The organism is Pseudomonas sp. FA-1, from assembly GCF_056856075.1.
This window is the reverse complement of the sequence record NZ_JBWXTH010000001.1, coordinates 168871-225838: the sequence shown is the minus strand read 5'-3', so window position 1 is coordinate 225838 and position 56968 is coordinate 168871. Positions and strand designations below refer to the sequence as shown.

At 64.8% G+C, this 56968-nt stretch carries 47 protein-coding genes, 2 pseudogenes and 1 riboswitch (2 of these 50 running past the window's edge); of the genes and pseudogenes, 31 read left to right on the top strand and 18 right to left on the bottom strand.

Annotated features, from left to right (window positions below; all coding sequences use genetic code 11):
* Together metK and AC1MHZ_RS01015 are read right to left on the bottom strand one after the other, a co-directional pair.
* Nucleotides 1-1058, bottom strand: the 5' portion of a protein-coding gene (gene metK, locus AC1MHZ_RS01020; protein ID WP_196145943.1) for a methionine adenosyltransferase. It extends 133 nt beyond the left edge of the window; only the first 1058 of its 1191 coding nucleotides appear in the window; its start codon is at nt 1056-1058; the stop codon falls past the left edge of the window.
* Nucleotides 1059-1077: 19 nt separating this feature from the next.
* Nucleotides 1078-2070 (bottom strand): ArsR/SmtB family transcription factor, encoded by a 993-nt coding sequence (locus tag AC1MHZ_RS01015; protein WP_084854059.1) that lies wholly within the window; start codon nt 2068-2070, stop codon nt 1078-1080.
* Nucleotides 2071-2379: 309 nt separating this feature from the next.
* Between AC1MHZ_RS01015 and tkt the strand changes: the two genes are divergently transcribed.
* The 8 genes from tkt to AC1MHZ_RS00975 all read left to right on the top strand — a co-directional run bounded on the left by tkt (nt 2380) and on the right by AC1MHZ_RS00975 (nt 9601).
* Complete coding sequence (gene tkt / locus AC1MHZ_RS01010; RefSeq protein ID WP_084854060.1) at nt 2380-4377, top strand: transketolase; 1998 nt, start codon at nt 2380-2382, stop codon at nt 4375-4377.
* Between the two features lie 150 nt (nt 4378-4527).
* Nucleotides 4528-5589, top strand: coding sequence for an erythrose-4-phosphate dehydrogenase (gene epd / locus AC1MHZ_RS01005; RefSeq protein WP_084854062.1), 1062 nt, complete (start codon nt 4528-4530; stop codon nt 5587-5589).
* Between the two features lie 12 nt (nt 5590-5601).
* Nucleotides 5602-6765 (top strand): phosphoglycerate kinase, encoded by a 1164-nt coding sequence (locus tag AC1MHZ_RS01000; protein ID WP_465001506.1) that lies wholly within the window; start codon nt 5602-5604, stop codon nt 6763-6765.
* Nucleotides 6766-6797: 32 nt separating this feature from the next.
* A complete protein-coding gene (locus AC1MHZ_RS00995) occupies nt 6798-7013 on the top strand; it encodes a hypothetical protein (protein WP_084854302.1) in 216 nt (71 codons plus the stop codon).
* A gap of 160 nt (nt 7014-7173) precedes the next feature.
* Complete coding sequence (locus AC1MHZ_RS00990) at nt 7174-7503, top strand: MliC family protein (protein ID WP_084854066.1); 330 nt, start codon at nt 7174-7176, stop codon at nt 7501-7503.
* Nucleotides 7504-7601: 98 nt separating this feature from the next.
* Complete coding sequence (fba, locus tag AC1MHZ_RS00985) at nt 7602-8666, top strand: class II fructose-bisphosphate aldolase (RefSeq protein WP_084854068.1); 1065 nt, start codon at nt 7602-7604, stop codon at nt 8664-8666.
* 125 nt (nt 8667-8791) lie between these two features.
* A complete protein-coding gene (locus tag AC1MHZ_RS00980; protein ID WP_084854070.1) occupies nt 8792-9292 on the top strand; it encodes a M48 metallopeptidase family protein in 501 nt (166 codons plus the stop codon).
* A gap of 12 nt (nt 9293-9304) precedes the next feature.
* Complete coding sequence (locus AC1MHZ_RS00975; protein WP_084854072.1) at nt 9305-9601, top strand: winged helix-turn-helix domain-containing protein; 297 nt, start codon at nt 9305-9307, stop codon at nt 9599-9601.
* Between the two features lie 34 nt (nt 9602-9635).
* Here the strand turns inward: AC1MHZ_RS00975 and AC1MHZ_RS00970 are convergent, their stop codons facing one another.
* Nucleotides 9636-10088 (bottom strand): GNAT family N-acetyltransferase, encoded by a 453-nt coding sequence (locus AC1MHZ_RS00970; RefSeq protein WP_084854304.1) that lies wholly within the window; start codon nt 10086-10088, stop codon nt 9636-9638.
* 155 nt (nt 10089-10243) lie between these two features.
* Here AC1MHZ_RS00970 and AC1MHZ_RS00965 point away from each other — a divergent pair.
* A pseudogene (locus AC1MHZ_RS00965) lies at nt 10244-10408 on the top strand (amino acid ABC transporter substrate-binding protein); the annotation flags it as partial.
* A gap of 53 nt (nt 10409-10461) precedes the next feature.
* Here the strand turns inward: AC1MHZ_RS00965 and yccS are convergent.
* From yccS to AC1MHZ_RS00935, 6 genes are all read right to left on the bottom strand, one after another.
* Entirely contained in the window at nt 10462-12645 is a 2184-nt protein-coding gene (yccS, locus tag AC1MHZ_RS00960) for a YccS family putative transporter (RefSeq protein ID WP_084854073.1), read from the bottom strand.
* A 217-nt stretch (nt 12646-12862) separates the two neighbouring features.
* Nucleotides 12863-14044 (bottom strand): BaiN/RdsA family NAD(P)/FAD-dependent oxidoreductase, encoded by a 1182-nt coding sequence (locus tag AC1MHZ_RS00955; protein WP_324816183.1) that lies wholly within the window; start codon nt 14042-14044, stop codon nt 12863-12865.
* 148 nt (nt 14045-14192) lie between these two features.
* The gene (gene dbpA / locus AC1MHZ_RS00950; protein WP_324816192.1) at nt 14193-15530 is read right to left on the bottom strand and encodes an ATP-dependent RNA helicase DbpA; all 1338 of its coding nucleotides are present in this window, start codon (nt 15528-15530) and stop codon (nt 14193-14195) included.
* A 112-nt stretch (nt 15531-15642) separates the two neighbouring features.
* Nucleotides 15643-17070 (bottom strand): multidrug transporter subunit MdtD, encoded by a 1428-nt coding sequence (gene mdtD / locus AC1MHZ_RS00945; RefSeq protein WP_084854078.1) that lies wholly within the window; start codon nt 17068-17070, stop codon nt 15643-15645.
* Between the two features lie 66 nt (nt 17071-17136).
* On the bottom strand, nt 17137-18465 hold the full coding sequence (locus tag AC1MHZ_RS00940) for a TldD/PmbA family protein (protein WP_324817808.1): 1329 nt from the start codon (nt 18463-18465) through the stop codon (nt 17137-17139).
* Nucleotides 18465-19907 (bottom strand): TldD/PmbA family protein, encoded by a 1443-nt coding sequence (locus tag AC1MHZ_RS00935; protein WP_084854082.1) that lies wholly within the window; start codon nt 19905-19907, stop codon nt 18465-18467. Before AC1MHZ_RS00935 ends, AC1MHZ_RS00940 begins: the two co-directional genes overlap by 1 nt.
* Nucleotides 19908-20253: 346 nt before the next feature.
* On the opposite strand from AC1MHZ_RS00935, the gene AC1MHZ_RS00930 reads away from it, so the two are divergent.
* On the top strand, nt 20254-20850 hold the full coding sequence (locus tag AC1MHZ_RS00930; RefSeq protein ID WP_143515142.1) for a hypothetical protein: 597 nt from the start codon (nt 20254-20256) through the stop codon (nt 20848-20850).
* A gap of 555 nt (nt 20851-21405) precedes the next feature.
* Here the strand turns inward: AC1MHZ_RS00930 and AC1MHZ_RS00925 are convergent.
* The gene (locus tag AC1MHZ_RS00925) at nt 21406-21864 is read right to left on the bottom strand and encodes a hypothetical protein (RefSeq protein ID WP_084854085.1); all 459 of its coding nucleotides are present in this window, start codon (nt 21862-21864) and stop codon (nt 21406-21408) included.
* Nucleotides 21865-22079: 215 nt separating this feature from the next.
* Nucleotides 22080-26030: a trifunctional transcriptional regulator/proline dehydrogenase/L-glutamate gamma-semialdehyde dehydrogenase gene (putA, locus tag AC1MHZ_RS00920; RefSeq protein WP_084854087.1), complete on the bottom strand. Its 3951-nt coding sequence runs from the start codon at nt 26028-26030 to the stop codon at nt 22080-22082.
* Between the two features lie 355 nt (nt 26031-26385).
* On the opposite strand from putA, the gene putP reads away from it, so the two are divergent.
* The 9 genes from putP to AC1MHZ_RS00875 all read left to right on the top strand — a co-directional run bounded on the left by putP (nt 26386) and on the right by AC1MHZ_RS00875 (nt 37162).
* On the top strand, nt 26386-27864 hold the full coding sequence (gene putP, locus AC1MHZ_RS00915) for a sodium/proline symporter PutP (protein ID WP_084854089.1): 1479 nt from the start codon (nt 26386-26388) through the stop codon (nt 27862-27864).
* 178 nt (nt 27865-28042) lie between these two features.
* Nucleotides 28043-28879, top strand: coding sequence for a 23S rRNA (adenine(2030)-N(6))-methyltransferase RlmJ (locus AC1MHZ_RS00910; protein ID WP_368829469.1), 837 nt, complete (start codon nt 28043-28045; stop codon nt 28877-28879).
* Between the two features lie 137 nt (nt 28880-29016).
* Nucleotides 29017-30774, top strand: a complete 1758-nt coding sequence (locus AC1MHZ_RS00905) for a carbamoyltransferase family protein (protein WP_084854092.1) — start codon at nt 29017-29019, stop codon at nt 30772-30774.
* Nucleotides 30758-31888 carry a glycosyltransferase gene (locus AC1MHZ_RS00900; RefSeq protein WP_084854094.1) on the top strand — a complete coding sequence of 377 codons (1131 nt, stop codon included), beginning with the start codon at nt 30758-30760 and terminating at the stop codon, nt 31886-31888. Before AC1MHZ_RS00905 ends, AC1MHZ_RS00900 begins: the two co-directional genes overlap by 17 nt.
* On the top strand, nt 31888-32784 hold the full coding sequence (locus AC1MHZ_RS00895) for an antimicrobial resistance protein Mig-14 (protein WP_324816027.1): 897 nt from the start codon (nt 31888-31890) through the stop codon (nt 32782-32784). Before AC1MHZ_RS00900 ends, AC1MHZ_RS00895 begins: the two co-directional genes overlap by 1 nt.
* Nucleotides 32781-34196, top strand: coding sequence for a PIG-L deacetylase family protein (locus AC1MHZ_RS00890; RefSeq protein WP_482965935.1), 1416 nt, complete (start codon nt 32781-32783; stop codon nt 34194-34196). The genes AC1MHZ_RS00895 and AC1MHZ_RS00890 overlap by 4 nt, the downstream gene beginning before the upstream one ends.
* 29 nt (nt 34197-34225) lie before the next feature.
* Complete coding sequence (locus AC1MHZ_RS00885) at nt 34226-35182, top strand: glycosyltransferase family protein (RefSeq protein WP_465001501.1); 957 nt, start codon at nt 34226-34228, stop codon at nt 35180-35182.
* A 64-nt stretch (nt 35183-35246) separates the two neighbouring features.
* Nucleotides 35247-36020, top strand: coding sequence for a glycosyltransferase family 2 protein (locus tag AC1MHZ_RS00880; RefSeq protein ID WP_084854100.1), 774 nt, complete (start codon nt 35247-35249; stop codon nt 36018-36020).
* Nucleotides 36021-36067: 47 nt separating this feature from the next.
* Nucleotides 36068-37162: a glycosyltransferase gene (locus tag AC1MHZ_RS00875; RefSeq protein WP_084854102.1), complete on the top strand. Its 1095-nt coding sequence runs from the start codon at nt 36068-36070 to the stop codon at nt 37160-37162.
* On the opposite strand, the gene AC1MHZ_RS00870 is transcribed toward AC1MHZ_RS00875, so the two are convergent.
* Nucleotides 37159-37764 (bottom strand): BUD32 family EKC/KEOPS complex subunit, encoded by a 606-nt coding sequence (locus tag AC1MHZ_RS00870; RefSeq protein ID WP_084854104.1) that lies wholly within the window; start codon nt 37762-37764, stop codon nt 37159-37161. The genes AC1MHZ_RS00875 and AC1MHZ_RS00870 overlap by 4 nt on opposite strands.
* Nucleotides 37765-37861: 97 nt before the next feature.
* Between AC1MHZ_RS00870 and AC1MHZ_RS00865 the strand changes: the two are divergent.
* The 3 genes and pseudogenes from AC1MHZ_RS00865 to hldE form a co-directional block, all read left to right on the top strand.
* Nucleotides 37862-38107, top strand: a pseudogene (locus AC1MHZ_RS00865) (O-antigen ligase family protein); the annotation flags it as partial.
* Nucleotides 38108-38122: 15 nt separating this feature from the next.
* Entirely contained in the window at nt 38123-39931 is a 1809-nt protein-coding gene (gene msbA / locus AC1MHZ_RS00860) for a lipid A export permease/ATP-binding protein MsbA (protein WP_324816039.1), read from the top strand.
* 130 nt (nt 39932-40061) lie between these two features.
* Complete coding sequence (gene hldE / locus AC1MHZ_RS00855) at nt 40062-41483, top strand: bifunctional D-glycero-beta-D-manno-heptose-7-phosphate kinase/D-glycero-beta-D-manno-heptose 1-phosphate adenylyltransferase HldE (protein WP_084854108.1); 1422 nt, start codon at nt 40062-40064, stop codon at nt 41481-41483.
* Nucleotides 41484-41517: 34 nt separating this feature from the next.
* Here the strand turns inward: hldE and AC1MHZ_RS00850 are convergent, their stop codons facing one another.
* The 4 genes from AC1MHZ_RS00850 to AC1MHZ_RS00835 all read right to left on the bottom strand — a co-directional run bounded on the left by AC1MHZ_RS00850 (nt 41518) and on the right by AC1MHZ_RS00835 (nt 45011).
* Nucleotides 41518-42480, bottom strand: coding sequence for a metal ABC transporter ATPase (locus AC1MHZ_RS00850; RefSeq protein WP_482965934.1), 963 nt, complete (start codon nt 42478-42480; stop codon nt 41518-41520).
* A 37-nt stretch (nt 42481-42517) separates the two neighbouring features.
* Nucleotides 42518-43330, bottom strand: coding sequence for an aldo/keto reductase (locus AC1MHZ_RS00845; protein ID WP_084854112.1), 813 nt, complete (start codon nt 43328-43330; stop codon nt 42518-42520).
* Nucleotides 43327-44502 (bottom strand): NAD(P)/FAD-dependent oxidoreductase, encoded by a 1176-nt coding sequence (locus AC1MHZ_RS00840; RefSeq protein WP_084854113.1) that lies wholly within the window; start codon nt 44500-44502, stop codon nt 43327-43329. Before AC1MHZ_RS00840 ends, AC1MHZ_RS00845 begins: the two co-directional genes overlap by 4 nt.
* Nucleotides 44503-44678: 176 nt before the next feature.
* Nucleotides 44679-45011: a DMT family transporter gene (locus AC1MHZ_RS00835; protein ID WP_084854115.1), complete on the bottom strand. Its 333-nt coding sequence runs from the start codon at nt 45009-45011 to the stop codon at nt 44679-44681.
* A gap of 88 nt (nt 45012-45099) precedes the next feature.
* On the opposite strand from AC1MHZ_RS00835, the gene AC1MHZ_RS00830 reads away from it, so the two are divergent.
* Together AC1MHZ_RS00830 and waaA are read left to right on the top strand one after the other, a co-directional pair.
* Nucleotides 45100-45990 carry a LysR family transcriptional regulator gene (locus AC1MHZ_RS00830; RefSeq protein WP_084854116.1) on the top strand — a complete coding sequence of 297 codons (891 nt, stop codon included), beginning with the start codon at nt 45100-45102 and terminating at the stop codon, nt 45988-45990.
* A 51-nt stretch (nt 45991-46041) separates the two neighbouring features.
* The gene (waaA, locus tag AC1MHZ_RS00825; RefSeq protein WP_482965933.1) at nt 46042-47310 is read left to right on the top strand and encodes a lipid IV(A) 3-deoxy-D-manno-octulosonic acid transferase; all 1269 of its coding nucleotides are present in this window, start codon (nt 46042-46044) and stop codon (nt 47308-47310) included.
* Nucleotides 47311-47401: 91 nt separating this feature from the next.
* Here waaA and AC1MHZ_RS00820 read toward each other — a convergent pair whose 3' ends face one another.
* Complete coding sequence (locus AC1MHZ_RS00820) at nt 47402-48832, bottom strand: TolC family outer membrane protein (RefSeq protein WP_084854120.1); 1431 nt, start codon at nt 48830-48832, stop codon at nt 47402-47404.
* Between the two features lie 158 nt (nt 48833-48990).
* Nucleotides 48991-49097, top strand: a riboswitch (TPP riboswitch).
* A gap of 145 nt (nt 49098-49242) precedes the next feature.
* On the opposite strand from AC1MHZ_RS00820, the gene thiC reads away from it, so the two are divergent.
* Both thiC and cytX read left to right on the top strand, forming a co-directional pair.
* Entirely contained in the window at nt 49243-51129 is a 1887-nt protein-coding gene (gene thiC, locus AC1MHZ_RS00815) for a phosphomethylpyrimidine synthase ThiC (RefSeq protein ID WP_084854121.1), read from the top strand.
* A 164-nt stretch (nt 51130-51293) separates the two neighbouring features.
* Nucleotides 51294-52577, top strand: a complete 1284-nt coding sequence (cytX, locus tag AC1MHZ_RS00810) for a putative hydroxymethylpyrimidine transporter CytX (protein WP_465001500.1) — start codon at nt 51294-51296, stop codon at nt 52575-52577.
* Here the strand turns inward: cytX and AC1MHZ_RS00805 are convergent.
* Nucleotides 52546-53292, bottom strand: a complete 747-nt coding sequence (locus AC1MHZ_RS00805; RefSeq protein WP_084854125.1) for an RsiV family protein — start codon at nt 53290-53292, stop codon at nt 52546-52548. The two genes, cytX and AC1MHZ_RS00805, sit on opposite strands and share 32 nt — an antisense overlap.
* A gap of 184 nt (nt 53293-53476) precedes the next feature.
* On the opposite strand from AC1MHZ_RS00805, the gene AC1MHZ_RS00800 reads away from it, so the two are divergent.
* The 5 genes from AC1MHZ_RS00800 to parE all read left to right on the top strand — a co-directional run.
* On the top strand, nt 53477-54094 hold the full coding sequence (locus tag AC1MHZ_RS00800) for an NUDIX domain-containing protein (protein WP_084854127.1): 618 nt from the start codon (nt 53477-53479) through the stop codon (nt 54092-54094).
* Entirely contained in the window at nt 54085-54537 is a 453-nt protein-coding gene (locus tag AC1MHZ_RS00795; RefSeq protein WP_084854129.1) for a DUF1249 domain-containing protein, read from the top strand. Before AC1MHZ_RS00800 ends, AC1MHZ_RS00795 begins: the two co-directional genes overlap by 10 nt.
* Nucleotides 54538-54622: 85 nt before the next feature.
* Nucleotides 54623-55438 (top strand): 3',5'-cyclic-AMP phosphodiesterase, encoded by an 816-nt coding sequence (gene cpdA, locus AC1MHZ_RS00790; RefSeq protein ID WP_482965932.1) that lies wholly within the window; start codon nt 54623-54625, stop codon nt 55436-55438.
* A 228-nt stretch (nt 55439-55666) separates the two neighbouring features.
* Nucleotides 55667-56275, top strand: a complete 609-nt coding sequence (locus AC1MHZ_RS00785) for a YqiA/YcfP family alpha/beta fold hydrolase (RefSeq protein WP_084854133.1) — start codon at nt 55667-55669, stop codon at nt 56273-56275.
* A gap of 36 nt (nt 56276-56311) precedes the next feature.
* A protein-coding gene (parE, locus tag AC1MHZ_RS00780; RefSeq protein WP_084854134.1) for a DNA topoisomerase IV subunit B crosses the window boundary here: on the top strand, nt 56312-56968 show its 5' end (the start). The gene runs 1248 nt beyond the window's last position; the window shows 657 of its 1905 coding nt (coding positions 1-657); its start codon is at nt 56312-56314; its stop codon lies beyond the right edge, outside the window.

Sequence of the window (56968 nt, the reverse complement as noted above, 5' to 3'; positions counted from 1 at the left end):
TACATCGGGTGGAGCAGGTCGAGCATGGTGGTGATGGCGTACGGACGCAGGTCGAAGCACTCGCGGACCAACTGCACGATCTTCTCGTCGGCGATCTTGCCGGTGCCGAAGGTGTTGATCGAGATGGAGGTCGGCTGGGCCACGCCGATGGCGTAGGACACCTGGATCTCGCAACGCTCGGCCAGGCCCGCGGCAACGATGTTCTTGGCCACGTAGCGGCCGGCATAGGCTGCCGAACGGTCGACCTTGGACGGGTCCTTGCCGGAGAAGGCGCCGCCGCCGTGGCGGGCCATGCCGCCGTAGGAGTCGACGATGATCTTGCGCCCGGTCAGGCCGCAGTCGCCCACCGGGCCACCGATGATGAAGTTGCCGGTCGGGTTGATGTGGAACTGGGTGTCCTTGTGCAGCAGCTCGGCCGGCAGGGTGTGCTTGACGATCAGCTCCATGACGGCTTCACGCAGGTCCTTGTAGGACACTTCCGGGTTGTGCTGGGTCGACAGGACCACGGCGTCGATGCCGACGACCTTGCCGTTCTCGTAGCGGCAGGTGACCTGGGACTTGGCGTCCGGGCGCAGCCACGGCAGCAGGCCGGACTTGCGCGCCTCGGCCTGGCGCTCGACCAGGCGGTGGGAGAAGCAGATCGGGGCCGGCATCAGCACGTCGGTCTCGTTGCTGGCGTAGCCGAACATCAGGCCCTGGTCGCCCGCGCCCTGGTCTTCCGGCTTGGAGCGGTCGACGCCCTGAGCGATGTCCACCGACTGCTTGCCGATGATGTTCATCACGGCGCAGGTGGCGCCGTCGAAACCAACGTCGGAGCTGTCGTAGCCGATGTCGATGATGACCTTGCGCACCAGTTCTTCCAGGTCGACCCAGGCCGAAGTGGTCACTTCGCCGGCAATGATGGCGACACCGGTCTTGACCAGGGTTTCGCAGGCCACGCGGGCGTACTTGTCCTGGGCGATGATTGCATCAAGGACCGCATCCGAAATCTGGTCGGCGATCTTGTCCGGATGCCCTTCGGACACGGACTCGGAAGTGAAAAGGGAGTATTCGCTCATCTCGACGGGTTCCTAAAATTTACCGATGGTGAGTGTCGCCAGTCGTCCGCTGGAAATGGCGGACCTGAATCTGGAAACCGTTACGCAAGCCCACATAGAGGCTGTCCCCGGGAACCAGTCCCGCTACCCGGGCCCAACGGGCCAGGTCGTCCTGCTCGAAGCCCAGCCAGAGGTCGCCGCAGGCTTCCCGCGCCCACCCCTGGTCATGGCTGCACAGCTCGGTGACCAGCAGGCTACCGCCCGCTTTCACCCGTTTGGCCAGCAGGCGCAGGGCCAGGGCCGGGTCGCTGAAGTGGTGCAGCACCATGTTCAGCACAACGCAGTCGGCTTCCACATCCGTTGCACCCAGTGCATCGGCCAACTGCAGGTTTACGTTGTCCAGGCCTTCGCGCTGGCAGACCTGGCGGGCCAGCTCGAGCATGGTCGGGCTGTTGTCCATGGCCGTGACCTGGGTGAAGCGCCGCGCCAGGTCCGGCAGGAAACCGCCATCACCCGGGCCGACTTCCAGTGCCGTGGCCTCGGTGCCGAAGCTCAGGTTGTCGAGCAGGGCGAGGAGGCTTTCACGGTATTGCGGCAGGCCAGCGATCAGGTCCTGCTGGGCGCGGAATTTTTCTTCCACGCGCAGGAAGAAGTCCTGGCTGGTGGCCGCCCGGCGCTGTTGCACCTGGGCGATCCGGGCCTGCACATCCTGCGGCAGGGCCAGCCCGTCGACTTCCTCGAGCAGTGCTGCGTGCAGGCGGCCGCCCAGGCGCAGGCTGTCGGGCAGGGCACGGCGATAGAAGATCGCGTTGCCCTCGCGGCGGGTGGCCACCAGCTCGGCCTGGGCCAGCACTTTGAGATGATGGCTCATGCCGGACTGGCCGACGTCGAAGATCTGCGCCAGCTCCAGCACCCCGAAGGAATCGCTGGCCAGGGCGCGCAATACGTTCAGGCGCAAGGCGTCGCCACTGGCCTTGCACAGGGCTGCCAGGGTTTCGCTTTGCGGGGGGATCGGTTGCGCACGCAGGTTCATGGTGCGGCAGTCTAGACAGGCATCGTTGCCCCTGCAAGGTCAATATCAAAAAGTTTTGATATTGAATGACGGGCGGAGAGGGAGCCGGTTCGCGGGCAACCCCGCTCCCACAAGCTGGAGACCGTGCTGTCGGCGCGGGATTACCCGTGAACAGGCCGGCAGCGACATCAGGTTTGTCCCGATTTACGCCACAAACATAGGAAAAATACCCAACTGCGACCATCCGTCATTGCCCCCGGCCCCGCCTGTGGGCGAAAATGGCGGCCTTTTTTCGTTTCACCACCTTTTCAAGCCCCAGGAGACTCAGCGATGCCCAGCCGTCGTGAACGTGCCAACGCCATTCGTGCCCTCAGCATGGATGCCGTGCAAAAGGCCAACAGCGGCCACCCAGGTGCCCCCATGGGCATGGCGGATATCGCCGAAGTGCTTTGGCGCGACTACCTGAAGCACAACCCGAGCAACCCGAAATTCGCCGACCGCGACCGCTTCGTGCTGTCCAACGGCCACGGCTCGATGCTCATCTATTCGCTGCTGCACCTGACCGGCTACGACCTGTCGATCGATGACCTCAAGGCCTTCCGCCAGTTGCACAGCCGCACCCCGGGCCACCCGGAATACGGCTACACCGCAGGCGTGGAAACCACCACCGGCCCGTTGGGCCAGGGCATCGCCAACGCCGTGGGCTTCGCCCTGGCGGAAAAAGTGCTGGCCGCCCAGTTCAACCGTGAAGGTCACACCATCGTCGACCACAACACCTACGTGTTCCTCGGCGACGGCTGCATGATGGAAGGCATCTCCCACGAAGTCGCCTCCCTGGCCGGCACCCTGGGCCTGAACAAGCTGATCGCCTTCTACGACGACAACGGCATCTCCATCGACGGTGAAGTGCATGGCTGGTTCACCGACAACACCCCGGCGCGCTTCGAGGCGTACAACTGGCAGGTGATCCGCAACGTCAACGGCCATGACGCCGACGAGATCAAGACGGCCATCGAGACCGCCCGCAAGAGCGACCGCCCGACCCTGATCTGCTGCAAGACCATCATCGGCTTCGGCTCGCCGAACAAGCAGGGCAAGGAAGACTGCCACGGCGCACCGCTGGGCAACGACGAAATCGCCCTGGCGCGCAAGGAGCTGAACTGGAACCACGGTCCGTTCGAAATTCCTGCCGAGATCTACGCAGAGTGGGATGCCAAGGCCGCCGGCGCCAAGCTCGAGGCCGAGTGGAACCAGCGCTTCGACGCCTACGCCAAGGCCTACCCGGAGTTGGCTGCCGAGTTCAAGCGCCGTGAAAGCGGCGAGCTGCCGGCCGACTTCGCCGAGAAGGCCCAGGCCTACATCAACGAAGTGGCCGCCAAGGGCGAAACCATCGCCAGCCGCAAGGCCAGCCAGAACGCCCTGAACGCCTTCGGCCCGCTGCTGCCCGAGTTCCTCGGCGGCTCCGCCGACCTGGCCGGTTCCAACCTGACCCTGTGGAAGGGCTGCAAGGGGGTCAGCGCCGACGATGCCAGCGGCAACTACGTGTTCTACGGTGTGCGCGAATTCGGCATGACCGCCATCATGAACGGCGTCGCCCTGCACGGCGGCCTGGTGCCATATGGCGCGACCTTCCTGATGTTCATGGAATACGCGCGCAACGCGGTGCGCATGTCGGCGCTGATGAAGCAGCGCGTGATCCACGTCTACACCCACGACTCCATCGGCCTGGGCGAAGACGGCCCGACCCACCAGCCGATCGAGCAGCTGACCGCCCTGCGCAGCACCCCGAACCTGGACACCTGGCGCCCGGCCGATGCGGTCGAGTCGGCCGTGTCCTGGAAGAACGCCCTGGAGCGCAAGGACGGCCCGTCGGCGCTGATCTTCTCGCGCCAGAACCTGCAGCACCAGGAGCGCGACGCCCAGCAGATCGCCGACATCAGCCGCGGCGGCTACATCCTCAAGGACTGTGCCGGCGAGCCTGAGCTGATCCTGATCGCCACCGGTTCGGAAGTGGGCCTGGCGGTCCAGGCGCATGCCAAGCTGACCGAGCAGGGCCGCAAGGTTCGTGTGGTCTCCATGCCGTGCACCAGCGTGTTCGATGCCCAGGATGCTGCCTACAAGCAGTCGGTGCTGCCGCTGGAAGTGGGCGCGCGTATCGCCATCGAAGCTGCCCATGCCGACTTCTGGTACAAGTACGTGGGCCTGGAAGGCCGCGTCATCGGCATGACCACCTACGGTGAGTCGGCGCCGGCTTCGGCACTGTTCGAAGAATTCGGCTTCACCCTGGAGAACATCCTGGGTACCGCCGAAGAGCTGCTGGAAGACTGATACAGGCAAAGCGAGGGCCCTTGGCCCTCGTTCGCGGCGCAAGGCCGCTCCTACAGGGTATTGCGCATGTCGTCCCCTGTAGGAGCGGCCTTGTGTCGCGAATGGGCCGCCCAGCGGCCCCGTTCAACCGCCGGAGTTCAAGAGCCACCTATGCCCCATCCGCGTCCCTACAAAGTTGCACTCAACGGTTATGGCCGTATCGGTCGCTGTGTCTTGCGCGCTTTGTTCGAGCGTGGGGCGGACGCCGGTTTCGAAATCGTTGCGTTGAACGACCTGGCCGACCAGGCCAGCCTCGAATACCTGACCCGCTTCGACTCCACCCACGGGCGTTTCCCCGGCCAGGTGAGGGTCGATGGCGATTGCCTGCACATCAACGGCGACTGCGTGAAGGTCCTGCGCAGCGCCACCCCGGAAGGCATCGACTGGGGCGCCCTGGGCGTGGACTTGGTGCTGGAATGCTCCGGTGCCTATAACACCCGTGCCGATGGCCAGCGCTTCCTCGATGCCGGCGCGCCGCGGGTGCTGTTCTCCCAGCCGATGGCCAGTGAGGCGGATGTGGACGCTACGGTGGTCTACGGCATCAACCAGGATTGCCTCGGTGGCCAAGAGCGCCTGGTGTCCAATGCCTCCTGCACCACCAATTGCGGCGTGCCGCTGCTGCGCGTGCTGGACCAGGCGTTCGGCATCGAGTATGTCTCGATCACCACCATCCACTCGGCGATGAACGACCAGCCCGTGATCGACGCCTACCACCACGAGGACCTGCGCCGCACCCGTTCGGCCTTCCAGTCGGTGATCCCGGTGTCCACTGGTCTGGCGCGTGGCATCGAGCGGCTGCTGCCGGAACTTGCCGGGCGAATCCAGGCCAAAGCGGTACGCGTGCCGACCGTCAACGTGTCGTGCCTGGACATCACCCTGCAGACCGCCCGCGACACCAGCGCGGCCGAGGTCAACCGGGTGTTGCGCGAGGCTGCCCTGGACGGCCCGCTCAAGGGGCTGCTGGCCTACACCGAGCTGCCCCATGCCAGCTGTGATTTCAACCATGACCCGCATTCGGCCATCGTCGATGCCAGCCAGACCCGTGTTTCCGGCCCCCGCCTGGTGAACCTGCTGGCCTGGTTCGACAACGAATGGGGGTTCGCCAACCGTATGCTCGACGTCGCGGGTCACTTCCTGCGCGTCGTCCACCAAACCCGCACCAAACAGCCCTGAAGGACTGCATTCATGACCGTGTTGAAGATGACCGACCTCGACCTGCAAGGTAAGCGCGTACTGATCCGCGAAGACCTCAACGTCCCTGTGAAGGACGGTGTGGTAGCCAGCGATGCGCGTATCCTGGCTGCGCTGCCGACCATCAAGCTGGCCCTGGAGAAGGGCGCGGCCGTGATGGTCTGCTCGCACCTGGGGCGCCCGACCGAAGGTGAGTTCTCCGCCGAGAACAGCCTCAAGCCGGTTGCCGACTACCTGAGCAAGGCCCTGGGCCGCGACGTGCCGCTGGTTGCCGATTACCTCGACGGTGTCGAGGTCAAGGCCGGTGACCTGGTGCTGTTCGAGAACGTTCGCTTCAACAAGGGCGAGAAGAAGAACGCTGACGAACTGGCGCAGAAATACGCTGCCCTGTGCGACGTGTTCGTCATGGACGCCTTCGGCACCGCCCACCGCGCCGAGGGTTCCACCCATGGTGTGGCCAAGTTCGCCAAGGTCGCTGCGGCCGGCCCGCTGCTGGCCGCCGAGCTGGACGCCCTGGGCAAGGCCTTGAAGGCCCCGGCCAAGCCGATGGCCGCCATCGTCGCCGGCTCCAAGGTGTCCACCAAGCTGGACGTGCTGAACAGCTTGAGCACCGTCTGTGACCAGCTGATCGTCGGTGGCGGCATCGCCAACACCTTCCTCGCCGCGGCCGGCCACAAGGTCGGCAAGTCGCTGTACGAACCTGACCTGGTCGAGACCGCCAAGGCCATCGCCGCCAAGGTCAGCGTACCGCTGCCGGTGGACGTGGTGGTGGCCAAGGAATTCGCCGAGAGCGCCGAAGCCACCGTCAAGTCCATCGCCGATGTGGCCGATGACGACATGATCCTGGACATCGGCCCGAAGACCGCCGAACAGTTCGCCGAGCTGCTCAAGTCGTCCAAGACCATCCTGTGGAACGGCCCGGTCGGCGTGTTCGAATTCGACCAGTTCGGCAACGGCACCAAGGTGCTGGCCAAGGCCATTGCCGATAGCGCCGCCTTCTCCATCGCCGGTGGTGGTGACACCCTGGCGGCCATCGACAAGTATGGCGTCGGCGCTGATATCTCCTACATTTCTACCGGTGGCGGCGCATTCCTCGAGTTCGTCGAGGGCAAGGTCCTGCCTGCCGTTGCTATCCTGGAAGAACGGGCCAAGGCCTGAGCATGACGGCGCCTGGCAAAGGGAGCGACCTGATGGTCAAGCAATTGCCTGTGATGATCCTGGCCCTGCTGTTGGGCGCTTGCTCCGGCAAGGGCGCGGACAGCGAGCCGTCGCAGCCGCCCAAGGGCGGTTGCTACCAGTCCCAGTGGCAGGCGGAGACGGCCCCGGTGATCAACAAGCGCATGGGCCCGGAAGGCCTGGAAAAGTACGACGACGAACACCAGCGCAAGGCGCCGGGGTGCCCTTGATCGGAGGGCAGGCAACCTGCGGGCTGTTTTGTGGTCTTGAACAGGGGGCCGCTGTGCGGCCCATCGCAGGCTTCGCCAGCTCCCACGGGGTACACATTTTCCCTGTGGGCGCTGGCGAAGCTGCGAAGGGCTGCGCAGCAGCCCCAATCGAGGGAATTGAATGAAAGCGCTACTGGCCTCGATGGCTCTGGCGACCCTGGCAGGATGCTCACTGCTGCAATCGCCGCAACCCGCCCCGGCGGACAATTGGACCCGCTGGGTCTGCGACACACAGGCCGAAGTGCTCTGGCGCTTCGCCGATGCCACCCAGGAGTCGGTCGACGTGCGTCTGGGCGGCGGCGACCAGGTCTACCGGCTCAAGTCCGAGCCGGGCGCCTCGGGTGCGCTCTACAGCGATGGCGTGCTGGCCTTGCACACCAAGGGCGATGAAGGCCTGGTGTACTGGGTCGCAACCAACGACCTGATTGGGCGGGGCTGCAAGGCACCGTGACTGGCCGGGCCGCGAGGCGGCCCACACTACTTGAACAGCAACCGCCCCTGCGGCAGGCTTGCACGAAACAACGACGCTTGTCGGGAGAGAGATACACAATGGCACTCATTAGCATGCGCCAGATGCTGGACCACGCCGCCGAGTTCGGCTACGGCGTTCCGGCTTTCAACGTCAACAACCTCGAGCAGATGCGCGCCATCATGGAAGCCGCCGACAAGACCGACTCTCCGGTCATCGTCCAGGCCTCGGCCGGTGCCCGCAAGTACGCCGGTGCCCCCTTCCTGCGTCACCTGATCCTGGCAGCGATCGAAGAGTTCCCGCACATCCCGGTGTGCATGCACCAGGACCACGGCACCAGCCCTGACGTATGCCAGCGCTCCATCCAGCTGGGTTTCAGCTCGGTGATGATGGACGGCTCGCTCAAGGAAGACGGCAAGACCCCGTCCGACTACGAGTACAACGTGCGCGTCACCCAGCAGACCGTGGCGTTCGCCCACGCCTGTGGCGTGTCGGTGGAAGGCGAGCTGGGTTGCCTGGGCAGCCTGGAAACCGGCCAGGCCGGTGAGGAAGACGGCATCGGCGCCGAAGGCACCCTGGACCACAGCCAGATGCTGACCGACCCGGAAGAAGCTGCCGACTTCGTCAAGAAGACCCAGGTCGATGCCCTGGCCATCGCCATTGGCACCAGCCACGGCGCGTACAAGTTCACCAAGCCGCCAACCGGCGACATCCTGGCGATCGACCGCATCAAGGAAATCCACAAGCGCATCCCCAACACCCACCTGGTGATGCACGGCTCCTCCTCGGTGCCTCAGGAATGGCTGAAGGTCATCAACGAATACGGCGGTGACATCAAGGAAACCTACGGCGTGCCGGTCGAGGAAATCGTCGAAGGTATCAAGTACGGCGTGCGCAAGGTCAACATCGACACCGACCTGCGCCTGGCGTCCACCGGTGCCATCCGCCGCTACATGGCCCAGCACCCGAGCGAGTTCGACCCACGCAAGTTCTTCGCCGAGACCGTCAAGGCCATGCGTGACGTCTGCATCGCCCGTTATGAAGCCTTCGGCACTGCCGGCAATGCCTCCAAGATCAAGCCGATCTCCCTGGAAGGCATGTTCCAGCGTTACGCCAAGGGCGAGTTGGCTGCCAAGGTCAACTGATCTGGCGTCCATTGGGGCTGCTGCGCAGCCCCATCGCGGGGCAAGCCCGCTCCCACAGGGGTTGCGCACGCCGAACCCTGTGGGAGCGGGCTTGTCCCGCGATTCGTTTCGTTGAACGCCGTGCCATGACCACATTACGCTACCTGCAAGCCTACCCTCCCCACCTGCAAGAGCAGGTGCGCCAGATGATCGCCACCGACCGCCTGGGTGACTACCTGCGCAAACGCTACCCTGATCGTCACGACGTGCAGAACGACAAGGCCCTGTACGGCTACGCCCAGGATCTCAAGCAGCAGTACCTGCGCAGTGCGCCAAACCTGGACAAGGTACTGTTCGACAACCGCCTGGACCTGACCCACCGTGCCCTGGGCCTGAATACTGCGGTCTCGCGGGTGCAGGGCGGCAAGCTCAAAGCCAAGAAGGAAATCCGCATCGCTTCGTTGTTCAAGGAGGCCGCGCCGCAGTTCCTGCGCATGATCGTGGTGCACGAACTGGCACACCTGCGCGAGCGTGACCACAACAAGGCGTTCTACCAACTCTGCCAGCACATGGAGCCGGACTACCATCAACTGGAGTTCGACCTGCGCATCTACCTGACCTACCGGGAGCTACCGGGCATCACCTGAGGATCGAGCAGCATGGATGTGAGCAAGACCAAGAGCAGTTTCTACCGCCGGCTCTACGTGGCCTGGCTGATCGACAGCCAGACTGCCACCAGCGTGCCGGCGCTGATGGCGGCCACCGGCATGCCCAGGCGCACCGCCCAGGACACCATCGCCGCCCTGGCCGACCTGGACATCGTCTGCGAGTTCGAGCAGCAGGCGGGGGCGCGCAATCACGCCGGGCACTACCGTATCCATGATTGGGGGGCCATCGACAAGCAGTGGATCATCCAGCACCTGCGCCAGATCAGGGACGTGCTGGGGTATCCATGACCTGAGCGCTCCGGCTGCTCTATGCCCTCTTATCTCAAGCCTTGCGCATACCGATATGCGGGATGCCATCCTCCAGGTACTGCTCCCCCGCCACTTCGAACCCATGCCGCGCATAGTAGGCCTGTAGATGTGCCTGGGCTGACAGATAGATCGGTGTTCCCGGCCAGCAGTGCTCGGCGCACTCCAGGCCCTTGAGCAACAACTGATGGCCCAGGCCGCCACCGCGCGCGGCGGGGGCGGTCACCACCCGGCCAATGACCACATCGCCGCCTTGGGATTGAGGGTCGAGCAGGCGCAGGTAGGCCACCAAACGGTCCTGCTCCCATCCCATCAGGTGCAGCGTATCCCCGCAAAGGTCCTGGCCGTCGACCTCCTGGTAGGCGCATTGCTGCTCCACCACGAAGACTTCGGTGCGCAGTTGCAGGATGGCATAGAGCTGCTCCTTGCCAAGGTCGGTATGGTGCTTGCAGATCCACTCGATGGACATGGGTATGAACTCTTTGAAGGGGCGGTCGATCATCGCAAATCCAGGCTCCGGCGACGAGTCGGACATTGCCCAAAAACAGGCTCCGCAACATTCGGCCAAAATAGAGGCTATTTGATATCATTTGTCGGCTGCCGACCGAGAGGGCTTTGTAGACGAGGGAGGTGCGTGAAGCCGTGACCTTCGTGGAGCCCGCGCTGGGAGAGAACAACCTGCATATCCTGGTCAGCCTCAAGCATCCCGAACATCGACAGATCATCGAGCGATTCGACCGCGCCATTGCCGATGGCAGCTATGCCCGGCTGTTGCGTCAGCATGGGTTTCTGACATGCGACGCTTTCGCAGGTGAACCCCGCTGCCAAACCACCGCGCAGGGTCAGTGCGGCGGGTTTTCCTTGATCAGGTGTGCCGCCAGGGTGCGCAGCGGCCCAAGCTGGCGGCAGATCAGCGCCAGTTGCGTCTGCACCAGGCGCTGGTGTTCATCCAGTTCCTCGGGCATTTGCTCCAACGCGCCGGCCAGGGCTTCCTCGGCATCGCTGTGAATGGCCACGGGCAGGCGCGCGGCCAGGCCATTGGCGATCTCATCGAGGCTGTTGGCCAGGCTTTGTCCGGCGCCATCGATCAACTGCTCATGGACCTCCGGCGGTAGCGCCGTGTCGCGGTGCGCGCCGAGCCCGGAGAGGTAGCTGAGCAGGGTATGGGAGAGCACCAGGAAGCGGAAGCCCACATCGGCTTCCTTGCGGAAATGCCCAGGCTCCATGAGCATGTTGGCCAGCGTGGTCGACAGAGCCGCATCGGCGTTGTGGGCATTGCGGCGGGCCAGGCGGTAGGCCAAGTCGTCGCGCTTGCCATGGGCATACTGCTGCATGATCTGGCGCAGATAGGCACTGGCGCAGGTGAGGGTATTGGCGAGCACCTTGTTCAGGCGCCGCCCCTGCCAGTCGGGCAGGAACAGGAACACCGCCAGAATCGCGATCAGGCTGCCCACGAGGGTATCGAACAAACGCGGCAGGAACAGGCCGTACCCATCACCGATCTGATTGAAGCAGAACAGCACCATCAGCGTGATCGCGGCGGTGGCCAGGGTGTAGCGGGTGGTGCGGTTGACGAAGAACACCACCCCGGCGACCACCGCGAACATGGACTGGATGATCGGGCTGGGGAACAGGTCGAACAGTGCCCAACCCACGGTCAGGCCGATGGCAGTACCCAGGATACGCTGCACCAGCTTGCGCCGAGTGGCGCCGTAGTTGGGCTGGCAGACGAACAGGGTGGTGAGGATGATCCAGTAGCCCTGGGTCGGGTGGATCAGGTGCACCATGCCGTAGCCCACCGACAGTGCCAGGGACAGGCGCAGGGCATGGCGGAACAGCAACGAGGTCGGTGTCAGCTGGGTGCGCAGGCGGCTCCAGACGTCCTCGAGGTTGCGCGGTGAGCGGTCCAGCAGGCTGCTGTCGCCGGTGTCGGCCAGGCTGTCCGGGTTGCTGGCGGCGCCCAGCAGGCGGTCGAGGGTCGCCAGGTTGCCGGCCAATGCCCGCAAGGAGCGCAGCAGGCTGCGCCAGGCCGGGTTGCTCTGGATGCGCAGGTGCTCCAGCGAGGCATTGAGGTCTTCCAGCGCTTCAGCGAAACCTGTGCCATAGACGAACGGCTGGCGCAGGCGGATCGACTGCGACAATTGCTGGCAGGCCGAGCCCTGCTGGCGCAGCAGGCGCTGGCAGCGGAACATCACATCGCTGTGGAAGAACGCCTCGGCCAAGGCGTTGTAGGGATAGTGCGAAGCGCTGACCCGCTCATGGATGTCCTGGGCCAGGAAGTACAGCTTGAGGTAGCGGCTGACCTTGGAATTCGGCTGGCTGTTGCCGACCCGGTGCAGAATGATCTCCTTGGCCGCATTCAGGGCCGCCACCACCTTGCCGTTCTGCTGGGCCAGCTCCAGGCGCCGGGCCTCGAGGTCCAGGTTGCGGATCGGCTCGAACAGGTTGGCCTTGAGCTTGAGGTAGCGGCCGAGTTCGAGGAACAGCTTGGCCAGGCTCTGTTGCACCGGCTGATTGGAAAACAGGGCCTGCCACAGCACCGACAGCAGGCCGTACCAGGCCGCGCCCGCCACCAGCAGCAGGGGTTCGTGCCAGAAGTCGCTGACCTGGCCGCCGCGCTGGTCCACGCCGATCATGGTGTACACCGACAGGATCAGCGTGGCCGAGGCGATGGCGCCGTAGCGCTCTCCCAGGGCGCCAAGCATGGTCAGGCCGAAGGTGGCCAGGGCCAGCGCGCCGGCGAACAACCAGGGGTAGGGGAACAACAGCTCCACTGACAGCGCGGCGATGGCGAAGCACACCAGGGTCACGGCCAGCGCACTCAGGCGGCCTTGCCAGCTGTCGTCGGTCTCGGCCAGGGCGCTGGCGATGATGCCCAGGAACAGCGGGATCAACAGGGCCATTTCGTCCTGGTACCAGCACAGGGCCATGCTGCCGGTCAGGGCGATCGTTACCCGGATGCTGTAGCTGAACTTGTCTTGGCCCCAAAGGCGACGCAATGAATGGCGGAACGAGCTCGATGACATGATGGCCTGCTGGCAGTGATCGAATGAATACCTTTCATGCCATCCATCATGGGGCCGCTGCGTGCCCCATCGCGGGACAAGCCCTACCAAAGGGGTGTGCGTAACCCCTGTAGGAGCGGGCTTGTCCCGCGATGGGCTGCGTAGCAGCCCCAATACGATGCCGGCATTGCCACACGGACCAGCAAGAAGCGTTCCGTGCTGCTGAAAGGATTCTACTCTACACGAACTGCGCCGCGGCGTTGGCCGAAGCCCAGGCCCATTGGAAGTTGAAACCACCCAGGTGGCCGGTCACGTCCAGCACCTCGCCGATGAAATACAGCCCCGGGCTCTTGAGCGATTCCATGGTCTTGGACGAGACCTCGCGGGTATCCACGCCGCCCAGGGTCACCTCGGCGGTGCGGTAGCCCTCGGTACCGGCCGGCACCACCTGCCAGGCCGACAGTCTTTCGGCGACCTCGGCCAGTTCGGCCGGGGTGTACTGCTTCATCGGTTTGGAGACGAACCACTGCTCGGCCAACAGGTTGGCCAGTTTGCGGGTGAACACCTCGGCTAGCACGGTCTTGAGCTCGGCATTGGCGCGCTCGGCCTGGACCTGCTGCAGCCAGGCCAGTGCATCGCGGTCCGGCAGCAGGTTGAGTTCGACCGTGTCGCCGGCCTCCCAGAACGAGGAGATCTGCAGGATCGCCGGGCCGCTCAGGCCGCGGTGGGTGAACAGCAGGTTTTCCCGGAAGCTGGTGCCGTTGCAGCTGGCGATGCAGTCCAGCGAGGTACCGGAAAGCTCGGTGCACAGTGCCTTGAGTTGAGGCTCGGTGATGGTGAACGGCACCAGGCCGGCACGCGTGGGCAGCAGGCTGTGGCCGAACTGGCGCGCCACCTGGTAGCCAAAACCGGTGGCGCCCAGGGTCGGAATCGACAGGCCGCCGGTGGCGATCACCAGGGACTGGCAGGCGAACTGACCGGCGCTGGTCTGCAGCAGGTAGCCGCTCTGGGTCTTTTCGATCTGTTCGATGCTGGTGTGCATGCGGATCTCGGCGCCGGCCTCGTCGCACTCGGCCAGCAGCATGTCGAGGATGTCGCTGGCCTTGTTGTCGCAGAACAGCTGGCCGAGCTTCTTCTCGTGGTAGGGCACGGCGTGCTTGGCCACCAGCTCGATGAAGTCCCACTGGGTGTAGCGGGCCAGGGCCGACTTGCAGAAATGCGGGTTATGCGAGAGGAAGTTGGCCGGCTCGGTGTACAGGTTGGTGAAGTTGCAGCGACCGCCACCGGACATGAGAATTTTCTTGCCTGGCTTGTTGGCATGGTCGAGCACCAGCACGCGGCGGCCGCGGCGGGCGGTGAGCTGGGCGCACATCAGGCCGGCGGCGCCAGCGCCGAGGATGATCACGTCGGTGGAATGCACGGTGTAAACCTGTCTGGACTCGAAGATGAAGCGCTGAACCTGTGGGAGCGGGCTTGTCCCGCGATGGCCTCTCGGCAGGGATGACTCAGTGGCCTGAGCTGACGCTATCGCGGGACGAGCCCGCTCCCACAGAAGACATGCGTTGCTTTCAGATGATGCGGACTTTCAGGGACCGGCCCTTGATCTTGCCGCTGTTGAGCCGCTGCATGGCCTGCTTGGCCACCGCGCGCTCCACGGCCACGAACGCCTGGAAGTCGAAGATGGCGATCTTGCCCACCTGTTTGCCGGGGATACCGGCATCGCCGGTCAGCGCGCCGAGGATATCGCCTGGGCGCAGCTTGTCCTTTCGGCCGGCGGCGATGCACAGGGTGGTCATCGCCGGCAGCAGGGGCTCGCCCCCTTTGCTTTTCAGGCTGTCGAGCTGCTCCCAGCGCAGCGGGCGTTTCTGCAGGTCTTCGATGGCCTGGGCACGGTGGCCTTCGGCGGGCGCAACCAGGCTGATGGCGATGCCTTTCTCGCCAGCGCGGCCCGTACGGCCGACGCGGTGCACATGGATCTCGGCATCACGCGCCAGTTCGACGTTGATGACCATGTCCAGGCCATCGATGTCCAGGCCCCGGGCGGCCACGTCGGTGGCAACCAATACCGAGCTGCTGCGGTTGGCGAACATCGTCAGCACCTGGTCGCGGTCGCGCTGCTCCAGGTCGCCGTGCAGGGCCTGGGCGACGATGCCCTTGGCGGTCAGGTGGGCGACCAGGTCCTCGCACTGCTGCTTGGTGAAGCAGAACGCCACGCACGATTGTGGGCGGTAATGGCCCAGCACGCGGGTGACAGCTTCCAGGCGTTGCTGCGGGTCGATCTCGATGAAGCGCTGCTCGATCTGGTTGTCGGCGTGCAGGCTTTCGACCTTCACCTGCTGTGGCGTGCGCATGAAATCGGCGGCCAGTTGCTCGATGCCGGCCGGGTAGGTGGCCGAGAACAGCAGGGTCTGGCGGCGCGACGGGGTCTTGCCGATGATGCTGGCGATGGCGTCGAAGAAGCCCATGTCGAGCATGCGGTCGGCTTCGTCCAGCACCAGGGTATTGAGCCCGTCGAGCACCAGGGTGCCCTTGTCCAGGTGCTGCTGCACCCGACCCGGAGTGCCGACGATGATGTGCGCGCCATGCTCCAGCGAGGCAATCTGCGGGCCGAGGGACACGCCGCCGCAGAGGGTGAGGATCTTGATGTTGTCCTCGGCCCGGGCCAGGCGACGCAATTCCTTGGCCACCTGGTCGGCGAGCTCGCGGGTGGGGCACAGCACCAGGGCCTGGCAGCCGAAGTAGCGCGGGTTGATCGGGTTGAGCAGGCCGATGCCGAAGGCGGCGGTCTTGCCGCTGCCGGTCTTGGCCTGGGCGATCAGGTCCTGGCCCTTGAGGATGACCGGCAGGCTCTGGGCCTGGATCGGCGTCATCGAGGTGTAGCCGAGGGCGTCCAGGTTGGCCAGCATGGCAGCGGACAGCGGCAGGGTGGCGAAGGCGGTGGAGTCGGTGGTCACGAGGCGGGCCTGCGTTGCGAAGCGAAAAATGCCGAACAGTCTACCAGCCTCGTGGCCATTCGCCCTACGACTCCATGTGTGCTTCCTGACGACGGGCACGCCTTCCGTCCGTCGGCGCGAGCTGCAGGAAGATCGCCGCCGCCAGCATCGCCATCAGGCCTATGGTCAGGAAGGTCAGTTGGAAGGCGCCCAGGGTGCTTTCCACGCCCTCGGCGCTGCCGGCTGCGCTGAAGCCGCCGAGCAGGGCGCCGGCGCAGGCCACCCCCAGGCTCAGGGACAGTTGCGCGACCACCGACAACAAGCTGTTGCCGCTGCTGGCGTGGGCGTCGTCCAGGTCGATCAGGGTCACGGTGTTCATGGCCGTGAACTGCATCGAGTTGACCGCCCCGAGCAGGGCCAGTTGTACCAACAGCAGGGCATAGGGCGTCCGTTCGTCCACCAGCCCCAGGCTGGCCAACAGCGCACCGAGTAGCAGGGTGTTGCCGGTGAGGATGATGCGGTAGCCGAAGCGCTCGATCAGCGGCCTGGCGATGGATTTGGCCAGCATCGCCGCCGCCGCCAGCGGGATCATGCTCATGCCGGCTTCGGCCGGTGAGTAACCCAGCGCCACCTGCAACAGCAGCGGCACGAGGAAAGGCAGGGCGCCGCTGCCCAGGCGCGCGAACAGGTTGCCCAGGATACCGATAGCGAAGGTGCGCACGCGGAACAGGCTGGGCGGGAACAGCGGCTCCGGGTCGCGCCCGGCGCGCAGCCAGTACGCGGCCAGGCACGCCAGGCCGGCGAACAGCAGGAGCATGACCCGCAGGTGTGGCAGGTGCAGCTCGCCCAGGCCCTCCATGGCGATGGTGATCAGCACCATCGCCGCGCCGAACAGGATGAAACCAGGGCCGTCGAACGTGGTGCGTTCGACGCCGCGCAGGTCGGGGATGAACTTCCACACGGCATAACAACCCAGTGCGCCGACGGGCAGGTTGATCAGGAAGATCCAGTGCCAGCTGAGGATTTCCACCAGCCAACCGCCCAGCGTCGGGCCCAGCAGGGGGCCGAGCAGGCCGGGGATGGTGACGAAGCTCATGATTCGAACCAGCTCCGAGCGTGGGTAGGCGCGCAGCACGACCAGCCGGCCGACCGGCAACATCAGGGCGCCGCCCAGGCCTTGGATGACCCGGGCAAGGATCAGGAAGGTCAGGCTGTTGGCCATGGCGCACAGCAGCGAGCCGAGGCTGAAGAGGATGATGGCGCTGAAGAAGATGCGCTTGGTGCCGAAACGGTCGGCGATCCAGCCCGAGGCAGGGATCAACAAGGCGACGGTGAGCATGTAGGCGATGATCACGCCCTGCATGCGCAGCGGGTCTTCGGCCAGGGAGCGGGCCATGGCGGGCAGGGCGGTATTGAGGATGGTGCCGTCCAGGGACTGCATGAAGAAAGCGATCGCCACCACCCAGGGGATCCAGCGGGCGGTGACAGGGTCCAGCGGGGCGCGTTCGGGCATGACGTCCTCGGTTGTCAGGATCCGGCCCTTTCGCGGGTGAACCCGCGAAAGGGCCGGACAATCCAATCACAATGTCAGTGTCAGGGCTTTGACCAACGCCCCCGGTAAATGACTCGATCCAGTGCTGCGTTGGCCATAGGTGCTGGTCGACAGGATCAACTCCCGCTCACGGGTCAGGTCTTCCAGCTGGCTGCCCAGCAGGGTGTACAGGCTGTCATCGAAGCGCATGGTGCTCACCGGCCCCTGGATACGACCTTCCTCGACCCAGAAAGTGGCGAAACGGGTCAGCCCGGTCATGCGCGCGGCCGGCAGGTCGGAGTAGTTCAGGTACCAGAGGTTGCTGATGTACAGGCCCGTGCCCAGCCGCTCGAGGACCTGCGCCGATGCCAGCTGCCCCGGCGCCAGGCTCAGCGCACAAGGCGACTCGTAGCCGTCGGCGCCGTTGGCCTGCAGTTCGAACTCGACAGCGCTGCGTGCGCTGACCAGGCGCTCCAGAGCGCGGCCCTCGCTGATCAGACGCAGGTCCTGGCGAGGCGAGCCCTCATCGGAAAACGGCGGGCTCAGCGAACCGCTGACCTGTTCGTCGAAGCTGACCAGTGGGCTGAGGCAGGCATCGCCGTTGTACAGGCGCTGCAGCGCGCTGTTACCGGTGGCCAGCGCTTGGGCGGAAAAGCCGCCCCAGCAGAGCATGCCGGCGATCTCGTCCATGGCCGCTGGGGCCAGGTAGGCCCGGTAGCGGCCGGGCTTGAGGGTGATGGCCGGGCGCCCCAGGAATGCCAGTTGCTCACGGGCCTGGCGTAGACGTGCGACGAAGTGTTCAGCATTCCAGGCCTGGCCTGCATAGTTGGCCTTGACTGCCTGGCCGTTGGCATGGAACAGGCTCCAGTCGAAGTTGAAGCTGTTGGCCTGGTGCCAGCCGAAGGCTCCGAATGAGCTGGCAAAGCCGTGGCAGATGGGGCCTGCGGCATAGATCCCGACCAAGTCCAGGTCGCCGGCCTCGCGCTCGACCAGTGCCAGCACTTCGCTCAGTTCCGGTAGCGGCTCCTGCAGCAGGCTGTGGCTGTGCCAGGCGCTTTCATCGAGCCTCAGGTAAGGGTCGGCCGGGAGCAGCGGCAAGGTCTGGCGCAACTGTGCGAGACCGTCGCGCAGGCGTTGGCTGTCGAGGGTGGCGTCGTCGCCCAGAGTGACCTGCTGCTGCGCCTGGCGGCCATCGCGCACCAGTCGCAGTTGGACGCTGGCCTGGCTGACCAGGCCAGCCTGGCGCACCTTGGCATGGTTCAGGCGTACGAACTGCGAGTGCTCGGCACTGTAACCGAGAGTGAAATGCTCCCCAGGCTCGATGGCACTGCGCAGGGTGCCGAGCAGGTCTTCGAAACGTTGTTGGTAGCGGGCCATCAGGCGTCCCCTCCGAATACGTCGATCTGGCGGAACACGCAGGCCGGCGAGGCGTGGCCGACCCGTACTACCTGGTTGGGTTCGCCCTTGCCGCAATTGGGCGTGCCGAGCACCTGGAAGGTGCTGTGGTCACCCACTGCGGACAGGTTGCGCCAGAAGTCGGCGGAAATGCCGCGATAGTTAGGGTTCTTTACCACCCCCTTGAGCTCGCCATCTTCGATCAGCTGACCCCACTCGCAGCCGAACTGGAACTTGTTGCGCGCATCGTCGATGGACCAGGAGCGGTTGGTGCGCATCAGGATGCCGCGCTCGATACCGGCGACCAATTGCGCGAGCGTCCGGTCGCCGGGTTCGATATTGAGGTTGGCCATGCGGTCGATGGGGGCACGGTTCCAGCCGCAGGCCCGGCTGTTGGCCACGCCCTCCAGGCCCGAGCGGTATTGCGACAACGCCCCGCCCAGGGGGCGCAGCAACAGGCCGTCGCGGATCAGGTACTGCTTGCTCGCCTGGGTGCCATCGTCATCGAAGGCATAGCTGGCCAATTCTTCGCCGATGGTGGGGTCGAAGGTCACGTTGAGCAGCGTCGAGCCGTATTGCAAGTGACCGAAGTCGCTCGCCTTGACGAAGCTGGTGCCGGCGTAGTTGCGTTCGTCGCCCAGGATGCGGTCCATCTCCAGCGGGTGGCCGATGGATTCGTGGATCTGCAGCATCATTTGGTCGGGCATCAGCAGCAGGTCGCGAGGGCCGCTGGGGGTATTGGGTGCCAGCAGCAATTGCAGGGCTTGGTCTGCGATGCGGCGGGCGGCACCGACCAGGCCGCAGCGCTCGATGACCTCGAAGCCGCCCTGCTGGCCGAAGTTCTCCCGGCCCAGGCTGCGGCATTGACTGTCCAGGCCATCGCTGGCGGTCACGCTCAGGCCGGGGAACAGGAAGCGTTGGGCATGGCGCAGTTCGGCACCGGCCGAGTTCAGGTAGGTCTGCTCGACCAGGCTGGTGCCCAGGCTCGCCTGCCAGTCCACCAGGCGGCTGTCCCTGGGTACGCTGGCCGATTCGCTGGCGAGAAGCTCGAGGCACTCGGCCAGGCTTGGCAGGGGCTGGTCGAAGTTGGGCGAGACATGGTCGTGACGCCGGCTTGTCACCGGCTGGTCGCGTAGATCAAGCAAACTGTGGGCAGCGATGGTGCGGGCCAGGGCTTCGGCCTGCTCCAGGGCTTGCTGCAGCCCGGCCTGGGACAGGTCGGCGGTGGCGGCATAGGCCTCGACGCCATTGACGCGCACGGTGAGCATCGCGCCTTCGTCCTGGCTGAAAGAGGGCGGTTCGGCCACATTGCGGCGCACCGACAGGCTCTGGTGCGACTGCTTCACATGGCGCAGGGAAAACATCTCGGCCGAGCTGCGCAGCGCTTTGAAGCGTTGATGCAGCAGGGCGCTGGAATCGAACATGCGGGAACCTCCGGTGCGCGGTGGCTCCCCCTAGAACCACCCTCATACATTGCCTTGGCGGCTAGGGGCTTGGCCTGGGGCGATGTCTGGACATTATGGCAGCCCGGTACTTGTCGGTCAGGAATTAACGCGCAGCCGACCTCGTTTCCAAGGCGAACCGGCAGCCTCACTGGGATCGCGGTGGTCGCGGCGGGGATCGCCATCAGCTGTGATAGAGCGACACGGGTGAAGTTACATTCCGTCAATTTTTTTTGCGAACGGTCCGATGCAGGTTTGGGAACGGTCTTGCTGCACGACTTTTACGCATCGTTTTTGATGACGGCTTTCTTGAACGAAGGTCGTTGTCATGCCCAACACAAGTGTTTCTATGGAATCCCTCTCGGCCTCGACCCCGGCTGAGCCGCTTCCGCGTTTTCAGGTAGTCGCCATTCCCAAGCTCATCCTGATGATAATGCTCTCCATGGGCAGCTACATGACGTACTGGTACTACCGGCAATGGTTGTTGTACCGACAGGAGCAGGGTGTCCGGCTGGTCCCGCTGTTGCTTTGCCTGTTCGGTGGGCTGCTGCTGTACCCGTTGCTTACGCGGGTAGCGCGGTATGAGCGCGACGCGGGGCGATCGGTAGACTGGTCGCCATTGGGGATTACCTTGATGCTATGGCTGCCTCACGTTGCCTTGTTCTGCGCCTGGGTTCTTCTCGGGATGCAGGTGCAAGAGGCCGGTGTGACGCCCGCGACCGTGCGATACGTGTTCGCCGTGGCGGTGTCGGTTCTGCTTTGCCTGAGCCTTCCCTTGGTGGCCATGGTCAAAGTTCAGCAGGTGATCAACGTGTCACAGGGCGATTCATTGGGGCGTGGCAACGCGACGCTGACGGTTGCCAACCTGGTATGGATTCTCATGGCCCTGTTCGTATTGGCGGCATGTTGTGGCCGCTCGATTTGATTTCGCGGTGAGTCCGTTCGTGTCGCTAGCTCGACGCTGATCGATGCCTGTACTGGCCCGGGTAAATCGGACCGCCGCGCAGGGATTTCGTAAGTCTTGAGAGCGGCGCAATCTCGGTGGGAGCTGGCGGAGCCTGCGATGGGCTGCAAAGCAGCCCCAAGCCCTCGAACGGTGGAGCCCCTCCAGACTCAAGGGGTCGCTTTGCGGCCCATCGCAGGCTCCGCCAGCTCTCATAGAACAACGCATGACCATTTGATTTGCGGCACCCTGTGGGAGCGGGCTTGTCCCGCGATTAGGCCGGGCCCGATATCACCGTCGCCTGGCAAGGGCTTCGCCCTTGATCGCGGGACAAGTCGGACCGCCGCACCGCCGCTCCCACAGGGGCGGCATTGGCCGCTTGTTCTCTGCGCGACAGCGCAGCCCGAAGGGCTGGGTAATCTCCCACGAAGCAAGCGGAGCCCGGGCCGTATTGCGAATGCAATTGAGCTTGTCCAGCACCATAGAATCTCCCACAGAGGCGGCGCTAGCCACTTGTTCTCTGCCCGCAGCGCAGCATTAGAAGGGGGGGCGATCGCCCACAGGCACAGCGCGCGCGACCTTTCGTGTCCCGAAGAACCAGAGCGACCAGAGCTTCAACACTTCACACGCCACGACCACCGCCAAGAACAGCACCGGGCTGCCTGAGGGGGTGTAGCCCGGGTAGAGGGAGATCAATGATACCGAGGGTATGAAAAACAACACTCGCGCGGGCGATTGCAACCACACCAGCCATTTCACGCTATCGCGTTGGGCCAGGAACAGCCCGCAGCTGACCAAGATCGAGAGCAGCAATGCCCAGCGCACCAGAAAGTACAGGGTAAACCACCCGCCCTGCGAGTCCATGACGGCGGAAATTTGCAGCAGACCGCTGATGAAGGGGACCCCGCCATTGGCGATAGTTGTGATCACATGCTGCGCCACCAGCAGCGCATCGAACACACCCCAGCAGTACCAGACGATTCGCTTTCCGTTCATGACCTACCTTTTGCCTCCAGCGCTTCAGCCCGGTCAGGGGGCCGGGCAGGAATCAACTGGCACGGTATCGTCCCGGTGCCGCTCCGACAAGCGAAAGCGACCCGGTGTTCATGCCAGGCATCGATCCAGATGCAGCTTTAGACCACATCGACTTCTAGGTCCTGATCATGAAAAAGGGAGAGCCAAGGCTCTCCCTTTTTCTTCGCTCGCTACTATCAGCCGATGGTCATCAGGCTGGCGTTACCACCCGCCGCAGCGGTATTCACGCTCACTGCCCGCTCGATCACCAGGCGCTCCAGGGCGATCTGGTGATCGCCACTGGACAGCCCATGCACACCGACGATGGCACCGGCGCGCTTGGCCACCTGCTCGCAGACGCTGCGCAGCTGGTCGGAGTCGCCGTGGTGGATGACCGCGTCGAAGGCCACTTCGTCCTTCTGCCAGTCGGCCACCAGCTTGACCTTGGCCTGCAACTCCTTGGGCAGGCGGGCGCGCAGGCTCTTGGCCGGCTCGCCGTCGGTCCATACTGCCGAGCTGCCCACGGCCAGCACGGCGGCGAACTGGGCCAGCAGGTCGGCCTCGTTGTCGGCCAGGCACAGCACGTGCTCACGCGGCAGTACGGTGTAGGTGTTGCGCTCGCCGGTCGGGCCTGGCAGTACGCGGGTGATGCCACTCTGGGACTGCTCGGCGAATTGCTCGCACAGCGTGGCCAGCTCGGGCTGGTTGCTGCCAGCCCAGGTCTTGAGGGCGTGCAGCGGCTTGATCAACTGGTCGCGCAGGGCACTGTCGACCTTGCTTTCACCATCGGCGCGCTGGAAGTGGCGGGCGATGGCGTCGGCCGGGCGGGTCGACAGCAGGCGGTAGAGGTACAGCGGGCCACCGGCTTTCGGGCCGGTGCCGGACAGGCCTTCACCACCGAACGGCTGCACGCCCACCACTGCACCGACGATGTTGCGGTTCACGTACATGTTGCCGGCATTGACGTTATCCACCACCTTGGCGATTGTCTCGTCGATGCGGGTATGCACGCCCAGGGTCAAGCCGTAGCCGGAGGCGTTGATCTGCTCGATCAGCTGGTCGAGGTCCTTGCGGTTGTAGCGCACCACGTGCAGCACCGGGCCGAAGATCTCGCGCTTGAGCTCGTCGAAGCTCTCCAGCTCGATCAGGGTCGGCATGACGAAGGTGCCGCGCTTGCATTCCTCGCTGTTGGCGATGGCTACCTGATAGACCGCACGGCCTTTCTCGCGCATGCCCTGGATGTGCTTCTCGATACCGGCCTTGGCCTCAGCATCGATCACCGGGCCGATGTCCACGGACAGGCGCTCTGGGTTGCCCAGGCGGCTTTCGGCCATGGCGCCCTTGAGCATCTCGATCACGCGGTCGGCGGAGTCTTCCTGCAGGCACAGCACGCGCAGGGCCGAGCAACGTTGGCCGGCGCTGTCGAAGGCCGAGGACACCACGTCGATCACCACCTGCTCGGTCAGCGCCGAGGAGTCGACGATCATGGCGTTCTGACCGCCGGTCTCGGCGATCAGCGGGATCGGGCGGCCCTGGGCATCCAGGCGACCGGCGATATTGCGTTGCAGCAGGCGCGCCACTTCGGTGGAGCCGGTGAACATCACGCCTTTGACGCGCTCGTCGCCGACCAGGCCGGCACCGACGGTCTCGCCGCGGCCAGGCAGCAGTTGCAGCACGCCTTCAGGGATGCCGGCTTCGAGCAGCAGGCGCACGGCCTGGGCGGCGACCAGTGGGGTCTGTTCGGCCGGTTTGGCCAGTACCGGGTTACCGGCGGCCAGGGCGGCAGCCACCTGGCCGGTGAAGATCGCCAGCGGGAAGTTCCACGGGCTGATGCACACCACCGGGCCCAGCGGGCGGTGGGCGTCATTGCTGAAGTCGTTGCGTGCCTGGACGGCGTAGTAGCGCAGGAAGTCCACGGCCTCGCGCACTTCGGCGATGGCGTTGGCGAAGGTCTTGCCGGCTTCGCGCACCAGCAGGCCCATCAGTGGCTGGATCTCGGCTTCCATCAGGTCGGCGGTGCGCTCGAGGATCGCGGCGCGTTCGGCCGGCGGTGTGGCCTGCCAGATCGGCGCGGCATTGAGCGCGCACTGGATGGCATTGTCGACATCGGCGACGGTCGCTTCCTGCACGTGGCCCACCACATCGCGGTGGTCCGACGGGTTGAGCACCGGCGCGGCCGGCTGCTCGCTGGCGGCGCAGGCCAGCAGCGGGGCAGCCTTCCAGTCGTTGTGGGCGGTGGCCAGCAGGGCGCAGGACAGCGACGCCAGGCGATGCTCGTTGGCCATGTCGATACCGGCCGAGTTGGCCCGCTCGTTGCCATAGAGGTCGCGTGGCAGCGGGATGCGCGGGTGCGGCAGGCCGATCTGGCCTTCCTGGGTAGCCATGCGCTCGATGCTGGCAACCGGGTCGGCGACCAGTTCCTGGATGGAGATCGAGTGGTCGGCGATGCGGTTGACGAACGAGGTGTTGGCGCCGTTTTCCAGCAGACGGCGGACCAGGTAGGCCAGCAGGGTTTCATGGGTACCGACCGGTGCATAGACGCGGCACGGACGGTTCAGCTTGCCTTCGGAAACCTTGCCCACCACCTGCTCGTACAGCGGCTCGCCCATGCCGTGCAGGCACTGGAACTCGTACTGGCCCGGGTAGTAGTTCTGGCCGGCGATGTGGTAGATGGCCGACAGGGTGTGGGCGTTGTGGGTGGCGAACTGCGGGTAGATGGCTTCGGGTACCGACAACAGCTTGCGTGCGCAGGCGATGTAGGACACGTCGGTGTACACCTTGCGGGTATAGACCGGGTAGCCTTCCAGGCCTTCGACCTGGGCGCGCTTGATCTCGCTGTCCCAGTACGCGCCTTTCACCAGGCGGATCATCAGGCGGTGGCGGCTGCGCTTGGCCAGGTCGATGACATAGTCGATCACGTACGGGCAACGCTTCTGGTAGGCCTGGATGACGAAGCCGATGCCGTTCCAGCCGGCCAGCGACGGCTCGAAGCACAGGCGCTCGAGCAGGTCCAGGGACAGCTCCAGGCGGTCGGCTTCCTCGGCGTCGATGTTCAGGCCGATGTCGTATTGCTTGGCCAGCAGGGTCAGCGACAGCAGGCGCGGATACAGCTCTTCCATCACGCGCTCGTACTGGGCGCGGCTGTAACGCGGGTGCAGGGCCGACAGCTTGATGGAGATGCCTGGGCCTTCATAGATGCCACGACCGTGGGAAGCCTTGCCGATCGAGTGGATCGCCTGCTCGTAGGAGGCCAGGTACTTCTGCGCGTCATGTTCGGTCAGGGCAGCCTCGCCGAGCATGTCGTAGGAGTAGCGGAAGCCCTTGGACTCGAAGCGGCTGGCGTTGGCCAGGGCTTCGGCGATGGTCTCGCCGGTGACGAACTGTTCGCCCATCAGGCGCATGGCCATGTCGACACCCTTGCGGATCATCGGCTCGCCGCTCTTGCCGATGATGCGGGTGAGCGAGGAGGTCAGGCCGGATTCGTTGTGAGTGGAGACCAGCTTGCCGGTCAACAGCAGGCCCCAGGTGGCGGCGTTGACGAACAGCGACGGGCTGTTGCCCAGGTGCGGCTGCCAGTTGCCGGTGCTGATCTTGTCGCGGATCAGCGCATCGCGGGTACCCTTGTCGGGGATGCGCAGCAGGGCCTCGGCCAGGCACATCAGGGCCACGCCTTCCTGGGACGACAAGGAGAATTCCTGCAGCAGGCCTTGGACGATACCGGCACGACCACCGGTGCTCTTCTGGTTGCGCAGTTTCTCGGCGATACCGGCGGCCAGCTTGTTGGTGGCATCTGCCTGCTCGACCGACAGGCGAGCCTGCTCGAGCAGCATCGGTACCACTTCCGGCTCGGGGCGGCGGTAGGCGGCGGTGATGGCCGAGCGCAGCACCGATTGCGGCAGGATGCTCTCGGCGAACTCCAGGAAGCACTGGTGGCTGTGGTCGGGCTGGACTTCGCCGGCGTCATCGCCAGCGGTGCTGCCGTGGCCGCTCAGTTCATTCAGGGTGGCGCCACCCTCGAGCTTCTCCAGGTAGTTGAAGATCGCTTGCTTGATCAACCAGTGCGGCGTGCGGTCGATGGACTGCGCAGCTGCTTTGAGTCGCTCACGGGTCGGGTCGTCGAGTTTGACCCCAAGGGTGGTCGTCGCCATTTTTTATCCTCGTTATTGCCACGGGTGTGGCCTAAGCTGGACGCAAGATTAGCTGTAGGACAAATCAGGTGCAACCGGGTGCAACCCGATTTTTATGTTGAAAAGGTGCAACTCGTCTGGAGGCTTTTCTTACGCGACGAAAAGGCACGTTCTTGGTGCGTTTTCTTCTGAAAACCATTGTCTATGCTCCAAAAAGATACAAAAAGCAGGATTTTTCTGAAAATGCCCGAATGGGTGCAACTTGCCATTGAAAAATGGTTGCACCTGATTCGCGTTGTTGCATAGGATTCGTCGCCTAGGTGCAACCGCCGTCCGGGCGGTCGCTAAACATAAAAACAAATGCCAGGGCACAACCATGGGCAATCCATTGACGATCACTTTCGTGATCTATATCGCAGTAATGGTGCTGATCGGCTTCGCCGCCTATCGCTCCACCAAGAACCTCTCCGACTACATTCTCGGCGGCCGTAGCCTCGGCAGCGTGGTGACCGCGCTTTCCGCCGGTGCCTCCGACATGAGCGGCTGGTTGTTGATGGGCCTGCCTGGGGCCATCTATTTCGCGGGTCTGTCCGAGGCCTGGATCGCCATCGGCCTGACTGTCGGCGCCTATCTCAACTGGCTGTTCGTCGCTGGCCGCCTGCGTGTGCAGACCGAACACAACGGCGACGCGTTGACCCTGCCGGACTACTTCTCCAGCCGCTTCGAAGACCAGTCGGGCCTGCTGCGGATCATCTCGGCCATCGTCATCCTGGTGTTCTTCACCATCTATTGCGCCTCCGGCATCGTCGCCGGCGCCCGCCTGTTCGAAAGCACCTTTGGCATGTCGTACGAGACCGCCCTGTGGGCCGGTGCCGCAGCGACCATCGCCTATACCTTCATCGGTGGCTTCCTGGCCGTGAGCTGGACCGACACCGTGCAGGCTTCGCTGATGATCTTCGCGCTGATCCTCACACCGGTCATCGTGCTGATCTCTACTGGCGGCTTCGATGCGACGTTCCAGGCCATCGAGCTGCAAGATCCGACGAACTTCGACATGTTCAAGGGCGCGACCTTCATCGGCATCGTCTCGCTGATGGGCTGGGGCCTGGGCTACTTCGGCCAGCCGCACATCCTGGCGCGCTTCATGGCCGCTGACTCGGTTAAATCCATCGCCAAGGCTCGCCGTATCTCCATGACCTGGATGATCCTGTGCCTGGCCGGTACCTGTGCCGTAGGCTTCTTCGGCATTGCCTACTTCTCGGCGCACCCCGAGGTAGCAGGCCCTGTCACCGAGAACCACGAGCGTGTGTTCATCGAGCTGGCCAAGATCCTGTTCAACCCCTGGATCGCCGGTGTGCTGCTGTCGGCCATCCTGGCTGCGGTGATGAGCACCTTGAGCTGCCAGCTGTTGGTGTGTTCCAGCGCCCTGACCGAAGACTTCTACAAGGCCTTCCTGCGCAAGGGCGCTTCCCAGCGTGAGCTGGTCTGGGTCGGTCGTCTGATGGTCCTGGCCGTGGCGCTGATCGCCATCGCCATGGCCGCCAACCCGGAAAACCGCGTGCTGGGCCTGGTGGCCTATGCCTGGGCCGGCTTCGGTGCCGCCTTCGGACCGGTGGTGCTGATCTCGGTACTGTGGAAGGGCATGACCCGCAACGGCGCCCTGGCCGGTATCGTGGTCGGTGCGCTGACCGTGATCCTGTGGAAGAACTACGTTGGCCTGGGCCTGTACGAGATCATCCCGGGCTTCCTGTTCGCCAGCATCGCCATCGTCGTGGTGAGCAAGCTGGGCCGTCCGTCGACCAGCATGGTCTCGCGCTTCGAGAAGGCTGACGCGGCGTATCACGCTGACAAGTAATACCTGTCGAATAGGAGTCGGCCCCATCGCCGGCAAGCCGGCTCCCACAGCAAGCACTGGCCTGAAGGTTCCAGGGTTTCTGTGGGGGCCGGCTTGCCGGCGATGAGGCCAACTCTGACATCCAGGCCTGACGCCACCTGCATGACAAGGTAAACTTGCCATCCCCGCAGGAGTCGCCATGAACTATCGTCACGCCTTCCACGCCGGCAACCACGCCGACGTCCTCAAGCACATCGTGCTGACCCGCCTCATCGCCTTGATGTCGCGCAAGGAACAGCCCTTCGCCTATATCGACACCCACGCCGGCCTTGGCCTGTATGACCTGCAGGGTGACCAGGCGACCCGTACCGGTGAATACCTCGAAGGCGTCGCCCGCCTGTGGAACCGCGATGACCTGCCGGCCGTCACCGCCGATTACCTGCGCATCATCAAGCGCATGAACCCCGACGGCGAGCTGCGCTACTACCCGGGCTCCCCGGAGCTGGCGCGGCGCCTGATGCGCCAGCAGGATCGCGCGCTGCTCAACGAGAAGCACCCCGAGGACGGCCCGCTGCTCAAGGACAACATGAAGAAGGATCCGCGAGTGATCGTGCACCTGGGCGAGGGTTGGCATGTTCCCCGGGCCTTGCTGCCAGTACAGGAAAAGCGCGCCGTGATGTTGATCGACCCGCCCTTCGAGCAGGCCGATGAGCTCAAACGCTGCACCGTGGCGATGAAAGAAGCGATCGGCCGCATGCGCCAGACCGTCGCGGCGATCTGGTACCCGATCAAGGACCAGCGTTCACTGACCCGCTTCTACCAGGACCTGACCAGCACTGGTGCCCCCAAGCTGCTGCGCGTCGAGCTGTACGTGCACCATCAGGACAGCCCGCAGGGGCTGAACGGTTCGGGCCTGGCCATCGCCAACCCGCCGTGGGGGTTGGAGGATGAACTCAAGGAACTGCTGCCCTGGCTGGCCAAGGAGCTGGCACAGACCGCCGGCAGCTTCCGCCTGGACTGGCTGATCGCCGAATAATCTTGATTCCTGTGCCGGCGATGAGGCCGGTACAGGTTGCCGCGTTGCGCATATGTTTGCGTTATAATCCCGCCCTTTAGCCGCCGTCCGCCCATGAGGCCGTCGGCGCATCTCTACCGAATGAAGAGGCTAGACCCTTGGCATTGACGATTCTTGGCCTGTCCGGCGCCCTTAGCCATGACCCTTCCGCGGCCCTGTACATCGACGGCAAACTGGTTGCCGCCGCCGAAGAAGAGCGCTTCGTGCGTGACAAGCATGCGAAGAACCGCATGCCCTACGAGTCGGCGAAGTTCTGCCTGGAGCAGGCCGGTATCAAACCGTCCGACGTCGACGTGGTGGCCATTCCCTTCGCCCCCATCAGCCTGTTCGGCAAGGCACGCTGGCACTATGCCAAGCGCTACTGGTACGCCCCGGACCGCGCTCTCGACGCGATCCTGATGGGCAACCGTCGCTACAAGCGCTACCGCAAGAAGATCGTCTGGTGCCTGGAGCAGCTGGGCTTCGACCCGAAGAAGATCAAGATCGAGCCGGTCGAACACCACTTGGCCCACGCCTCGAGCGCCTACCACTGCTCGGGCTTCAAGGAAAAGACCGCGATCCTCGGCATCGACGGCAAGGGTGAGTACGCCACCACCTTCTTCGGCTACGGCGAGAACGGCAAGATCCACAAGATCAAGGAGTTCTACGACCCGGACTCCCTGGGCGGCCTGTATGGCGCGATCACCGAGTTCCTCGGCTTCGAAATGCTCGACGGCGAGTTCAAGGTCATGGGCATGGCCCCGTACGGCGATGCCAGCAAGTATGACTTCTCCCGCCTGGCCAGCTTCGAGAACGGCGAGCTGGTGATCAACACCGAATACGCCAATGTCATCGGTCTGCGTCGCTATAAAGAGAAGGGCAAGGGCTTCTACTTCTCGCCCAAGCTGATCGAGTGGCTGGGGCCCAAGCGTGAAGGCGACATCGCCGATGAGCCGTACATCCACTACGCGGCGAGCATGCAGGCGCTGTTCGAGAAGCTCGCCCTGCAGATGATCGACCATTACCTGGGCGATATCCTCAAGCAGACCGGCAAGCTGGCCTTCGCCGGCGGCTGCGCGCTGAACGTCAAGCTCAACCAGAAGATCATCGCCCGCCCGGACGTCAAGGAGCTGTTCGTGCAGCCGGCGTCCGGTGACGCCGGTACCGCGGTCGGCGCCGCGGCCTATGTTTCCCACGCCCGTGGTGTACCGGTCGAGAAGATGGAGCACGTCTATCTCGGCCCTGCGTACTCCAACGAAGACGTGATCGCCGCCTGCGCCCGCCACCCGAACGCGCCCAAGTGGCGCAAGCTCGACGACATGCCTCAGCGCATCGCCAGGATCATGGTCGATGGCAACCCGGTGGCCTGGTTCCAGGGCCGTATGGAGTTCGGCCCGCGCGCCTTGGGCGGTCGCTCCATCATCGGTTGCCCGAGCGTGCCGGGCGTGGCTGACCGGATCAACGAGCAGATCAAGTTCCGTGAGCGCTGGAGACCCTTCTGCCCGTCGATGCTCGACACCGTCGCTCCGCAGATGATCAAGGTCGACCACCCGGCGCCGTTCATGACCTTCACCTTCGAGGTGGCCGAGGAATGGAAGACCCGCGTGCCTGAAGTGGTCCACGAGGACGGCACTTCCCGCGCCCAGGTGCTCAAGCGCGAGTACAACCCGCGCTACTACGACATGATGAAGGCCCTCGAAGACCTGACCGGCAACGGCGTGTCGCTGAACACCTCGCTCAATCGCCGTGGCGAACCCATGATCTGCTCGCCGACCGATGCCCTGAACATGTTCTTCGGCTCGGACCTGCAGTACCTGATCATGGAAGACATCCTGGTGGTCAAGGATGGCGCAGCGCCTTATGACCAACCGCTCTGAACGGCGCGTCCTGCAGTTCTGCCATGGCTATGACGGGCCGTTCCTGGATTGCGCCCGTCAATACGCCAGCCTGTTCCAGGGCCGCGGCTACCAGGTCACCACGGTCTTCCTGACCGGCAAGGCCGACCCCGAGGTCGCGGCTGGCTGCGCTTCGGACGAGGTGCTGTTCCTGGAGTTCAGCTCCAAGGCCGTGCGCGGCCTGAAGCTCGGGGCCATCGCGGCCCTGCGCAAGGTCGCAGGCGCGCGCGATTTCAGCTTCTGCATCGCCCACCGCTTCAAGCCGATCTACGTGGCGCTGCTGGGCACCGGCCTGCCGGTGATCGGCGTGCACCATGCGTTCGGCGACTACCAGCGCAGTGGCCGACGCTTGTTCGCCAACTTGTTTCGCAAGCGCTTGAGCCTGTTGGGCGTCTCGGACGCGGTGCGCGACGACATGCGCCGCTGCCTGGTGCAGTGGCCGGCCGAGCGTATCCAGACCTTGTACAACCGCATCGACGTACAGGCGCTGCAGGCCAGCCTGTTGCCCCGCGAAGAAGCGCGTAGGGCCCTGGGGCTCGACCCGCAAGCCTGGATCGTCGGCAATGTCGGGCGCCTGCACCCGGACAAGGACCAGGCCACCCTGCTGCGTGGTTTCGCCGAGGCACTGCCGGGCCTGCCCGCCGGTGCCCGCCTGGCGATCCTGGGCAAGGGCCGTCTGGAAGAGGCGCTCAAGGCCCAGGCCATGGCGCTGGGCATTGCCGGGCAGGTCGACTTCCTCGGCCAGGTACCCGATGCCCGTCGCTATTTCCAGGCCTTCGACGTGTTCGCCCTGAGCTCGGACCACGAGCCGTTCGGCATGGTCCTGCTGGAGGCCATGGTCGCGGGCGTGCCCTTGCTCGCCACTGCCTGTGGCGGTGCCCAGGAAGTGGTCGAAGGCGTGGGCGTGCTGTTCCCGTTGGGTGATGCCGGCCAACTGGCCCAGGGCCTCAAACACATGGCGGGGCTGGACGCATCGCAGCGCCAGGCATGCGCCGAACATATGCTGCAACGGCTGCACCAGCGCTTCTCCGACCAGGCCGTGCGCGATGCCTTCTGGGCGTTGCCCCAGGTACGCGCATTGGTAGCGGAGGCGTGATGCTCAATCATATCCGGGCCTTTCGCGAGCGCGGTTGGGCGCCTGTCGATGCAGCCACCTATGCCGCTGCCTGGCAACGTTTCGGCGGCAGCGTCGCGACCCATCCGTTGGTGATCGAGCAATTGGCCGACCTGGCGCAGATTCCGGTGCGTTATCTGGGCTGGGAGGTTGATGGCGAAGTCAAGGCGGCCATTCCTACCTGGGGCCGGCATCTGGCACTGTCCAAGGACGTGCTCAAGCGTCACGGCAAGAAAGGCCTGTTCGACCTCGGCAATGCCGAGATCATCCTACCGGCCGCCGGTGATGCCGGGGCGCCGCTGCGCCATGCCGCGCGTTACCTGTCGGAGCTGAACCAGGGTAGATTCACGGGGCTCAAGGCGCAGGCCGAGCAACTGGCCATGGCGCGTGCCCACGAAGACCTGTCCAAGAAGTTTCGCTACAACCAGCGCCGCGAGTTGCGCCTGCTGGAAGAGGCGGGCGGTGTGGTGCGGCCGATCAGTGAGTTCTCCGCCAGTGAAATCGCAACCATGTACTGCGACCTGTTCCAGCGCCGCTGGGGCTTCCCGGCCACCGGCGCGGCACGCATGGCCGATGTGCTGGAGCGCCTGCGCGAGCTGTTGATCGGCTCGGTGCTGCTGCTCGACGGGGCCCCTATCGCCATCCAGCTGGTGTACCGGGTCGAGGCGCCGGAGTGGGTCAGCGTCGAGTACGTCAACGGCGGCGTGGACCCCGAGACAAAGGCCTTCAGCCCTGGCAGCGTGTTGAGCTTCCTCAATACCCAGGCCGCCTGGGAAGATGCCCGGGCGCGCAACAAGCCGCTGCGGTTCTCCTTCGGTCGTGCCGATCGTGAATACAAGGACCGTTGGTGCAACCCCGTGCCGGTGTTCCAGTCGTGAGCCGCAAGCAGCAGTTGCTCAAGCGCCACCGGCGCAATAAGCGCGTGGGCCTGCTGGCAGGCCTGATCGCGTTGGCTGCACTGGGGGTCGTCACCTGGTGGTGGTTGCCGCTGGTGCTGTTGCCGCTGCTGTGGGTGGCGCACGAGGCTTGGTTCGCCGACCACCTGTTCTATTCGCCCGCCGAGGACTACGCCTACCGTTTCGGTGAGCAGGCTCGCCAGGTTGCCGCCAGCCTTCGCGAGGGCGTGCTGCAGGCCGACGCGGCCTTGGCCGGGGATGAAACGCTGATTCTCGAAGTGCGGCTGAAAAGCAGCTGGCTGGGGCGCTGGCTCGACCCGCGCGTGGAGCTGCAGGGCGAAGCGGAGCAGGACCGTCAGGCCTTCGAGCGTGGCGTGGATGGCGTGCGCTTTCTCAACCTCACCGGCTTCGCTGCGCCGCTGATGGCCGGGGCGTTGCGCCTGAGTGGCCGGTATTGTCGATTGGTGGGTACGCCGCGGCTGTGGATAACCCCACCGGTCGAGCTCGATCGGCGCCGGGTCATGGTCATCGCCCCCCATGCCGACGACGCCGAGCTGGCTGCCTATGGCCTCTACAGCCAGGCCGATGAAGCCTGGGTCGTCACCCTGACCGCCGGCGAGATCGAGGCCGAGCATTATCAGCAGATGGGCCTGCCCAAGGCCGAGGCGGCGCGCCTCAAGGGCCGTCTGCGCGCCTGGGACAGTATTACCGTGCCACGTTGGGCCGGGGTGCCCGAGGCACATTGTGTCCAGCTGGGCTATTTCTGCCTGCAACTGCCTGCGATGCAGGCGACGCCAGACCAACCGGTAGGTTCGCGCGAGGCTGAGCTGGCCGATACCCGCCCGTTCCGCCGCCTGAATGCCTTCACCTTGCCGGGCGATGCCGATGGCGCCCCTACCTGGAACAACTTGCTGGCTGATCTGCGCACCTTGCTGCAGCAGGCCCGGCCGCAGGTGCTGGTGATGCCGCACCCGCAACTCGACCCGCACCCGGACCACATCTGTGCCCAGGCCGCGGTGCACGAAGCCTTGCAAGGCCTGGACTGGCAGCCTGAGACACAGCTGTACTACGCGAACCATTTGCACGACAACGACCGCTGGCCCATGGGCGACAGCGGCGATGGCGTGGCCTTGCCTCCACAGTTGAGCGCTGAACAGGCCTGGGTGCCCTATTGCCGGGTCCTGGACCTTGCCACCCAGCGCGACAAAGCCATGGCGTTGGGCATGATGCATGACTTGCAGCCGCCTGCGCCGTTCAAGCGCCGCTTGCGCCGGGTGCTGCAGCACTGGCTGGCCGGGCGCAAGCCTTCGGTGTATGGCGAAAACGAATTCTTCCGCAAGGCGGTCCGCCGCCACGAACTGTTCTGGCATCGCCCGTGCGAGCGTGACGAATGATTGATGGCGCACAGAGCCCAAGGAAAGCAATGAAAGTCCTATTTCTGGTGCAGAAGGAGCAGCGGGCGATCCTGGACCGCCTGTACGATGGCGTCGCCGCCCATTGCGACTGTGACCTGCGCTGGCTGACCAGCGAGGACCAGCGCAACCTGCGCCGCTACTTCAAGCGTGAAGTCGATGTCAGCCGCTATGACCGGATCGTGTTCTTTCTGCGTTTCAAGCAGGAGATCCGCCAGGTCGGTTTCATTCGCACTGTGCCCAACCTGGTGATCCTCGAGCACGATGCCTACCAGAACTACATCCCCTGCAAGTACACTGGCAAGTTCAGTGCGCATTACCGCCACCTGCCGTGGGCGCGGGTGATCAGTTCCGGCTACATGGTCAGTGAACGCTTGCGCCAGGAAGGTTTCGACGCGGTGTTCGTGCCCAAAGGCTATGACGAACAGCTGCTCACCGACCAGGGGCGCGAGCGTGATATCGAGCTGGCCTTCGTCGGCAGCACCGGCAGCGTGGCCTACAGCGGCCGAAAGGCCTTGCTCGATGAGCTCGGCCAGGTGGAAAACCTGGTGGTCACTCGTACCAAGTCGGGCGAGGACTACTGCAACACGCTCAACCGCATCCGTTTCTTCGTCAGCGCCGATGTGGGCATGGGCGAATACATGATCAAGAACTTCGAGGCCATGGCCTGCGGCTGCGTGCTGCTGGCCTACGACCAGGGTGAGTCGGAAAACCGCGCCCTGGGCCTTGAGGACATGCACAACGTGGTGCTGTACGACAGCGTCCCGACGCTACAGGAAAAACTGCGCACGCTGCGGCAGGACCCAGCGTTGGCTGCGCGCATCGCTGCCAACGGTCGGGAGCTGGCGGTTTCGCGCTTCAGCTTCGCCCAGGTTGGCCGTAGCATCGTCGAACACATGGAACCCCCGCTGCGGCCGCAGCCACCGCTGAGTGCCTGGCAGCGACTGCGCCTGAGGCTGGGGTTCTGAGCAATGGCGCTCCTGTCGCAGGGAATGCGTGAGTCGTTGACAGTCCAAAGGTGGAGGGAGCCCCGTGCGCTTCTCTGAGAACAGTGATATCACCGTGGTCGTGACCAGTTGCGGGCGTTTCGACCTGCTCAAGGAAACGCTCGAGAGTTTCGACCGATACAACACCGCGCCGATCCGCGAAGTCTTCATCACCGAAGACTCCGGGGACGATGCGGTCCACGATGCAGTACCTGTGCACTGGAAGCCTCACTGCACGGTATTCGTCAATCGGCCCAAGCTGGGCCAACTGCCCTCCATCGACTTGGCCTACAGCCAGGTGAAGACGCCGTACATCTTCCATTGCGAGGACGACTGGCGCTTCTACCGCCAGGGGTTCGTCGAGGACTCCCGTGCAATCCTGGAGGTCAGCCCGAACCTGTTGCAGGTCTGGCTGCGCAGCCATGCCCACGACCTGGCGGTCCATAGCCCGTATATCCATTTGGGCGAGCGCCAAGTGATCGCAGGCGTGCCGTGCTACCCGCTGTTATCCGACAAGGCCGAGTGGCAAGCCTTCTCGCTCAACCCAGGCCTGCGCCGCCTGAGCGACTACCAACGTTGTGCGCCGTTTGCCGCCTATTCTGGTGAGAAGGCGTTGTCGCGCCGGTACGCCGAGCTGAACCTGGGCGCGGTCACCCTGGAAGGGGACGCGGTGCTGCACACGGGCTTCGGCAACCACGTGACCTTGCCCGAGGAAGTCCAGCGCAAGGCCAGGCGACGCAAGCGGGACCGCCAGAAACTGATGCTGACGCTGTTGGTGGGGCTGGTGGTCGGCACGGGGATCGGTTTCCTTGTCGGTTGAAGCGGCGTGCCTGATGGCCCATTCATTTTCCGGAGGGGCGTAACCCGATGAACATCGTCAATGTGATGTGGTCGGGTGGTGCGCAATATACGTCCATCCACACGGTTCACCGGCAGGTGCTGGGGCATGCCCCGGCCGATGTGCGCGTGAGCAATTGGCTGCTGCTCGGTGAGCAGGGGTGTGGCGGGCTGGGTGAAACCCACCTCTGGAACCTGCCGCAACGGGCACTCAAGGGCCGCCTGCCGGAGCGCCTAATGGTGCCCTGGTTGCGCCTGCGCCTGCGCGCGGCCTTACGCCAGGCGCAGCCTGACGTGCTGCTGCTCGATGGCCTGGGTGTCGCGCGCTTGATGCTGCCGCTGCTGCGCCAGTTGCCCGGTGTTCGCGCGGCGGTCCTGTTCCATGGCTCCACCCGGCTGCGCGGCAGTGACGTAAGCCTGTTGCGCAGTGTGCCTCGTGAACGCCTGTCCATCGCTGCGGTGTCCGGTACACTGGCCCGCTCGCTCGAGCAGGACCTCGGCCTGCCGGTGCGCACCCTGCGCATCGCCATGGACCCGGCCGTGTTCTGCGGCCAGCTGCTTGCACGCAATGCCGCCCGGCAGACGCTTGGCCTCCCTGCCCAAGGCGAAGGCCGCGTGCTGTGCGCCGTGGGCCGGTTGGTGGAAAGCAAAGGCTTCGAAATGCTGATCGAGGCCTTCGCCAGGGCGCGCGAGCAGCAGCCCAACCTGCACTTGATGATCTTCGGCGATGGTGAGTTGCGCGATCGTCTCGCGGCGCGGATCGAGGCGCTGGGGCTCGATGGCTGCGTGCGGCTGTGCGGTTACCGGCCAGACCTTTCCCAACTGTACCGTGCCTTCGATGGCTTGCTGCTGCCTTCGCGCTCCGAGGGGCTGGGGCTGGTGTTGCAAGAGGCTGTGCTGGCAGATATTCCGGTGATCTGCAGCGATCTTGCGGTGTTTCGCGAGCAACTGGGTGAAGCCGACTGCTACCTGCCGGTCGCTGACGTCGAGGCCTGGAGCCAGGCCATCGCACGCTGCGCCAGCCTCGATACCCAGGCCACGGCGGCAGCCCAGCGGCGCTCCCTGGCGCCGGAGCAGAGCTGGCAAGCGTTCCTGGCCGGGGTCGCCAGCCTGTTGGGGCGCTAATCTCGAAGCAGGGCGGCCTCCAAGGCCGCCAGCGGGAACTGGTTGGCGAGATTCTCGCGCTCGATATAGCGCGCCATGTGCTGCACATTCCGGCGCACCATCCGCGCCGGCAGCGGGGCGCGCAGGAAGCGCATGTCCGCGACGTCGATCAGGCCCAGGCGCTGGTCAGGCGTCATCACCACGTTGCCCAGGTGCAGCGAGCGAAAGTAGATACCCGAACGGTGCAATTGGCGGATCAGCTCGACCAGCTGCGGCAGCAGGACATCCCAGCTGAACCCCGGTTCGCGCGACAGTTGCAGCAGCGTCTGGCCCGGCAACGGTCGATAGAGCACGGCCGTACGGCCCGGTAGGTCGAGCTTGTGATGGCTGATCACTTCCAGCGTCGGGATCCCCATCTGCGCCAGGCGCGCAGCGTTATCGATGAAGCGCCGTGAGTAGGGGCGCAACAGCGCAGATGAAATCAGACGCTTGCGACGAAAAACCTTGAGGATATTTCCATCCCCGAGCAGGTAGACTTTGGCACCGTGGCTATCTGCCTCTAGAACCTTGGCGCCGAGTGTCAGCTGATCGAAGTCGACCTGGGAGAGCCGGGAGCATTGCATGGGTAGGGCCTTGTCGTCTGGCAAGCAAAAATGACCGGCCATAATGCCGAAAATAAAGCGTCAACACCATGATGACGGGTTTGGATTCTTTTGGGGGCTGTGGGTAGCGGTGTGGTTGTTCGCCCTAGGCGAGATCCTGCGCGCCCGTGGCACGCTGTTCGGCAAGGTGCTGCTCGGCTACTGGATCTTCTCCACGCTTGCCATGCAATTCGATGCCGCCAGCCTCACCGATACCCCGCGTGCCGAATGGTTCATCAGTTGGTTGCCGGTGGGCCTGGCCATGCTGCTGCCCTGGGTGCGTGCCGAAAACGATGCCTGTGGTAAAATGCCCGGTTCAACCTGAACAGCGAGCTCGATGATGGCCGAAACACCGCTACCGGCGGAGCACACCTCCAGCCTGAAGATCTATTTCCGGCTGCTGAGCTATGTCAAACCCTATATCGGCATCTTCCTGCTGAGCATCGTGGGTTTCGTGATCTTTGCCTCGACCCAGCCGATGCTGGCCGGGATCTTGAAATACTTCGTCGATGGGCTGAGCAATCCGCAAGCGGTGCTGTTCCCCAATGTCCCCTACCTGCGCGACCTGCAACTGCTGCAGGCCGTGCCGCTGCTGATCATCCTGATCGCGGCCTGGCAGGGGCTGGGGTCGTTCCTGGGCAACTACTACCTGGCCAAGGTCTCCCTGGGGCTGGTACATGACCTGCGGGTGCAATTGTTCAACAAGTTGCTGGTGCTGCCCAACCGCTACTTCGACAACCATAACTCCGGCCACCTGATCTCGCGCATCACCTTCAACGTGACCATGGTCACCGGTGCGGCGACCGATGCCATCAAGGTGGTGATCCGTGAAGGCCTGACCGTGGTCTTCCTGTTCGCCTACCTGTTGTGGATGAACTGGAAGCTGACCCTGGTGATGGTTGCCATCCTGCCGGTGATCGCGCTGATGGTGAGTACCGCCAGCAAGAAATTCCGCAAGCAGAGCAAGAAGATCCAGGTCGCGATGGGGGATGTCACCCATGTGGCGTCCGAGACCATCCAGGGCTACCGCGTGGTGCGCAGCTTCGGTGGCGAAGCCTACGAGGAGCGGCGCTTCCACGACGCCAGCCAGGGCAACACCGAGAAGCAGCTGCGCATGACCAAGACCGGCGCGCTGTACACGCCATTGCTGCAGTTGGTGATCTATAGCGCCATGGCATCGCTGATGTTCCTGGTGCTGTTCCTGCGTGGCGATGCCTCGGCGGGTGACCTGGTGGCCTATATCACGGCCGCAGGCCTGCTGCCCAAGCCGATCCGCCAGCTTTCGGAAGTCAGCTCGACCATTCAAAAGGGCCTGGCGGGCGCCGAGAGCATCTTCGAGCAACTGGACGAGCAGCCCGAAGTGGACACCGGCACCGTGGAAAAAGACCGTGTGGAAGGTCGCCTGGAGGTGCGCAACCTCAGCTTCAGCTACCCCGGTACCGACCGCCAGGTGCTCAGCGATATCAGCTTCACTGCCGAGCCTGGGCAGATGATCGCCCTGGTAGGGCGCTCCGGCAGCGGCAAGTCCACCCTGGCCTCGCTGATCCCGCGCTTCTACCACCACACCAACGGGCAGATCCTGCTCGACGGTGTGGAGATCGAGCAGTATCGCTTGCGCAACCTGCGCCGCCATGTGGCCCAGGTGACCCAGCACGTCACGCTGTTCAACGACACGGTGGCCAACAACATCGCCTACGGCGACCTGGCCGGTGCGCCGCGCGCGGACATCGAGGCCGCCGCCGCCGATGCTTATGCCAAGGAGTTCGTCGACCAGTTGCCCAAGGGCTTCGACACCGAGGTCGGCGAAAACGGTGTGTTGCTCTCCGGCGGCCAGCGCCAGCGCCTGGCGATCGCCCGTGCCCTGCTGAAGAACGCACCGCTGCTGATCCTCGACGAGGCGACCTCGGCCCTGGATACCGAGTCCGAGCGCCACATCCAGGCTGCCCTGGACCACGTGATGCAGGGACGTACCACCCTGGTGATCGCCCACCGCCTGTCGACCATCGAGAAGGCCGACCTGATCCTGGTCATGGACCAGGGCCGGCTGGTCGAGCGCGGCACCCATGCCGAGCTGCTCCAGGCAAATGGCCATTATGCCCGCCTGCATGCCATGGGGCTGGACGCGCCGGAAAAGGCCGACATCACCTGATATCCCCTGGGTCGGGGCCGAGTCGGCCCCGATCATCATCGGTAACGTACAGATCGACACTGGCCGTAAAGCCGTCACCGACCCTGTGCTAATATCCTGCCCCTGTTCACTATTTTCATATGGGTTGCCCATGAAGTTGTCCATGCCGCGTTTCGATCAAGCCCCGGTTCTGGTGGTCGGCGATGTCATGCTCGACCGCTACTGGCATGGCGGTACCTCGCGGATCTCTCCCGAAGCCCCGGTGCCGGTGGTCAAGGTCGAGCAGATCGAGGATCGCCCCGGTGGCGCGGCCAACGTCGCATTGAACATCGCCGCCCTGGGCGCGCCAGCCTCGTTGGTTGGCGTGACCGGCCAGGACGAGGCTGCCGACAGCCTCGCCAACAGCCTGCACGCAGCGGGTGTGCGCTCGGTGTTCCAGCGCATTGCCCACCAGCCGACCATCGTCAAGCTGCGGGTCATGAGCCGTCACCAACAATTGCTGCGCATCGATTTCGAAGAGCCGTTCGCCACCGACCCGCTGTCACTGGGCGAGGAGGTCGATGGCCTGCTCGAAGGCATCAAGGTGCTGGTGCTGTCGGATTACGGCAAGGGCGCGCTCAAGAACCACCAGAGCCTGATCCAGGCTGCACGTGCCAAGGGCATCCCGGTTCTGGCCGACCCCAAGGGCAAGGATTTCTCCATCTACCGCGGCGCCAGTCTGATCACCCCGAACCTCAGCGAGTTCGAGACCATCGTCGGCCGTTGCGCCGATGAGGGCGAGCTGGTCGCCAAGGGCCTGCAATTGCTGCAGGAGCTTGACCTGGGCGCGCTGCTGGTGACCCGTGGCGAACACGGCATGACCCTGCTGCGCACCGGCCACCCGGCGTTGCACCTGCCGGCGCGTGCCCGCGAAGTGTTCGATGTCACCGGTGCGGGCGATACCGTGATTTCCACCCTGGCGGCGGCCATTGCAGCCGGCGAGGACCTGCCCCACGCGGTGGCCCTGGCCAACCTCGCCGCAGGCATCGTGGTCGGCAAGTTGGGTACAGCAGCTATCAGCGCCCCTGAACTGCGCCGCGCGATCCAGCGCGAGGAAGGCTCCGAGCGCGGCGTGCTGGCCCTCGAGCAACTGCTGCTGGCAATCGATGATGCCCGGGCGCACAACGAGAAGATCGTCTTCACCAACGGTTGCTTCGACATTCTCCATGCCGGCCACGTGACCTACCTGGAGCAAGCGCGGGCCCAGGGCGATCGTCTGATCGTGGCGGTCAACGACGATGCCTCGGTCAGCCGGCTCAAGGGCCCAGGTCGGCCGATCAACAGCGTCGACCGGCGTATGGCCGTGCTGGCTGGCCTGGGCGCGGTGGACTGGGTCATCAGCTTCCCCGAAGGCACGCCGGAGAACCTGCTCAGCCAGGTCAAGCCGGATGTGCTGGTCAAGGGTGGGGACTACGGCATCGATCAGGTGGTGGGGGCCGATATCGTCAAGGCCTACGGCGGCACCGTGAAGGTGCTGGGGCTGGTGGAGAACAGCTCGACCACGGCGATCGTCGAGAAGATCCGCAAGCACTGATCCACCCGTGGGGCTGCTGCGCAGCCCCCGGGCATCATTTGTGGTGCAACGCGCGCTGCAACAACGCCCGGGCCTTGTCACCAAAGCGCTGCAGGTGCGAGGCCGGCTGCGGCCGGTGTTCTTCCAGCCCCTGCTGCCTGATCCAGTTCTTCCAGCGAATCCGCTCATCCCCGACCACCCAGCCGTCCTGCCGGGCAAAGCTCTCCGCCAGGTACAGGCCTCGTGTACTGGCTGGCACCAGTTCGTCCTTCTTCAAGGTATAGAGTTCGGCTGTCGGCTGGCCATCGACCAGCGGCATCAGATACAGGTCCGGCCGCTTGCGATTGAGCCGTGCCACCAGCTGGTCGCCTTCGAGCCGCTCGTCCACGTGGAAAAGGCTGAGCGACTTGGCTTCCCGGGGTACCTGCAGGCGCAGGTCGTAGATCAACTGCAACGACGCGGTAGGCAGGTGCACATAGGCACGTGGCCGCTCCAGCAGCATCAGGTTGCCGCAATGCACCGGGCGCGCCGCGCCGGACTCGGGCGTGAGCACGAACGGCAGGGCTTCGCGATAATGCAGCGCGTCGGCATAGGGCGCGGGCAGCCAGGTGTCGCTGAAGCGCCCGCCGAGCCAGCCTTCCGGGGTTTCCAGCAGGCATTCCTCGGCCACTTCCTGGATGGCGGTGTGCAGGGGCAGGTTGATTTCCTGAGCGGGCACGTAGCCTGAGATCAGCTTGAGCACCACGTCGCCGCGGTCCTGCCGGCGCTGGCGCACCAGCACCCAGTAGTCCCGGTGCTGCCAATGCAGTGTCAGGCGCACCGAAACCCCCAGGTTGGCCAGCTCGACCACGAAGCGTTCGTGGTCGGCCAGCTCGATGGCCTTGCGCCGCTGCTGTACCTGGCCGAAGTTCAACGGCATGCCGATGCTCTGGTAGGTCAGGCCGTCGGGTGTGGCTTCGACGTGCAGCGGCAGGGTCTTGAAGTTGCTCGGGTTCTTGCGGATCAGCGTTCGCGGCACGAGGCTCCTCCTTGCGTTGGGCGCCCGTCAGGGCGACTCAAGGCTGGCCCAGGATTCGGGCGACGGTGGCCACGTTATGGGCCAGGTGCAACGGGTTGATGGTGCCGACGATAGCACTGCTTACCCCGGGGTGGGCGAACAGCAGCTCGAAACTGGCCTGCACCGGGTCGACCCCCGGCGCCAGGCAGATATGCCCGCTGGCCAGGGCCTTCTTCACCAGGATGGCTTTGCCGTGTTCGGCAGCGTAGTCCAGTACCGGGCGCTCCGCCTGTTCGTTGAGGTTGTAGGTGACCATGGCGCAATCGCCTTGCTCCAGGGCCTTGAGGCCACCTGCCACGGTCTTGCCTGACAGGCCGTAGCCGAGGATCTTGCCTTCCTGCTTGAGTTCGGCCAGGGTCTGGTAGACGCCTTGCTGCTCCAGGATCTGCACGTCGTTGCCGTCGGAATGCACCAGCACCAGCTCGATACGGTCGGTTTCCAGGCGGCGCAGGCTGCGCTCCACCGACAGGCGAGTATGGGCGGCGCTGAAGTCGAAGTGCGACTGACCATTGTCGAACTCTTCGCCCACCTTGCTGACGATCACCCATTGGTCACGCTGGCCGCGCAGCAACGGGCCCAGGCGTTCCTCGCTGCGGCCGTAGGCCGGCGCGGTGTCGATCAGGTTGATGCCCAGCTCGTGGGCCTGGGCCAGGAGCAGGCGCGCTTCGTCATCGCCTGGGATGGTGAAGCCATTGGGGTACTTGACGCCCTGGTCGCGGCCGAGCTTGACCGTGCCCAGGCCCAGCGGAGAGACCTTCAGGCCGGTGCTGCCCAAGGGGCGGAGGAAGTCGTGCAGGGTCGGCAGGCTCATGGCAGCAATTGCTCCCAGGCAGGGACGCCCAGGGTGGGGCGAGGCAGCTCGGCCAGGTCAGGTTGCGCGGCGGGGCGGATGCCGTCGTGCTCCAGGCTCGCCAGCACGCGGTCGGCAAAGTCGGGTGCCAGGGCCAGCTTGGTCGGCCAGCCCACCAGCAGCCGCTGCTGCTGCGTGAGGAAGGCGTTGTCCGGGCGGACCAACCCCGACTGCGCAGGCTCGGCGCGGTCGACCCGCAAAGTGGCCCAGCGCACCTGGCTCTGGTCGACCCAAGGCAGCAGGCTAGCGATTTCCTTCTGCGCCGCGGCGATCTGTGCGGCGGGTTCCCGTGCCACGCCGTCGGCCTCGGCGAGGTCGCCACCGAGGTACCAGACCCATTGGCCGTCGCGGGCCGGGTGGGTGGTGACGGTGACCCTCGGCTTGGGCCCGCCGCCCAGGCAATGGGCATACAGTGGCTTGAGGTTCGGCCCCTTGGCCATGACCATGTGCAGCGGTCGACGCTGCATGGCCGGCTGCTCCAGCCCAAGCGCGTGGAGCAGGCCTTCGGTGCCGGCACCGGCGCTGAGCACGATACGCTGGGCGCGTATTTCACGACCATCCACGCGCAAACCGATCAGTTCGTCGCCCTCGCGCAGTGGCTCGACCCGTTCGCCGGCCAGCAGGCTGTCACCGGCCAGCTCGGCCAGGTTGGCGAGCAGGCTCGGCACGTCGATGACCAGTTCGGCGAGGCGATACACCTTGCCCTTGAACGCGCGGTCCTGCAGGGCAGGGGGCAGTTGCTCGCCCTTGACCTGATCGACCCTTCCACGCACCGCCTTGCTGGCGAAGAAGCTGGTGAGGTTGCCTGCCAGGGTGCCCGGGGACCACAGGTAGTGGGCCTCGGACAGCAGGCGGGTCTTGCCAAGGTCGAGTTCGCCATTGCCGGTCAAGGCTTCGCGCCAACGGCGCGGCATATCGGCGATGGCCTCGGAGGCGCCGGTCAGGGCCCCATGCAGGGCGTACTTGGTGCCGCCATGGATGATGCCCTGGGACTTGATGGTCTGCTCGCCACCGAGGCTGGCGCGCTCCACCAGCACCGTCGAATACCCCAGGCGCCGCAGCCTTGCGTTGAGCCAGAGGCCAGCGACCCCGGCGCCGACGATCAGCACGTCAGTGGAAATGGCAGATGGCATGCGGGCACCTCTAGAACTGGGACAGTTGCCCAGTATACAGGCTGTGGGCGCGCGCGGGCCTCATCGCAGGCTGTCGCCAGCCTCCCGCCGAGATTGCGCCGCTCTCAAGACTTGCGAAATCCCTGTGGGAGCCGGCTTGCCGGCGATGGGCCACAGCGGGGCTACAGCTGGTGGGCTCAGTGGCCGGCAGTCTTGGAGAACAGCTGGATCACCACCACGCCACCGACGATCATGGCCATCCCCAGCATGGCCGGTACATCCAGTTTCTGCCCGTAGATCACCAGGGCGGCGACACTGATCAGCACGATGCCCAGGCCTGACCAGATGGCGTAGGCGATACCTACCGGAATGCTGCGCACCACCAGCGTCAGCATCCAGAACGCCACGGCATAGCCACAGACCATCAACAGCAGCGGCAATGGCGTGCTCAAGCCTTTGACCGCCTTCATGGAGGCGGTGGCGATGACTTCGGCGCAGATGGCGATGGCCAGGTAGGTGTAGGCATTCATGATCGGGATTCTCCGTTGCTGGGTGGGCATTCTAGACTTTCGTCGGATGGGGTAAAGTCATTACCTATCTGCTATGGAGATAGGTTGCATGGCCCAACAATGGGATCTCGATCAATTGCGCACCTTCCTGCGGGTCACCGAACTGCGTTCGTTTTCCGCCGTCGCCCGGGAGCAGCACAAGGCGCAGTCGGCGGTCAGCAATGCCATCGCGCTGCTGGAGGCTGACCTGGGCGTGACCTTGTTCGAGCGCAGCAGCGGCCGCCAGCCGCGCCTGACCGAAAGCGGGGCGGCCCTGCTCGAGGATGCCCGCGAGTTGCTACGCCAGTGCGAGCGCCTGGATGGCCGTGCCATGGCCTTGATGCGTGGCCAGGAAGCCTTGTTGCGGGTGGCTCAGGACGAAGCCATGTGCTACCTGCCGGTGATCGACAGCCTGGACGAGTTGGCCAGCCGCTTTCCACTCCTGGAGGTACAGGTGACCAGCGGCGCCCAGGGCGATGTGGCGCGCAAGTTGGTGGAGCGTCGTGCCGACCTGGGGTTGTTCTTTCATCACGAGCGCATTCCCGCGTCGCTGGAACGCCGCGCTCTGGGCCGCGTGGAGATGGTCACCGTATGTGGTGTGGACCATCCGCTGGCGGGCGAGCGGCAGGTGACGCGCCAGCAATTGGCCCGTCACCGGCAGTTGTTGATCACGCCGCAGCAAAGCGGCTATCCCGGGGGGGAGGCGATCAGCCCGCAGGTGTGGCGCGCCGACAGCTTCTACGCCATGGCCGAGCTGCTGATGCGTGGGCTGGGTTGGGCCTGGCTGCCAAGGCATGTGGTGCAGTACCCGACCTACCAGGCGCAGATGGTCGAACTCGACAGCGAGTGGTGCCCGCCCGCGCTGGTCGTCGAACTGGCCTGGCGCCGCGACCAGCCCCTGGGGCCGGCGGCGCAATGGCTGGCGGAACGCTTTGCCGTGCACCTGCGGGTCATTGGCTGAGTTGTGGTACCGGCAGGCCTTTTCGTACAGTTCCTAGTACACTGCGTCGCCATGAACAGAACCCTCTATACCTTGCTTTTCCACCTGGGCCTGCCACTGGTTGCGCTGCGCCTGTACCTGCGTGCGCGCAAGGCGCCGGCCTATGGCCAGCGCATCGCCGAGCGCTTCGCTTGCAAGCTGGCACCGATGCGCCAGGGCGGCATCTGGGTGCACGCGGTGTCGGTGGGCGAAAGCATCGCTGCCGCGCCGATGATCCGTGCCTTGCTCAAGGCCTACCCGGACCTTCCGATTACCCTGACCTGTATGACGCCCACCGGTTCGGAGCGGATCCGCGCGATGTTCGCCGACGAGCCGCGACTCCAGCATTGCTACCTGCCTTATGACCTGCCTTGGGCGGCGGGGCGCTTTCTCGATCATGTCCGGCCGCGGCTGGGCATCATCATGGAGACCGAGCTGTGGCCCAACCATATCCACCAGTGCGCCAAACGCGGCATTCCTGTGGCCCTGGCCAATGCGCGGCTGTCCGAACGCTCGGCCCGTGGCTATGCACGTTTCGCCGGCCTGACCCGGCCGATGCTGACCGAGATGAGCCTGATCGCGGTGCAGACCGAGACCGAGGCGCAGCGTTTCCGCAGTCTGGGCGCGCGGCCTGAGTGTGTGCAGGTGACCGGTTCGATCAAGTTCGACCTGAAGGTCGACGCGCAATTGCAGCCTCGCGCGCGTGACCTGCGTGAGCAATGGGGCGCCGGGCAGCGCCCGGTGTGGATCGCCGCCAGCACCCACGAGGGTGAGGATGAATTGATCCTCGAGGCACATCGGCAATTGCTGCAGGTTCATGGCGATGCACTATTGGTGCTGGTGCCGCGCCATCCCGAGCGGTTCGATGCGGTGCATGCCTTATGTGACGCACAGTTCGCCACCGTGCGCCGTTCTTCCGGCATGCCGGTGCAGGCCCAGACCCAGGTCTTGCTCGGCGATACCATGGGTGAACTGCTGTTCCTCTATGCCCTGGCCGACATTGCCTTCGTGGGCGGCAGCCTGGTGCCTACCGGCGGGCACAACCCGCTGGAGCCGGCGGCACTGGCGCTACCGGTACTGACGGGGCCGCACGTGTTCAACTTCCTGGAAATCAGCGCGATGCTGCGCGAGGCGGGGGCGTTGCAGGAGGTGGACGATGCCAGCGGCCTGGCCGGGGCGGTGCGTCGGTTGGTCGAGCTGCCTCAGGATGCCCGGCGCATGGGCGAGGCGGGCAGGGCGGTGATGCAGGCCAACCAGGGGGCGTTGCAGCGGTTGCTGGATGGGCTGGGGAAATGGTTGTAAGCGTTCGCCGGAGTTGATTCGGTGCCGGTGAGATCGCGCGCCGCGCGGGCGCTCGATCTCACCGGCACTGCTCACCTCACACCTGGCCCGCTCAAGGCCTGCGTTCGAAGTTCTTGGCCGCCGCCGCGGCCAGGTCCGGCGGCAGGAAGTCCTTGTCCGGGTTGTAGTCGGCTTTCAGGTAGCGCCCCAGGTCCTGCAGGTCCTGCGGGCTGAGGGTGCCGGCGGCCTGTTTCAGGCGCAGGTTGTCGAGGATGTAGTCGTAGCGGCTGTTGTTGTAGTCGCGCACCGAGGTGTACAGCTGGCGCTGGGCGTCGAGCACATCGACGATGTTGCGGGTACCGACCTGGTAGCCGATCTCGGTGGCCTCCAGGGCACTCTGGTTGGAGATGATCGACTGCTTGCGTGCCTGCACCTGCTCCACGTCGGTGTTCACCGCCCGGTGCAGGTTGCGGGTGTTTTCCACCACCTGGCGGCGCAGGCTTTCACGTTGCTGCTCGCTCTGGCTCAGGCGCTGGTAGGCCTCGCGCACCTGGGAGCTGGTCAGGCCGCCGCTGTAGATCGGGATGTTCAGCTGCAGGCCGATACTGGTCTGCTCGACATCGCCGCTGTAGCGCACGCCGGGCTGCGGGTTGGAGAACCCCAGGCTGTCGTTGTCGCCCTTCTGGTAGCGGGCCACCGCATCCAGGGTCGGCGCGTGGCCGGCCTTGCGTTGGCGCAGGGTCTCCTCGGCCGCCGTGACGGCATGATTGGTGGCCAGCAGGTTGAGGTTCTGCCGTGCCGCAGTCTCGACCCAGGCCTTGGCATCGTTGGGCGTTGGCACTTGCACCGGCAGGGTGTGGACCACGCCCTGGAGCGAACCGTACTCGCGGTTGGTCAGGGTCACCAGGGCCTCGAAGGCGTCCTGGACCTGGCGCTCGGCGATGATCCGGTTGGCCCGGGCGGTGTCGTAGCTGGCCTGTGACTGCAGCACGTCGGTCTTGTCCGAGAGGCCGACGTCGAAGCGTTCGTTGGACTGGTCCAGCTGGCGTTTGAAGGCGGCTTCCTCGGCTTTGGTCGAAGCCAGGTTGTCCTGAGCGCGCAGCACCGCGAAATAGTTTTCGGCGGTTTGCAGGATCAGGTTCTGTTCGGTCGCGGAAAGCTCCAGGGCGGCCTGCTCGTTGACCGCCTCGGCAGCCTGTAGCTGGAACCAGCGGTCGGCGCGGAAGATCGGCTGCGCCAGGGTTGCGTTCCACGAGTTGCCGCTGCGGTTGGAGGTGACCGAAGGTTCATCGAACTTGGTGCGGGTGTTCATCATCTCGGCGCCGGCCGACAGGTTCGGCAGCAGGCCGGCACGGGCCTGGGGCACCACTTCGCGGCGGGCGCCATAGTCGGCGCGGGCGGCGGCAAGGTCGGCGTTGTTGTCGACCGCTTCCTGGTAGACGCTGATCAGGTCGGTCTTCACCGTCGTGGGCACATCCACTGCCCAGACCACTCCGTTGGACGCACAAGACACGGCAATCGCCAGTGAGAGTTTGCGCAGCATAGGGCAATCCTTGTACGAAATTTAATTACTGAACTGTTGAGTATCGAACGATGGCCCAGTGTAGTGCCCCGTGCCTCGGCCAACAATCGTCCCGGTGCCTTTCATCATCCTGGCATTTACCCGCTTGGCTTTGCTGGCCACTTGAGTCTAGACTGCGCATGTTCTTGTCGGGGTGCCTTGAATCGAAGGCTGAGATCGGATAGTTCCGGATCCCGTTGAACCTGATCAGGTTAGCGCCTGCGTAGGGAACAAGATTGCTCGCTTTCCCGGCGAGATCTTGTGCCAGGTCCGGGATTGTCGAAGCTCACGCTCAAGGCACCTCCGTGTATCCGGCACCAGCACCGTCCCAGGTGCAATCCGCGCCCCCTTCAGGTTCTCCCCGACATTCCACGCTGTCTGGAGAGCCTGTGATGAGCAAACAAGAAAAATCGATCCACCTCAGCGAGTCGGCGCAAGTCGACCAGCAGTCCGTGCAACCGTTCCCCCGTTCGCGCAAGGTCTATGTCGAAGGTTCGCGCCCCGACATCCGCGTGCCGATGCGTGAAATCAGCCTGCATGACACCCCCACCGATTTTGGCGGCGAGCAGAACGCCCCGGTGCTGGTCTATGACACCTCTGGGCCGTACACCGACCCGAACGTCGTCATCGATGTGCGCAAGGGCCTGGGCGACGTCCGTTCGGCGTGGATCGAGGCTCGCGGTGACACCGTGCGCCTGGACGGCCTGAGCTCGAACTTCGGCCAGCAGCGCCTGAACGATGCCGACCTGGCCAAGCTGCGCTTCGCCCACGTGCGCAACCCGCGCCGCGCCAAGCCCGGTGCCAACGTCACCCAGATGCACTACGCGCGCCAGGGCATCATCACCGCCGAGATGGAATACGTGGCCATCCGCGAGAACATGAAGCTGCAGGAAGCCCGCGCCGCCGGCCTGCTCGACCAGCAGCATGCGGGCCATAGCTTCGGTGCCAGCATTCCGAAGGAAATCACCCCCGAGTTCGTCCGTGAAGAGATCGCCCGTGGTCGCGCGATCATTCCGGCCAACATCAACCACCCGGAGCTGGAGCCGATGATCATCGGCCGCAACTTCCTGGTGAAGATCAACGGCAACATCGGCAACAGCGCCCTGGGCTCCTCCATCGAGGAGGAAGTGGCCAAGCTGACCTGGGGCATTCGCTGGGGGTCGGACACGGTCATGGACCTGTCCACCGGCAAGCACATCCACGAGACCCGCGAGTGGATCATCCGCAACTCGCCGGTGCCGATCGGTACCGTACCGATCTACCAGGCCCTGGAGAAAGTCGGCGGGGTTGCCGAGGACCTGACCTGGGAGCTGTTCCGCGACACCCTGATCGAACAGGCTGAGCAGGGCGTGGACTACTTCACCATCCACGCAGGCGTGCTGTTGCGCTACGTGCCGCTGACCGCCAAGCGCGTGACCGGCATCGTCAGCCGCGGCGGCTCGATCATGGCCAAGTGGTGCCTGGCGCATCACAAGGAAAACTTCCTGTACACGCATTTCGACGAGATCTGCGAAATCATGAAGGCCTACGACGTCAGCTTCTCGCTGGGCGACGGCCTGCGCCCGGGCTCGATCGCCGACGCCAACGATGCGGCCCAGTTCGGTGAGCTCGAGACCCTGGGGGAGCTGACCAAGATCGCCTGGAAGCACGACGTGCAGTGCATGATCGAAGGCCCTGGCCACGTGCCGATGCAGCTGATCAAGGAGAACATGGACAAGCAGCTCGAGTGCTGCGACGAGGCGCCGTTCTACACCCTCGGTCCACTGACCACCGACATCGCGCCGGGCTACGACCACATCACCTCTGGCATCGGTGCGGCGATGATCGGCTGGTTCGGCTGCGCCATGCTCTGCTACGTGACGCCCAAGGAACACCTGGGCCTGCCGAACAAGGACGACGTCAAGACCGGCATCATCACCTACAAGATCGCCGCGCACGCCGCAGACCTTGCCAAGGGTCACCCGGGCGCGCAGATCCGCGACAACGCACTGTCCAAGGCGCGCTTCGAGTTCCGCTGGGAAGACCAGTTCAACCTCGGCCTGGACCCGGACACCGCCCGTGCGTTCCATGACGAAACCCTGCCCAAGGAGTCGGCCAAGGTGGCGCACTTCTGCTCGATGTGCGGGCCGAAGTTCTGTTCCATGAAGATCACTCAGGAAGTGCGCGAGTACGCTGCCAACCAGCGTATCGAAGCCACCGACGTCTCGGTGGAAGAGGGCATGCGTGAGCAGGCCGAGCGCTTCCGCCAGGAAGGCAGCCAGCTGTACAAGAAAGTCTAGGCAGGCTGAGGGCCGCTTCGCGGCCCTTTCGCGGCACAAGGCCGCTCCACAGGGACAGCGCAAGGTTCACGCCCTGCGCTGTCCCTGTAGGAGCGGCCTTGTGCCGCGAAACGAGGACGTAAGTCCTCGCCAAGAACATCAATAACATCCCGGCGAGCGCCTTCATGAGCACACCCAGCCACTTCTCCCCGGACCACCCGGTCCCCCACAGCCAGCGCCAATTCGGTGCCCGCGACCTGTTCTCGCTCTGGTTCTCTCTCGGCATCGGCCTGATGGTCCTGCAGGTCGGCGCGCTGCTGGCGCCCGGCCTGGGCCTGGCGGGGGCGATCCTGGCCATCGTCCTGGGCACGGCGGTCGGTGTACTGCTGCTGGCCGCGGCCGGGGTGATCGGCAGCGACACGGGTCTGTCGGCCATGGCCACCCTGCGCCTGACCCTGGGCCGCCATGGCGCGCGCCTGCCGGCGCTGCTCAATCTGCTGCAACTGGTGGGTTGGGGCTCGTTCGAGATTATCGTCATGCGTGACGCTGCCAGCCTGCTGGGCGCTCGTGCCTTCGGCGAAGGCAGCGTCTGGACCAGCCCGGTGCTCTGGACCCTGTGCTTCGGCGCCCTGGCCACCCTGCTCGCCGTCAGCGGGCCGCTGGCCTTCGTGCGCAAGGTGCTGCGCAAATGGGGGATCTGGCTGCTGCTTGGCGCCTGCCTGTGGCTGACCTGGAACCTGTTCGCCAAGGCCGACCTGGCCGGGCTGTGGCAGCGGGCCGGCGATGGTTCGCTGTCGCTGGCGGTCGGTTTCGACATCGTCATTGCCATGCCGCTGTCGTGGTTGCCGCTGATCGCCGACTACTCGCGCTTCGGCCAGCGTGCCAGCCGTGTGTTCGGCGGCACGGCACTGGGCTTTTTCATCGGCAATGCCTGGCTGATGAGCCTGGGCGTGGCCTACACCCTGGCCTTCGCGCCCAGTGGTGAAGTCAATGCGCTGCTGCTGGCCCTGGCCGGTGCCGGGCTGGGCATCCCATTGTTGCTTATCTTGCTGGACGAGTCGGAAAACGCCTTCGCCGACATCCACTCGGCGGCGGTGTCCACCGGCCTGTTGGTGCGTTTGCGGGTCGAGCACCTGGCCCTGGCCATCGGTGTGCTGTGCACTCTGGTCGCCCTGCTGGCGCCGCTGGCCCAGTACCAGAACTTCCTGCTGCTGATCGGTTCGGTGTTCGCGCCGCTGTTCGGCGTGGTGCTGGTCGACCACTTCGTCGTTCGTCGGCGGCAACTGCCGGCGCTGGTGGCCGGGCTACACTGGCAGGCACTGCTGGCTTGGACGGTGGGCGTGGCGGCGTATCACCTGATGGCCAATGTCGCGCCGGAGCTGGGGGCGACCCTGCCGGCACTGCTGCTGGCAGGGGGGCTGCATGGCCTGCTGAGCCTCAGCCGCGGCCGGGAAACAGCTCAGGCCTGAGCACGCCGTTCAGGCGCGGGTAGGGGATCTTCAGCTCGATGTGGCCCATGGAATAGGGTGCGATGGCATAGACCTCGTACTTGACCACGACCGCGCCGTAGGTCAGGGCCACATGGGGGGACTTGCGGAACGGCCAGGTCTTGGCGAACTCCGGGTCCTTGTCCATGCCGGTGCTGATCATCCAGGCGCGGTGGGACTCTTCCACGGTCTTCCAGAAGGTGTCTTCCTGGCCTGGCAGGAGCATGTCCTGCAGGGTCAGGACCTTGTCCAGCTTGCGTGAGTAGTTGATGAAACCGCGCCCGGGCATGCCGTGGGCGCCGCCGCTGTCCAGGTAGCTGGACAGCTCGATGATCACCAGCCCGTCATGCTGCTCGCGTACCTTGGCTTGCAGGTAGCTGCTGTTGCGCTTCTCGGCGCTGGCCAGGTACTGCTGTTCGTAGGCCTGCAACGAAGTGGGCGCGCCGCTGCGCTGGTTGTCTTCGGTCAGCTGCAACAGGCGTTTTTCGACGATGGCGTCGAGCTTGGGCAGGGCCGGGAAGTGGATGGTGTCGATGTTCACCAGTGGGCAGTCGCTCTCGCTGCAGCCGGGCTTGACGTGTTCCCAGGCGTCGCGCTTGACCTCGAGCGGGGCCCGGTAGTTGGGCTCGAACAAGCTCTGGCAGGCGCCCAGGGCCATTGCCAGCACGGCCACGGAAGTCAGTTTGACAAGCGTCATGATGATCCTTGCAGAACAAAGGGAGTCGGCCTTTGACCGTCGGCGAAGCCGTCGGTTCGCCACTAAGCTAACAGAGTACAGAGGCTCTGTCCCGGCTGCCTGAGCGGTCGCCGGAAAGGGGTGAAACACGGCGGCACGCAGAGTAGGATGGCGCGATGCGGTAAACGAGGTAACGAGGATTTCCATGTCAGACACGTTGAATTCGCAACCCAAGGCGGTCGAGATCGTCGAACGGGCCAATTGCTTCCAGGGCTTCTACCGGCTCGACAAGCTGCGCCTGCGCCACGAACTGTTCGCCGGTGGCCTGGGCCGTGAGATCAGCCGCGAACTGTTCGTGCGCCACGACGCAGTCTGTGTGCTGCCGTACGACCCGTTGCGCGACGAAGTGGTGCTGATCGAGCAGTTCCGCGTCGGTGCCATGGGCAAGGTGGAAAACCCCTGGCTGATCGAGATGGTTGCCGGGCTGATCGACAAGGACGAGCAGCCCGAGGAAGTCGCCCATCGCGAAGCCGAGGAAGAAGCGGGCCTTACGTTCAGCGCACTGTGGCCGATGACCCGTTACTTCCCATCCCCCGGTGGCAGCGACGAGTACGTGCACCTGTTCCTGGGGCGTTGCAGCAGCGAAGGCGCCGGCGGGCTTCACGGTCTGGAGGAGGAGGGCGAGGACATCCGTGTACGCGTCTGGGCCTTCGAGGACGCCTTGCAGGCCGTGCGCGATGGGCGCATCTGCAACGCCGCGACCATCATCGGCCTGCAATGGCTGGCGCTGAACCGTGACGAAGTGCGAGGTATGTGGAAGTGAACCTGTTGCGCGAGCGCTACCGGGTCGACCTGGCCGGGCTGCAGGCCGCCTGCGAGGCCAATTATGCCCGCCTGATGCGCCTATTGCCGGACATGCGCACCACCCAGAGCTCGCGCCGCATCGGCATGACCCAGGGCGACCAGATGCTCGGCGTGCTGGTGCTCGATGTGCTGCTGGCCTGCCCGTACACCACCACCTTGCGGGTGCGCCAGGAGCACAGCCTGCCGTGGCTGCCGGTGCCGCACCTGGAGGTGCAGGTGTACCACGACGCGCGCATGGCCGAGGTGGTCAGCGCTGAACACACCCGGCGCCTGCGCAGCATCTACCCGTACCCCAACGCAGCGATGCACCAGCCGGACGAGAAGGCCCAGCTCAACCTGTTCCTGGGCGAATGGCTGAGCCACTGCCTGGCCTGTGGTCATGAACTGGAAGCCGTTCGCTGAAATGTGATGCAGGTCGGGCAAGGCCCTTTGCCCGACGCGTGCAGGCAGCCGATAATCGTCCTGAACCCGTTCGAGGAGACGGCCCTTGCCGCAGCCCAACCACGCCAAAGATCCGGCGCCGCTTCATGTGGTGCAACTGACCGATGCCCACCTGTTCGCCAGCCCTGGCGGTACCTTGCTGGGCATGAATACCCGAGACAGCCTCCGTCACGTGGTCGAACAGGTGCGCCGCGAGCAGCCGCGCATCGACCTGCTGCTGTGCACGGGCGACCTTTCCCAGGATGGCAGCGTTGCCTCCTACGAAGCTTTTCGGCAAGTGAGCGCTTCGCTTGGCACACCGAGCCGCTGGCTCCCGGGCAACCATGACGAGGCCCGGGTGATGGCCGAGGTGGCCCAGGGAAGCGACCTGGTTCAGGCGGTGACCGACCTGGGTGCCTGGCGCATCGTCATGCTCAATTCGAACGTGCCCGATGCCACCCATGGTTGGCTCGCCGACGACCAGTTGGCCATTCTGGACCAAGCCCTGGCCGCTGCCGGTGAGCGGCATTGCCTGGTGTGCCTGCATCATCAGCCGGTGGATATCGGTTGTGCCTGGATCGCCCCGATCGGGCTGCGCAATGCCGATGAACTGTGGGCGCGCCTGCGTGGTTGTCCACAGGTCAAGGCGGTGCTCTGGGGGCATGTCCACCAGCCATGGGATGAACAACGTGATGGCATCCGCCTGTTGGCCACGCCATCGACCTGCATCCAGTTCGCGGCCTGCAGCGAGGACTTCCAGGTCAGCGAGGAGCAGCCGGGTTATCGCTGGCTGCGCCTGCATGGCGATGGACGGGTGGAGACGGGTGTCGAGCGGGCGCGGGATTTCGCGGTGAAGCTGGACTTCGACAGCCCGGGATACTGAAGCTTGGAATGGCCCTGTGAATGCCTGCCTGGCCCGTTCGCAAGTAAACCCGCTCCCACAGGTTCACTGTCAAATCTGTGGTTTTAACCGCGAACATGAGCGATCTACTTGCGCTTGAAGAATTTGTTGCGAAAAGCCCGATGCGACGCCAAAACCCGGTGAACGCGCTACACTGCGCGTCCCGCGCCCGCATGGACGGGTGCACAGCAGTCGATACCGAGGGGCAGCATGTCGGGTTCCATCCTCTATATCCATGGCTTCAACAGCTCGCCGCTGTCGAAGAAGGCGCGCCAGCTCGAGGCGGTGATGCAGGCCCTGGGCCTGGCCGGGCGCCTGCGCGTGCCGGCCTTGCATCATCACCCGCGCCAGGCCGTCGCCCAGCTGGAAGCCGCCATCGCCGAGCTCGGTACCCCCTTGCTGGTGGGGAGTTCGCTCGGTGGCTACTATGCCACCTACCTGGCCGAGCGCCATGGCCTGAAAGCCCTGCTGATCAACCCGGCAGTCGGGCCGCACCGCCTGTTCGACGGCTACCTGGGTACCCAGCGCAACCTGTACACCGACGAAACCTGGGAACTGACCCTGGACCATGTACAGGCCTTGGCCGAACTCGAAGTGCCGCCGCCCCAGGACGCCAGCCGCTACCAGGTATGGTTGCAGACTGCCGACGAAACCCTGGACTATCGCCAGGCCGAACGCTATTACCAGGCTTGTGCCTTGCGTATCCAGGCCGGCGGCGACCACAGCTTCCAAGGCTTCGCCGACCGTCTGCCGGCCCTGCTGGCCTTCGCCGGCATTGCCCGCGGGCAGTATGCGACGCTCGATTTTTCTGTATTTTGACCTTTTTTGCATTCACCAGACTGACGACGAGACCCCATGGCCAATCCCAGCGCTAGCGCCTATAACGCAGACGCCATCGAAGTCCTCTCGGGCCTTGACCCGGTCCGCAAGCGGCCGGGCATGTACACCGACACCAGCCGGCCGAACCACCTGGCCCAGGAAGTCATCGACAACAGTGTCGACGAAGCTCTGGCTGGCCACGCACGCTCGGTGCAGGTGATCCTTCATGCCGACCATTCCCTGGAAGTGTGCGACGACGGTCGCGGCATGCCGGTGGATATCCACCCCGAAGAGGGGGTGTCCGGGGTCGAGCTGATCCTCACCAAGCTGCACGCCGGCGGCAAGTTCTCCAACAAGAACTACCAGTTCTCCGGTGGCCTGCACGGCGTCGGCATCTCGGTGGTCAATGCCCTGTCGACCCAGGTCCGCGTGCGGGTCAAGCGCGATGGCAACGAATACCAGATGACCTTCGCCGATGGCTTCAAGGCCAGCGAGCTGGAGGTGGTCGGCACGGTGGGCAAGCGCAACACCGGCACCAGCGTGTACTTCAGCCCCGACCCCAAGTATTTCGACTCGGCCAAGTTCTCCGTCAGCCGCCTCAAGCATGTGCTCAAGGCCAAGGCGGTGCTCTGCCCGGGCCTGCTGGTCAGCTTCGAGGACAAGGCCAGCGGCGAGAAGGTCGAGTGGCACTAC

What these genes read in the sequence shown, in the direction of transcription:
- AC1MHZ_RS01015 (WP_084854059.1), bottom strand. Translation starts at nt 2,070, where the DNA reads ATGAACCTGCGTGCGCAACCGATCCCCCCGCAAAGCGAAACCCTGGCA.
- tkt (WP_084854060.1), top strand. Translation starts at nt 2,380, where the DNA reads ATGCCCAGCCGTCGTGAACGTGCCAACGCCATTCGTGCCCTCAGCATG.
- epd (WP_084854062.1), top strand. Translation starts at nt 4,528, where the DNA reads ATGCCCCATCCGCGTCCCTACAAAGTTGCACTCAACGGTTATGGCCGT.
- AC1MHZ_RS01000 (WP_465001506.1), top strand. Translation starts at nt 5,602, where the DNA reads ATGACCGTGTTGAAGATGACCGACCTCGACCTGCAAGGTAAGCGCGTA.
- AC1MHZ_RS00995 (WP_084854302.1), top strand. Translation starts at nt 6,798, where the DNA reads ATGGTCAAGCAATTGCCTGTGATGATCCTGGCCCTGCTGTTGGGCGCT.
- AC1MHZ_RS00990 (WP_084854066.1), top strand. Translation starts at nt 7,174, where the DNA reads ATGAAAGCGCTACTGGCCTCGATGGCTCTGGCGACCCTGGCAGGATGC.
- fba (WP_084854068.1), top strand. Translation starts at nt 7,602, where the DNA reads ATGGCACTCATTAGCATGCGCCAGATGCTGGACCACGCCGCCGAGTTC.
- AC1MHZ_RS00980 (WP_084854070.1), top strand. Translation starts at nt 8,792, where the DNA reads ATGACCACATTACGCTACCTGCAAGCCTACCCTCCCCACCTGCAAGAG.
- AC1MHZ_RS00975 (WP_084854072.1), top strand. Translation starts at nt 9,305, where the DNA reads ATGGATGTGAGCAAGACCAAGAGCAGTTTCTACCGCCGGCTCTACGTG.
- AC1MHZ_RS00970 (WP_084854304.1), bottom strand. Translation starts at nt 10,088, where the DNA reads ATGTCCATCGAGTGGATCTGCAAGCACCATACCGACCTTGGCAAGGAG.
- yccS (WP_084854073.1), bottom strand. Translation starts at nt 12,645, where the DNA reads ATGTCATCGAGCTCGTTCCGCCATTCATTGCGTCGCCTTTGGGGCCAA.
- dbpA (WP_324816192.1), bottom strand. Translation starts at nt 15,530, where the DNA reads ATGCTGGCCAACCTGGACGCCCTCGGCTACACCTCGATGACGCCGATC.
- mdtD (WP_084854078.1), bottom strand. Translation starts at nt 17,070, where the DNA reads ATGCCCGAACGCGCCCCGCTGGACCCTGTCACCGCCCGCTGGATCCCC.
- AC1MHZ_RS00940 (WP_324817808.1), bottom strand. Translation starts at nt 18,465, where the DNA reads ATGGCCCGCTACCAACAACGTTTCGAAGACCTGCTCGGCACCCTGCGC.
- AC1MHZ_RS00935 (WP_084854082.1), bottom strand. Translation starts at nt 19,907, where the DNA reads ATGTTCGATTCCAGCGCCCTGCTGCATCAACGCTTCAAAGCGCTGCGC.
- AC1MHZ_RS00930 (WP_143515142.1), top strand. Translation starts at nt 20,254, where the DNA reads ATGCCCAACACAAGTGTTTCTATGGAATCCCTCTCGGCCTCGACCCCG.
- AC1MHZ_RS00925 (WP_084854085.1), bottom strand. Translation starts at nt 21,864, where the DNA reads ATGAACGGAAAGCGAATCGTCTGGTACTGCTGGGGTGTGTTCGATGCG.
- putA (WP_084854087.1), bottom strand. Translation starts at nt 26,030, where the DNA reads ATGGCGACGACCACCCTTGGGGTCAAACTCGACGACCCGACCCGTGAG.
- putP (WP_084854089.1), top strand. Translation starts at nt 26,386, where the DNA reads ATGGGCAATCCATTGACGATCACTTTCGTGATCTATATCGCAGTAATG.
- AC1MHZ_RS00910 (WP_368829469.1), top strand. Translation starts at nt 28,043, where the DNA reads ATGAACTATCGTCACGCCTTCCACGCCGGCAACCACGCCGACGTCCTC.
- AC1MHZ_RS00900 (WP_084854094.1), top strand. Translation starts at nt 30,758, where the DNA reads ATGACCAACCGCTCTGAACGGCGCGTCCTGCAGTTCTGCCATGGCTAT.
- AC1MHZ_RS00895 (WP_324816027.1), top strand. Translation starts at nt 31,888, where the DNA reads ATGCTCAATCATATCCGGGCCTTTCGCGAGCGCGGTTGGGCGCCTGTC.
- AC1MHZ_RS00885 (WP_465001501.1), top strand. Translation starts at nt 34,226, where the DNA reads ATGAAAGTCCTATTTCTGGTGCAGAAGGAGCAGCGGGCGATCCTGGAC.
- AC1MHZ_RS00875 (WP_084854102.1), top strand. Translation starts at nt 36,068, where the DNA reads ATGAACATCGTCAATGTGATGTGGTCGGGTGGTGCGCAATATACGTCC.
- AC1MHZ_RS00870 (WP_084854104.1), bottom strand. Translation starts at nt 37,764, where the DNA reads ATGCAATGCTCCCGGCTCTCCCAGGTCGACTTCGATCAGCTGACACTC.
- msbA (WP_324816039.1), top strand. Translation starts at nt 38,123, where the DNA reads ATGGCCGAAACACCGCTACCGGCGGAGCACACCTCCAGCCTGAAGATC.
- hldE (WP_084854108.1), top strand. Translation starts at nt 40,062, where the DNA reads ATGAAGTTGTCCATGCCGCGTTTCGATCAAGCCCCGGTTCTGGTGGTC.
- AC1MHZ_RS00845 (WP_084854112.1), bottom strand. Translation starts at nt 43,330, where the DNA reads ATGAGCCTGCCGACCCTGCACGACTTCCTCCGCCCCTTGGGCAGCACC.
- AC1MHZ_RS00840 (WP_084854113.1), bottom strand. Translation starts at nt 44,502, where the DNA reads ATGCCATCTGCCATTTCCACTGACGTGCTGATCGTCGGCGCCGGGGTC.
- AC1MHZ_RS00835 (WP_084854115.1), bottom strand. Translation starts at nt 45,011, where the DNA reads ATGAATGCCTACACCTACCTGGCCATCGCCATCTGCGCCGAAGTCATC.
- AC1MHZ_RS00830 (WP_084854116.1), top strand. Translation starts at nt 45,100, where the DNA reads ATGGCCCAACAATGGGATCTCGATCAATTGCGCACCTTCCTGCGGGTC.
- waaA (WP_482965933.1), top strand. Translation starts at nt 46,042, where the DNA reads ATGAACAGAACCCTCTATACCTTGCTTTTCCACCTGGGCCTGCCACTG.
- AC1MHZ_RS00820 (WP_084854120.1), bottom strand. Translation starts at nt 48,832, where the DNA reads ATGCTGCGCAAACTCTCACTGGCGATTGCCGTGTCTTGTGCGTCCAAC.
- thiC (WP_084854121.1), top strand. Translation starts at nt 49,243, where the DNA reads ATGAGCAAACAAGAAAAATCGATCCACCTCAGCGAGTCGGCGCAAGTC.
- cytX (WP_465001500.1), top strand. Translation starts at nt 51,294, where the DNA reads ATGAGCACACCCAGCCACTTCTCCCCGGACCACCCGGTCCCCCACAGC.
- AC1MHZ_RS00805 (WP_084854125.1), bottom strand. Translation starts at nt 53,292, where the DNA reads ATGACGCTTGTCAAACTGACTTCCGTGGCCGTGCTGGCAATGGCCCTG.
- AC1MHZ_RS00800 (WP_084854127.1), top strand. Translation starts at nt 53,477, where the DNA reads ATGTCAGACACGTTGAATTCGCAACCCAAGGCGGTCGAGATCGTCGAA.
- AC1MHZ_RS00785 (WP_084854133.1), top strand. Translation starts at nt 55,667, where the DNA reads ATGTCGGGTTCCATCCTCTATATCCATGGCTTCAACAGCTCGCCGCTG.